We start from the raw sequence: 46762 nt of genomic DNA on the forward strand, positions 1-46762 counted from the left end.
GCCCATCTGTACGCGGCTCAAAGGCCTTTCCATGCCGAACCATGCGGTTCGGCATCCTATCCGGTATTAGCTCCGGTTTCCCGGAGTTATCCCGGTCGTACAGGCAGGTTGCCTACGTGTTACTCACCCGTCCGCCGCTAACCTCAGGAATGCAAGCACTCCATCGGTTCGCTCGACTTGCATGTATTAGGCACGCCGCCAGCGTTCGTCCTGAGCCAGGATCAAACTCTCCAAAAAAGTTGAAGATTGATACGCAAGCTCGTAAGCTAGCTCATAAAGAAAGAATGTTTTTCGGGCCCCATAAAAGTGCCTGAAATCAACTTTGAAGCTGACCTTCACTTTCACGGGATATTTACCTCGCACACAAACGAGTGTCACTGTTCAGTTTTCAAGGAACTTCTTTTATTTCGCCTCTTTTTAGCGGCGACTTTTTTATCTTATTATAACCTAAGATTTTTGTCAACAACTTTTTTTGCTGCTTTTATGTTGATTTCTTGTTGTGTTGTTATGAAAAGGTTCATTATAACAAAGCAAACTTTGAAAGCAAGTTTTTTGCCTCGTTACAGCGACAAGAAATAATCTATCACAGGGTCTTTCTGTATGTCAACACCTTTTATTATTTTTTACTTTTTTAAAAGAAAAAGGGCGGCTTACCACCCTTATTTCCCAACCTGATTAAACATGGATTTTGCAACCTCAATCATTTCTTCTTGCGGCATTTCTCCAGACAATGTATATTCTACTCCATCATGATCCCAGCGTAACGTTTTCTTAGCATCACCAGTCATTATCCCGATGGTGTAGCCCAGGTCTATAGGATCTCCTGTCACAAAGCTTGCAGTCGTTGCCTGAGATTTATTTTCCATAATATTGAAAGAATACGTTCCTTGATACCTTAAAACAATTTGGTAGCCATCTTCATCTTTTACTCTTGTTATTCCTTTTAACGATACGCCCTTAGGAAGATACATCGGCTCAATAAGCCCAAAGCTACTCTCATGCTTTCTGGCAGTAGCATCTGCTACAACCGGCACTGAATCCAAAATTGCCGCCTGCATGTTACGTTCTTTGTCAAAAGCATCTTTATCAAATTTCGGATTTAACTCAAAAGAACTATATTGTACTGTTATCATTGAGTTCATATTGCTGTCCATTACGTCAACGCGTACAGGCTCCAAAGATTTATTTAAAACAATTTTTTGGGTTGTAAGCGAACGATTTTGGTAATCGGCTTTTACTTCAAAAGTGTAGTTTTCTCCTTCACCTTGAAACTTTCTTGCTGTGTCATTTACAATGCTTTTCGCCAACGACTCATACAAATAAACCTGTCCATGCTTTTCAGGCCACTCGCTTTGAAAACGAAAACTTTTGTTCAAATGTGGAGTTAAAACAAAGACTCCTTCCTCATTCCGCAAAATAATCTGCGTAATGTTCCGCTGCTTCGACGTTAAAGCAATCCGATAAAAGTTTGGCTTTTTATACCATACTTCCACTTCATATTCCTGAGGAGTCTTGCCGGTTTGCAGTAAAAGAGATGCTCTAGATTTATACCCTGACATCTTTTCCACTTGTTTCGCTAAATCCCCTGCTACATCTTCGGATGACTTCGAACCGCAACCGACCAGAGCCAGACATAACAGCGATAATAAAACAAACAATGAAAAAACGCGTTTCAAGTTTTCAACTCCTTCGCCTTTTTTTCGACAAAGGAGGGATCCCATGTCAATTTCCTGGGAAATCTGTACGAAATGAGTCGCCTGCAAACGACAGTTTTTGAAGCGCCGGCCCGATCGCGTCGATAATATCGCCCGCCAATGTGGCGTACATCGACTTTGCACCACAAATTTCGCCAGCCAGTCCATGGATAAACACAGCCAACTGAATGCCCGATTCTATATCTTCGGTTTGTGCCAGCATTCCCGCCAGCATTCCTGTCAAAACATCTCCGCTACCGCCTTTGGCAAGTGCAGCGCTTCCCGTCGGGTTTACAAAAATCCTACCATCAGGAGTGGCGATTAAAGTGTATGTTCCTTTTAGTACCACGTAAACCTGGTACTTTTGGGCAAATTCACGCGCATAACCGACCCTGTCTTTTTCAACATCTGCCGTTTTGCATCCGCATAATCTGCCCATTTCTCCCGGATGAGGCGTCAAAATAACCGGACTTTTCTTAGCGCGAAGGATGGAAAGGTCTTCGGAAAGTAAATTCAAAGCGTCAGCATCCAAAATAAGCGGCACATCAACCATGCGAATAATTTCGCTAAGCCACTGATTCCCTCCTGTCCATTTACCTAGACCTGGACCGATAGCCACAACGTCAAATGAAGAAACACGCTGCTTTAAAAAAGCATAACTCCCGCACGCAAAGTGTCCTGATTCAGCCGGCCATTCCCAGAAGACAGGCTCGTTAATTTTACCGGCCACGATTGGCAACGCCGGTTCCGGGATCGCCAACGTTAATAAACCGCAGCCCGTCCTAAGCCCGGCAGCCGCAGAAAGTACAGGTGCTCCTGTCATCTCTTTTGAACCTGCAATTATCAACGCATGACCATACGTTCCTTTGTGTGAAAAGCGCGGACGCTGGGGCAATTTCTTCTGCATTCCTTCAGCCGTAAGCAGTTGATCTTTCAACACAAATTCACTCGTCGCCCGTGAAGGTATAGAGATATCAGCTACTACCAATTCACCAACATAAGCTGCGCCCGGATACAAAAAATGTCCCCACTTCGGAAAAGCGAATGTTACCGTGAGATCGGCTTGAACCGCATGTTGCAACGTTTTCCCTGTATCGCTGTCTACCCCTGTTGGAATATCAACCGCCACTACTTTACTCTCACATTGCTGAAGTTGTTCAATTACAAGAGGATAAGGAGGACGTAACTCTCCTCGTGTGCCTGTTCCTAACAAGGCATCAATAATGACGCGCGCTTCACGCATATCTGCCTTTAGTGCTTCATTTTGTCCTTCCCGCCATTCGCGTATGGTATAACCACAGTTCAGCAACATGTCCACTTGACGTCTGCAATCTTCGCTTCGCTTGTTCTCTTCTCCGAATAACCAAACCGAAACATCGCGCCCTCGGTTCATCAAATGACGTGCAACAACCAATCCATCCCCACCGTTATTTCCGGGCCCTGCAAGAATAACGATGTTGCCGTAAGGCCACCGTTTTTCCACTTCCCTGACGACTGCAACCCCTGCGTTTTCCATGAGAACGAGGCTTGGAATACCGATTTGCTCAATGGTGAACCGGTCAATCTCACGCATCTGCTGTGCGCTCACCACGTACATATCATTCCCTCCTAACCCGCGTTATATATGTATGTCCGGCCATCCGCCGATATGCAGACAAGTCTACCGCTTCTCTAAAATGCACTGGGCAACTGCGTATTGCTCACTATGCGAAATCGATAAATGGCAACAGCATTCGCTGTATCCAGTAATGTCATGAAGGAAACTACTTCTTATTACAACAATCGGTCTTCCCCCATTTTCGGGGATAATTTCTGCATCTCGAAACGAAAAACGTTTACCAATGCCCGTGCCCAGTGCTTTGGCAATCGCTTCTTTTGCCGCATAGCGCCCTGCCACAAATTCAGCTCTTCTTGCTTTCGCTTCCGGTATATACCCAATCTCCCGTTCCGTGAAAATCCGATTCAGAAAGCTTTTTTCTTGCCTTGCAAGAATTTTTCTAATGCGGTCAAGTTCTACAATATCAATGCCCATACCGATAATCATGCGTTCTTCCTTCCCCTCGTTTTTTATCATTATAAGTGATTGCCAGCAAGAACACATCATCTACGCCATGCTCATAACTGAAGCCACAACCACTGCTTCGCTTTTTTACGCTTCGGTGACGGGCAGAAAGGCAAAAGACGTAAAGGAAGCAAAGGCGTATTATTGATCATCAATATCTCTGTTTCTTGCACATTAAAAAAATTGCAGCCAGTCCTTCACTGGACTGGCTGCTTGTAAAAACTAATGTTGTTCTACATATTCGCGGAGAGCGGTGTACAATGCATCCGCCACGCGTTGTTGAAATTCGTCTTTTGCCATTTCCTTCGCTTCCGTCGGGTTGGTAATAAATCCGACTTCAACTAAAACAGCTGGCATTTTTGTATTTTTGATAACATAGAACTTTGCTGTTTTTACTTTTCGATCATAAAACCCGGTAGCTTCTACAAAGTACTTGTGTATTGTTTGGGCGTATTCTTTGCTCTTCTCGGTGTAATAATACGTTTCGGTTCCTTTGGCGCTCGCCGAAGTGGCCGAATTGATATGAACAGAAATGAACAGATCAGCATTTTCCTTGTTTGCCAATTCTACACGTTCTGCCAAGGTGGGATACGTATCTCCCTCGCGCGTCATAATAACCTGAAACTTGGAATCTGCCCGCAATTTGTTAGCCAAACGTTGCGCTATTCCTAGCGTCAAATCTTTCTCCTTTAGGCCGTTACCTCCCGCTCCCGAGTCGGTACCGCCATGGCCCGCATCAACAACAATCTTCACCTTTTCTTTAGAGGACAACCGAGCCACTGGTGGTACAGAAGTCGGTGTATTAACATTGTCTTCGGACGGACTTGTCACAGAACCTTCGCCACCATTAGATGGTTCAATAACAGCCGGAACATCCGGTGATTGCGTTGCTGGGGGGACAGGTACCGGAGGCTGCGGATACTGTACATCTTTCAACCTTACTTGAATGCCATCCTGATTCGAAACCAAGTCATACTTCGCCGAACCGACCAATTCCATCACTACGCGAACTGTATCTGGAGAAAACTGACTATACCGTACTTCTTTTATTGCGGAATTCGCCTCTCCGTTAAGCGGAAGCGGTGACGCAATCGCTAACTGCGCGTTCTGCACATCGATTACAATACGAAACGGTGCTTTCATGACTTGATCTTTTGCTCGGGGCTTTCCAATTGTTTTAATTTCTAATACATTTCCAGATTGGCTAATCCCCGTTACCTTTATTTTAGCTGGTGCTTCCGGCTTTGCTTCCGGCTTCTTGGGCTGCTCCTCCGATGCCGGGCGCTCCGCCTGAGACGTTAGAGTATAGATAGTCTTACTCGCGTTCCAGCTGCCCGTGCCATGAACAAGTTCTGCAAGAAAGGATAACGGCACTGTAATTTTGTTATCAATTTTTTTGTATAAACCCGCAGACACTGTTTTTGCTTCCCCGTCTTTTATAAACACAACCTTATCTTTTTGCGACTTTATAGTATATCCGGTAGATGCAGCAATTTTTTGCGCATCGACAAAATATGTACCGTTATGATTGTATATATCGGCAGCGACAGCTTGTCCATTTATGCGAAGCTGTACAGGATTGTTCAAAATAACGCTTTTCGTCTTTTCTTCCCAGCCGACTTCCATCCCCAACAATTCTCCTACAGCCCGGAAAGGAAGAAACGTCCGATTGCTAATAATAACCGGAGCTACATCAAGTTTTTTATTTGAACTATTCACACGTGCCGTTTTGGAATGAATCGTTAACTCCACTTTTTTGCTGCCATTTGATACGGTCACCCGGCGTGTTTTCGCGTCCCATTCAACTTTCATTCCCATGCCTTCCTGCACAATATAAATCGGTACAAGCATACGGCCGTTTATCAATTGGGGAGGAACATCCGGTTTTATCCGTTTGCCATTCATCCACAATTGAATCGAGGCATTAGAAGCAGCCTGAACGGTAGCAGACCATACGCCTAGCAAAAGAAAAAGAAATATCCCTATCCTCCGCCACGCTTTTTTCATCCATATCCTCTCTTTCTCCATAGTTTTACACTTCTACTCTCGTTTCGACAAATAAACATATTTATTGGAAGCATTTTCTCTCATTGTACTACTTCTTTCTCTAAGATTGAACAATTTTCCCATACAAAAAGGCCGCATGTTTCTAAGATAAAACTTACTTCAATTTCCTTTTTGGATGATTTCCATTAAAGAGAAAAAAGCGCATTAAAAAGTATAAGACTGGAATTAAAAGACAAAGACTTATGATGAACGCAACCACAAGCAAAAGTCCCAACTGTGAGCTGGTAACGCTGGCACGAATCATCAAATATGGGTACAGCAGATAAGGCATATGGGATACTCCATAACCAAAAAATGCGAATCCAAACTGCAACATAACCATAATAAACGCTGTCCCCAGCGCCTGACGCTGGGCGATAAAATAGACAGCAATTACAAAAAAAAGCAAAGAAGCAATAAACATCCAGCTGACGTCAATCATTTGACCAAAATGCCAAGCATTGTGAGCACGTAGTGTTATAAATACAATTACGCTTGCCAGAAGGGTCGGACCGCTCCAAAAGAGTGCGAAACGACGCAACAATTCCATTGCTTCAGTGTTCCCGACCTTATTAGCGTAATACGTAAGAAAACTAGTGCTAATAAACAACACACTAACAATTGCCAGAAGAACTACCGCCCATGAATAAGGACTGGTAAACAGCAAGCCCGGCGTAAATGCCATATATCCTTCTGGTTGCTCCGTAATGAATCCCCCTTCTGAAATCGTAAAAACGGTAGATAAAGATGCGGGAATTAACAGGCCTGTAATTCCGTAAATGAATAAATAACTTAGATTTTCCCGCGCACCAAAATGGGCAAGCGCATAGAAAAATCCGCGTACAACCAATAACATAAGCGCAACGCTCCCTGGTACCAAAAATACTGCGCCATAATAGGTTGCAGCATCTGGGAAGAAACCGATGAGTCCGGCAAAAAAGAAAACAAGAAAAACATTCGCTATCCCCCAGACAGGGGAAAGATAACGGGCAATAATACCATTTATAATATGATCTTTCTTTTTCCACTTTCCGTAAAAAAAGAAGAAGCCGGCACCAAAATCAATGGAGGCAACAATTAAATATCCGTATAAAAACGTCCACAGTACTGAAATCCCAATGGCTTCATACGACATACCGTTTCTCCCTCCCTATTCTAGTGCCTCGCTTTTTGAACTTTAGCCGTATCATACTTTTCTCGAGCAATGGAAAACCTTACCACCTTTTTTTATACCATCTATTCTCCAATCACAATTATAGCAGGAACATCACTTTAAGCGTGGTAAAAACGGCAGTTCTTGATATATTATGCCACCAAATGGCATCAGTCAGGGCAGAAAAAAAGCAGGCGTCCCAAGAAAACACCTGCTTTATGGCTTGCTTTGTGGTTTTTGCGCGTCCGCGGCCGCCGCTTTTGAACTTAAAATCATAATTTCCACTCGGCGGTTTTTAGCTCGGTTTTCCGGCGTATCATTCGGAGCTACCGGGTGATATTCACCGTAACCTGCGCCTGAAAGACGCTCTGGTTTAATCTTATATTCCTCCGCAAGATAACGAACTAGATTCATAGCGCGAGCGGCAGAAAGCTCCCAGTTAGAAGGATATCGTGCGTTATGAATCGGAACATTATCCGTATGCCCCTCAATCCGCAACGGATTGTCGATAGAATTAATAAAATTAAACATATCCTTAATAACCTTCTTCGCTTCCGGTTGCAGCGTAGCATCGCCAATCGCGAACAAAACGGTTCCAGTAATCGTTACGTTAATCCCGTTCTGGTCTATGTTAATTTTCACGTTTTTATCCAAGCCTTTGGCCTGCGTATATTGCTCCATTTTTTCTTTAATTTGTTCAAACCGTTCTTGTTCGGATGGAACTTCGTTCTTTTTCTTTTCCTTCCCTGTATTTATGTTTGCCGAAGAAAGCGCAGCTGAGCCGGGCGCCGGCATTACAAGTGAAGCACCCGATCCTGTTATCTGGCTAAATGATTCCCGCAAAGCCTGGAATTTCTTCGCGTCAACCGCGCTCATAGAAAAAAGAATAAGAAAAACAATAAACAATAAAGTGATAAAGTCAGCATAGGATATCAGCCAACGCTCTAAATTAACATGACTATCATGCTTCTGCCTCTTTCTGAACATGTGCTTCTTCACCGCCCGCCTTTGTATTCCGATGCGCTTCAGAAAGGAAGACAAGCAGCTTCTCACGTAACGCAACCGGGTTCATTCCTTGCTGCACACCAATGATACCTTCAAGGGCGATTGTCAAATAAAGCACTTCATCTTTTGACTTTGCCTTCAACTTCTCGGCAAAGGGAAAGAAGAATAAGTTTGCAAACGCCACCCCATAAAGCGTGGCAAGAAAAGCAGCGCTAATGGATGGCCCCAATGACTCTGGTTCATTCAAATGTGTCATAATCACTACCATATGCATAACGGTTCCCAAAATCCCGATGGTGGGGCAATAACCGCCCGCGTTCTCAAAAATTTTGGCGCCGTGCTGATGGCGAGTTTCCATAGCAGAAATATCATACTCCAGCATTTCTCCTATGATCGATTGATCGACCCCGTCAACCGCACTACGTAATCCTCTTACAATAAAAGGATTATCGATCTTTTCTATCTCCTGCTCAAGCGAAAGCAATCCTTCACGACGTGCCTTCCCTGCCAATTGCTCCATTTGGTTAATCAGGCCCATATAATCCAATTTCTGTTCAGTAAACAGTTTCTTAAAGAGCTTGGGCACTTTTTTCAATTCGCTCGTAGGCAGCGAAAGAATGACCGCTCCCATGGTTCCACCAAGAACCAGTACAAATGAAGACGCGCTCCAGAGGAGATTCAGATTTCCTCCATCATAGAAAAAACCGAACGCCGCAGCGGCTAAAGCTACAAGAATTCCGATAATTGAGGCTAAATCCATTTGACATCCCCTATTTCTCTCGATAGTTCTCTTTTCATTACAATGTTCTTATATATGTATCGGCACAAATGAGACAAAATCAAGACTATTTGAGCAAGATAGGACTAAAGTAAAAAAGAGATTTTTTACCTATCGATATCCGGGGTTTTGACAGCGATACTTCTACCATACGCGAGGATTCGCGAGATAAAAAAATTCCTGCATTTGTTCAGCTAAAATATTACGTCCAATACGCGCCATAGCAAAATTAGCAGCATGCGCCTGAATATCAGGATCGTCCGTATAGACTTCTTCCATGCCCGCTGACGCAAGCAAGCGTTTTAGCATTCTTTTATATTCATACACATCAACACCGCTATTTTTTAAATCCCAATGCCAATAATATTCAAGAGCAAGTACAATCTGATTTTCAATATCTCTGGCATCAGCAAATAAACGCTGTAAAATACGACGAGCAATTTTTTGACGGCGGTACGAGGGAGCCACCTCTAAAGCCCCCATCATTCTAATATAAGGGAGCGCTTTCCAGCGCTCCTCCGAATCAGGGGGCAAAAGTGTGGCATATCCAACAATCTGGTTATGATGGACAGCTGCGGAAATTTGCATAGCTGTCTCTTCCAGCACTCCCCGCAAATATGAACATTGCTCACCCGGCTCACGGAAACAAGCCAAACCTGAATGAAACGGATAAATCAGTTGCTGTGCTGAAAATACTGAAATAAATGTAATCCCCTCATAATCGTTACGCATACTTATTCCCAACTTTCATCTTTATAATTATCAATGGGATACAAGTAATACGGCGGCAAATCATCCACAAGATGATATTCACCGATTTGCTGATCCTCCCACAACACAATGAGAAAAAGTTCGTAAACCGCAAGCACCTGTCCTTGCATCCCGTCAAACCGTTCTACTCGCATTCCTTCACTAAATTGTAAATGCATAATCTTTCCCTCCCTGTCCCCTTTTCATCCTTAACATTTTCAATTTTCTGTTTACTAATGCCGCTCTATTATTTGGTCAAAATTGTTTGCAGAACAAGTTTTTCTGCGACTTGATAGGGAAAAGTCTAGGGTCAAGTACTTTCCGTGACACCAGACTTTCCCTTCCTAGCTAATCAAAGAAAAGCAAAGGAGCAATAAAACTTCAAAAATAAAGGAGATTGGTTCTAAAACTCAGGGATTTAACCATCTTTACAACTCATCAAAACCGTTCTCTTTCGTTACCTTGGCATAAGTGCGGGATTTTCCCTCGAAAAAATCCGTTTTTGTTTGGTTCAGGGCTTCATCTGAGAACGGCCGGATCCACGGCATGCAATTATCCACTCCCTCATACGCTTTCTCAAGCCCCATCATGGACAATCGCTTATTTACAATAAACCGGATATAACGGTCAAATTCTTCAAAATCAATACCTTCGACTCCTGTCAGAACATGACGAGCCCATTTCATTTCCAATTCAACCGCTTGGTGCATTTTGTGATACACAAAGGCGCGGTTTTTCTCTGTATTTAACTCAGGATAATCGTTCAATAGAAGCTGAAACACTTCTCCGAAAAAGAACGTATGCTGAGCCTCGTCCCGCTGAATGTAGCTAATCATCTGACTGGTTCCCAGCATCTTCTGGTGACGAGCCAGATTGTAGAAAAAAGCAAACCCGCTGTAGAAGAAAACTCCTTCCAGAATCATGTCAGCGACAAGCCCCTCGAAGAAAGTCTGAGGACTTTTTTGATCCCGAAAACGCTGGTACATGTCTGCAATGAAAAGATTTCGCTCCAGCAACACCTCGTCATGTTTCCAGTATTCAAATACGTCTTTTTGAGTCTGGTAATCAACCAGGCTGGAGAGCACATAAGAATACGATTGATTGTGAATCACTTCCTGCTGGTTAATAATAGCGGCAATTGCCACCAGAGAGGAATCTGTAAAGTATTGCCCAACATCGGTCACAAAATTGGTCTGCATGCTATCCAAAACAGCCAGAAGCCCGATAATTTTCTTAAAAGCGTCCTGCTCGATCGGTGTCAATTCCGAAAACTGCTGCTTGTCCTTGTTCATCGGAATCTCGGACGGAATCCAGTGGTTGGAAATTAACACCTTGTACAGCTTATACATGGCCGGGTGTCGGATATCATCCCAGTTTAATACCCCAGAACACTTGCCATTAATGATTTTGTTTGACTTGTTTGGAGCGTTTGTCTCAAAAACTTTCTGTTGCTGCAGCATTTCCGTTCCCCTTTCTGCTATTATGTGCAGGCTTCGCACTGATGAATCTCAATCGCACGGCTGCGGATGTAGTAGGTTGTCTTCAATCCCTGTTTCCAGGCCTCCATATGCAACCGTAGTAAATCCCTGGCATGGATGTCAGGACGGACATATAAATTGATACTTTGTCCCTGATCGAGATGACGCTGGCGGGCGGCAGCCTGTTTGATCGACCAGTGCTGATCCAGATGATACGCTCCCTTGTAGTACCACAGTGTGCGAGAAGACAAATCGGGAGCTGGATTGGCAATTTTGTATGTGGTCTTCTCTTCATAAGCGACCGGCTCGAACACTGGATCAACAGAAGCGGTGGAGCCAGCAATCAGCGACGTTGAGCCGGTTGGTGCAATGGCCATCAGATATCCGTTTCGAATGCCGCATACGGCTACTTCTTTCGCGAGTTCTTTCCACTCGGGAGAATCATAACGTCTGCGGACAAAATATTCTCCATTTTCCCACTCGCTGCCTGAAAAGAGCGGATAGGCTCCTTTTTCTTTCGCTAATTCCAGTGAAGCGCGAATGACTAAATAATTGATTCGTTCAAACAACCGATCGTTGAATCTAACCGCCTCTTCACTTTCCCATCTGATTTTATTGACGGCGAGCAGATGATGTAATCCAAAAGCTCCAAGCCCAATGCCTCGATACTTTTTGTTAGTATAGTGGGCCTGTAGAACATCAATCTGATTTACGTCAATCACGTTGTCCAGCATGCGCACCTGAATGGGAATTAATCGTTCCAATACGTTTGCGGGTACCGCACGCCCCAGATTAATGCTGGAAAGATTGCAGACAACAAAATCGCCCGGTATTTTCCGAATCACAATCTCTCCGTCCTGTAACACTTCTTCGCACACCGTTGTAGGAGACATGTTCTCTAGAATTTCCGTACACAAATTGCTGGAGTAAATCATTCCCGCATGTTTATTCGGGTTCGCGCGGTTAACAGTATCCCGGTAGAACATAAACGGAGTTCCCGTTTCCAACTGCGAGATCATGATCCGCTTCATGATTTCTATAGCCGGTACCGTCACACGGCTCAAGCTGGCATTACGGACGCACGCTTCGTAACGTTCGCGAAAGCTGCCTTGCCCCGGCTCCTCATCATAGAAATCCTCCAGAGAAAAGCCCATTACATTGCGAACTTCATGCGGATCAAATAAATAAAATTCCTCTCTGTTTTCTACCGCTTCCATGAAAAGATCAGGGATACACACACCCGTGAAGATGTCATGCGCCCGCAAGCGCTCATCACCGTTGTTCATTTTCAAATCTAAAAAAGCCAGAATATCTTTGTGCCATACATCGAGATAAACAGCAACGCTGCCGTTTCTTGTTCCAAGCTGGTCGACGCTTACCGCCGTGTTGTTCAGTTGGCGAATCCAAGGAATAACCCCGCTCGATTTGTTTTCATAGCCGCGAATGGAAGAGCCACGAGCCCGCACTTTTCCCATATATACGCCGATGCCGCCTCCCATTTTGGACAGCCGGGCAATATCGGTGTTGGAATCGTAGATGCCTTGCAACGAGTCATCAACCGTGTCCACAAAGCAGCTGGAAAGCTGGCCCCCCCTTGCTTTTCCCGCATTCGCCATAGTCGGCGTTGCCACCGTCATATACTGATGACTCAGTGCCCAGTAGGCTTCTTTCACCAGCGCCAATCTTTTTTCTCTGGGTTCTTGCATCATGAGGTGCATAGCAATGATCATAAATCGCTCCTGGGGCAGTTCAAACAGGTTGCCGGTGTAATCCCTGGCCAAATACCGCTCGGCAAGAGTAACAATCCCCAAATAAGTAAATAGCTTATCCTTTTCGGGATCGATCTCTTGTTCCAGTTCCATAATGTCTTCTAAGCGGTAGGCCGTTAGCATCTCCTTTTGATAAATGCCCTTTTCCACTAACTGCTCCAACAGGTCGAGAAAAGAACCATAGGGACGAGAAAGTCTGAATGGGTATGCACGGCTTCGGGCCACTTCGTGATACAGCGCAATGATATATGCTCTAGCTGCAACATAGGTCCATTCCGGCTCCTCTTTAGAGATCAGCTCCGCGGCTGACATGGAAACGATTTTCGCCAGTTCTTGTTCCGTTAGTTCTTTGTGTTTCCCTTTCGCGAACGTACCCCGAATAAGCGCATCCGCATCTAATTGGGGAAAATCACTCAAGATATCGCTGATGAGTGAAGGAACCTGTTTATCCATATCAAAAACAAATGTTTGCAATTCTTCCATCTCCTTTGCGGTAATAAAAAAAGCATCCTCTCCCGTTGGGTATAAGGATGCTTGTAATAGGCAATGAAAAAAGGCATACCTGTGCCTAAGCTTAACGCGCCTAAGAAAGGGCAAACGCCCTCATGACTGATTACACCTCCCCATCCTCGTGGTTCCAACGGTGCTTTCTTTATGGCAGGTCTCCTGGCTTACGGATCATCGCTTCTCTATACCTTCCCATTTCAGTCTTATGAAACAGTGGTGAATCCAAGAGTTGCTCCCCGTTCACAGTGGCGGGACCGCGCCGGACTTTCACCGGTCTTCCCTTTTAAGTGTTTACCTGATCTCTTAGTAAGATAAAAAATCATGCAAACACACCATAAAGCTTACCTATATTTAGTTTTATAAGGAGATTATAACATAATATATTGTGGTTAATAAAGGAACCTTTTGGGCATTTCAGAAGAAAGCAGAACATTCCTTAACTTAAAGCGGCTCCCGGCAAAAACCAGGAGCCTTCCTTCATACAAAACGACTTCGCTTTTTTCTTTTCCACAAGTAATAAATGACAAGCACCGCGCACGCGGCCAAAACAAACGCGTCCCCGTAATGTAAATACGTTTTAATCTCCGCCCAATTCTCACCTAGAATCCAGCCTACATAGGCAAGGGCCGTACACCACATCGTCGTGCCAAGAAAACTATAGACAATAAAACGCAAAAATGGCGCACGTGCCATTCCCATAGGCAAGGAGATAAACGTACGGATAGCCGGAAGCAAGCGAGTAAAGAACCCAACACTATCTCCATGCCGGGCCAACCAGCGCTGCGCACGTCGTACTTCATGCAGCGGGAAGATGAACCTAAGCGGCCCCTCCAACAAATGTCCATAACGATGCCCGATGATATATGCGACAACGCAACCGATCGTGCCTCCAAAGCTTCCCGCCGCAATCGCAAAAACCAGGTCCATCTTGCCTTGAGAAGCCAAAAAACCGGCGAACGGCATAATTAGCTCGCTCGGAATCGGAATACAGGCGCTTTCTAGAAGCATGCCGAGAAACACACCCATATACCCCAGATAGTCGATAATGGCGGTAATCCAGGATCCAATCGTTTCAAGCATTTTTCCCATAAGTCCGTCCCCCTTTATCAACTATCCTATACACAAAATCAGTTTATAGAACCCTTGACCTCTTTGTTTACCTCAGCTTGGCCATCCACCGGATTTTCCAGAAGTTCACGAATGTATTCTTTTGTCCGCTCTGCACGTGGATCGATTACCTGTGCCCCACCAATCGTTTTTTCCCGCAAAATCGTAGAAGGCGGAATTTGTTCCGTCTGTAGATTCTCCAGATCGATTTTATAGGCCAGGTTTGCCAGACGCAACATATCGGTGGAACCCATATTAGTCGTTACATAAGGAGAAATAGCCTCCAGCACACGCGGCACTTTCCAGATACTCGTTCCACTTTTCGCCTTTTCAGCCAAAGCTTTCAAGAATTTACGCTGCCGCTCTGTCCGGCTGAAGTCGCCCATTTTGTCGTGGCGGAAACGCACATATTGCAGCGCTTTACGACCATCCAGGTGCTGATAGCCTTTTTTCAGCAGAATATCATAGTACCCATTATTTTCATACAAATAGTATTCCATGTCTTTTTCAACATACAAATCAACGCCGCCAAGCGCATCCACTACTTTTTCAAACCCTTTAAAATCGGTCACTACATAATATTGAATCGGAAGCCCGGTTAAATTCTCCACCGTCTCAGCCATCAATTCCGGGCCGCCAAGTTCATATGCAGCATTAATCCGGTTTTTTCTATGACCCGGAATTTCTACCCATGAATCGCGCAAAATAGAAAATAGATGCGCTTTTTGAGTTACCGGGTCGATGCTTACTACCATAATTGAATCTGAACGCGTAGACTCCTCATAATCACGCTTGTCCACACCCAACAATAAAATATTGACACGTTCTTTTCCCGTCCATTCCGGAAGCGATGTCGCGGTGCCCGGTTTCTGAATTTTCGTCGTGAAAGAATAAAAAGAATAGGCGTAATACGCACCTAACCCGATTCCGAATAATAACAAAAAAACAAACGTCATTCTTAGAATGGTTTTTAACGTTCTCATGGAATTAACAAAACATCCTTTCTTTACAGTGAGCAAAACACTATTCTTTATTATAGCGCATCAGGATGTTTTATCACTATGTTTAATTTCATGCCATTACACCAGATAGTATTCGCTTATTCTTTTTATCATAACAACTACCATTTACGGAAATACTGCTTGCTTGTGAAATAGATGCCGAATCTTGTACCGTCCGGCCTTACCAGATGATAATCCCCGTTGCGCTTTTTCTGCGGCCGCAGCGGCACAACCGTCAAATCGGGCTCCAGCCCAAGAATCAGTCCCCGCTCCATATCTCGGCTTGCGATAATAATATCCTTCTTGACAGAAACCGGTGTAACTGACGGATAATAACGATTTTGACCAACCGCCCGCATAACTCCTGCCATTGCCCAATCACTGCTGGTCGCATTGCGCACATGGTTTAAAAATGAAACGCCTACTTGAACCATTTGCGGCTCAGCCCCAAACAAATAAACGGGATACTTTCCATTTATTTTATGTTCTTTCTTTCCCAGCGCGATAATTTGCTCCGCAATATAGCGATCCGCCTGACTTACATTTTTATAATCAACAATCTCCGCTACATTCACAACGGTGAAAATAAATGTCAGGCTGGCGATCAGCATACCGTATACAGCCCGTCCCACTCTCTTTCTAACTATCAGCAACAGCAAACCGTCCACAAGAAGCGCAAGCCCTATGAAAGACGGAAATACATTGCGCAACGCCAGTCCGCTTTTATCAAGAATAAAGAACGGGGAAAGCGGTACAACTGCTATGATAATTCCGAGCAGAATCTCCACGCCCGGTCGGCGCAACCTGCTTTCCTTGTCTGCCATCCGGAAGGCCAGCCAGCCGATAGTCAGCGCCACGATTGTAATCAAGAATAAGTAAAGATAGGAATGATTCTTCAACAAAAGAGACAGGCCACGTCCAAAACCGATACTGTAAAATTTAGTGTGCAACAATACGACAATATCATAAAATTCATGAAACACACCACCCGTATGAACAAGCAACCTTTCCCATGGAACAAGCTGTCCCCGTTCGGCGGTATTGCCCCCTTCTTTAAATACCACATAATAAATTCCAATAAATCCGACATTTAAAATAGGTAGCCAAAGCAAACGCCATCTTTGTTTCCAGAGCATAATCAGAAAAGAACAAGCCGCGCCAAGCGCAATAATTTGCTCATAAAAACCAAAAGACAAAAGCTGAACAATTACAAAACCTGCAACATATCCTATTTTTTTCTTCTGTTCAAAGCTCAGCACAAGCAAATAAAGCGAAAGAAGCATCAAGAAAAGCCCCACGACCAACCGTGATGAAGCGGACAGCCAGTATGTCGCTTCGCTGCCCAAAGGAAGAAGGCCGAAGATAATGGCTACCGCCGTTCCCAACGGCAAACCTAGCCTGTCGAAAATGCGATAAAGTAAGTAGCAACTGGCCGTATGTAAAGCCGTAATAATCACAAGCGCCCCGGCAAGATTCGGCCAGAACTTACCCCATACGAACAAATCAAACAATGAAGCGAGCGGTCGTGTATGATAGCTGTAATTTAGAAAAATTTGCCGAAACGGGTCGTCATAAAGCTGAAACGCCCCATATTGAATCCAGTCATCTAGCACGGGATAATAGCGAAACTTTTCATATCCGTATTTTAATGCCATAGCTGCACCAAACAAAAACCAAAACCATGGCAAAAGCTGTAGTTTTTTCTTCTCGCCCAATGATTTTACTCCTTCCTTCGTTAGTCCTGTTCCTATCTCGAAAAAAAGAAGACAGGTCTCCGCCTGTCTTCCTTTTCTCTATCGTTCTGATAGCCGGGCACGTTGCCGTTTTGCCACATTGCGGTAAATCTCCCTAACCGTAAACTCGCCCCGCATAAAGTAATAAATGCTAAGCGGGAGCAAAGCCGCATACTGAACCAAGTGAAGCAGCACGGACAAAATTGCCCTTTGAAACGCGTGCACATCAAACAAAGATAACGAATAGATGCAAGCATACTGAAATACCCCGATACCTCCCGGCGCGGACGGGATCAGCATAATCAAGTTCGTCAGCACAATGACGACCAGGCTCGCTACCCAGGCTTTGCTGCCGTAAATCCCAACCGCCATTAATCCGAATACGGTCGATAAGTATACGCATCCCCAAGAACAGACAAGATAACACAACGCACGCACAATCACAAGCGGTGATTTAAAAACCGCAAGGCTATCGAGAAAATGAAACAATCTGCGTGCTACCGCTGGCGTTTTTTCTGATGCCAGCACACGCGGACGCAAACGCAACGCAAGCAATAGCAGCAGCCCCCCTGCTACCATCGCTGCAAGCATCAGGTTGCGAATAAGCTGTAGTTTCGCTTCTACCACAGGCTCAAACGGGACAAAAAATGCGACGCTGACCGCAAGCACAATCAAAATAAATACGTCCAACAAACGTTCTAGCACAAGGTTTACGCCCACTGATGCGTAATCTCTTCTCATCTGTCCGATTGTCATAACGCGGATCGCTTCCCCCATCCGAAATGGGAGCAGCATGTTCGAACCGTTGCCCATGCATACTGACGCAAACATTTTCCTGACAGGGATGTCCGGCGCAAACCCTCTTGTCCAGGATAATGCGCGAAACCACTGGCTCGCTGCAAAAGCGAATACCGCAAGCAACACATAGAAATAATCAACCGGGTAACGCAGCAAGCGAGCAATATTTACATTTCCAAGATTGCGATAGGCTAAAAACAGAAACAGACACGTAATGGCAATACCAACAGCAAGCTGTATGTACTTACCCCTCATGTCGCACTTCCTTTAGCTTATTGTAAACGCCATTCCAATCATTTGTTCGCACCTGCAAGGCATCCCGAAACATCTTCCATGAATCTCTGATAATGTGTACTTTCGAATCAACGGAATGACGCAGATTTACAGGAATCCTCTCGATATGATACCCATACTTGCGAGCTAAAAATAACATCTCAAAATCAAAGCCGAAGCCCTGAATAGTCAACTGCGGAAAAATTACGCGTGTCGCCGCCTTGGTAAATCCTTTGAATCCGCACTGGGTATCCGGGATGTCCAAATGTAATACCGCGTTAATAAACCGTGAAAATACGGCGGAAGCAATTTTTCGCGACAACGGATATGGAACGTCTGACTGTTCCTGGTACAAGTCACGTCCACCGATAACAAGATCCGCTTTTTTAGCATAAAATACATGAAGCGCTTTTGTAATGCTTTCCAACGGATACGGCAAGTCAGCGTCCATAAAGAATATATACTTCCCCTTTGCAAGCAGCATACCGTGCTTCAAAGCCATTCCCTTGCCCATATTTTTCTTCAGCGATACAACCTGAAGACAAGGGTGACCCAATGCTTCTACAACGGCTACTGTTCCGTCAGTGCTGCCGTCGTCTACAACAAGCACCTCATAGCTTGCAAAGTGATTGTCCATAAAAGGCATGACCGCCTCAAGCGTATGTTTGATTCTTTTTTCTTCATTGTATGCCGGAATGACAAGCGATAGTTCCATTTCCGAACACGTCCTTTTTCTTGGCAATCCAGGAGATTTCGCCTCTCCCACATAGATTATAATTATACCCAAAAACATAAAACCTGTATATGGTGTCGATGAAATTTTCCTGCAATTGGACAAAAACCTTTCAATATTCAGCACCACCTTCTATTCCAGCAAGCAATAAAATGCCCATAAAATAATGCCTTGTCCGTTCCAAGCCGGAGAAGGCAACATATAAAAAAAAGAAGGTATTTCAACTTTCTCTTTCAACCTTCTCTTACATATTATACCTTTTGTTTTTTTATTACGGGAGTATATTATATTCCCGGAAATATAAGAAACGAGGACAGCCACGCGCTTAAACGCTGCATCTGCCCAGTATAGATAAGTACGCCCATAGCAATGAGCGCCCAACCGCTCACGTTCTTAATCACCGGCATCCATCGATTAAGCCGACGAATCGCTCTAACAGAGTACAACATAATAAAAGAAATAATAAAGAATGGAATGGCAAGTCCCAAGGAGTAGATGCTAAGCAAAAAAATGCCTGTGTTTACAGTTTCCGTATTGCTAGCCAGAAGCAAAATTGAAGAAAGCGCCAGACCAACACACGGTGTCCAGCCAGCAGCAAACGCCATGCCGAGAAGCAGGGAAGAAAACCATTTGCCAGCCTGAATGCGCAACATATCAAATCGCTTTTCACGCGCCAAAAACCGTAATTTCAACCATCCGATCGTCTGAAACCCAAAAATAACAATCAAAATGCCACTCAACTGCTCAAGCAATTCACGATTTGAACGAAGAAACTGACCGAGGTAGCTGGCTGTTGCCCCAAATAAAACAAAAATGATCGAAAATCCGATAACAAATGCAAAAGAGCGAATAAACAATGTACTGCGCCGAATCACCAACCGATCGTCCTGCACCATCCCTCCGGTCAAGTGTGTCACATAAGCCGGAATCAATGGAAATACGCATGGCGAAAAAAATGAAATCAAGCCCGCAAACCACGCAAATGATACCGATATGGATTGCTCCATACGATCACCTCACTAAGCATTGTCGCACACTCGTCATCGCAAAGGCAACTCGTCCCTATGTAGGCAAAATATCAAGCCTTCGCAAAAGTTTCCTAATAAGCCCCGAGCGCTCCTCCGCCACCAACGCTTTTCTTTCTTTTTCTCCTTTAAAAAAGATCCCTTCGTCATTCACCGCCGCAATTTTATTGGTGTTTACCAAAAAGGCGCGGTGACTAAAAACAAAACCGTGATTGCGCAAATATTCTTCATACACCTTCAAAGGAATATATTTTGCTTCAATCGTATCATGGACAATATGAACCTTGACACCTCTGGAACAAGACTCGAAAAACAAAATGTCATCCGGAACAACCTGGATAATCTTATCATTGATAATCGGCACATACATGCCCCCCACTCTGATGAAGCGTTGATACTCGATATGCAATCGGATTTTGCGCAACGCTTCCTCAACACGCGGCGGCAAATATGGTTTCTCGATTACGTCGATAATATCCAAATGATATGTATCGCTGGCCAGCGGTTTCATGCCTGTGATCAACACGGCGGGAATGTGTTTGCCACGCATTTTCAAAATCCCATATGCTTCCAGTCCGTTCATATCCGGTAAGTCAATATCAAGAAAAATGGCGGTGATATCATTTTTTTCCAGCACAGCAGAAATCATCGCTTCCCCTGTGTTTACTACGTCCACGTGGTCAATATATTCCAGTGTTTTTAAATGATCGACAAGCGTTTGCGCCTGAAATTTGTTGTCTTCACATACTAAAATATTCATGATATCACCACCTTATCCTTGTATGAGTCCATTCCTTTAGCGCAGTTCCTCCGGTGCTTCCGGAACATAAACCGCTAACATACACATCGAGGTTACCATTAAGGTTGCAAGTCCCGTAAAAAAGGCAGCTACCGAATACAGAGCTTTTCGCATCATCGCGACTCACCCCCTTTCCCAAACAACCGATTCAAACTATGCACCAAACGCACACCGTACGGAGTTACGGATAATGCTTGTAACATTAAACCGATGGCGAACGGACGGCTGCTTTCAAAAAAGGAAAAAATGAACCCAAGTCCAAGCCAGATTCTGGCCAGCACCTTAAATTTGTCTTTATGCTTCAGGGGACGGGTCGACTGGTATGGCTCAAGGTAATAAGAATACACTTCAATGAGCCATAAAGACAGCACACAAAGCAGCAAGCCTGTCCATAATGACACCGGAATATAGCTGCTGCCAACTAAAATCGTAACCGAGACAAGCGTACAACCGAGGCCGCTTTCTACATGCGCACCTCCGGTCAAAAGTCTAAGACCGCTAAACCCCAAAACGAGAAACAAAACGTCTCTGCTTTGTCCTGTCACTATCGCGACGCCAGCCAGCACCAGCATAGTCACCAATGTATGGAGGAACCCTTCGATGCCAAATTGCAGCACAGCCACAGAAGCCGGATGGCCGCTCTTGTCTTTAAGATATACAGCGAGTCTATGGGCAAGTTTTCTCATAATGCATCCCCCTGAAACGTAACGATGATGGTAGACTTGGAGGTATCCGGATCATACTGAAGCGCCAATGTACCCGCATTCATCTTCAATTGTTTGACGATGGCGACTGGCATCGCCTGTACATGCTTCGTTTTCAACGTAAATGTTGTCGTTCCACCGATGACGCTATGTATTTGAAAGTGAATGAATTTATCAGCGCTGGGCTTGTCTTTCAGCACAGCAATGATCTCATCGAAAATCATGTTCAAAATCCGGTTCAACTGATAGCCAGAAATCGATTCAGGAGTGAAATAATGGCCGATGCACTCTACTGTTAAACTTACGCCATACGATTGACAAACGTGCCGCTCCTTCCCTAAAAAAGCGGCCAGCATCGGTTCATGAATCTCGATCGATGCCTGCATGAAATTTCGTTCTTGCAGCAGGTGATCGAGATACTGGACCAGCATGTGAACATTCTGACAGCTAGCCATATGGCGTAACGTTTGAGTTTGTGAATAGAAGTCACGGTTGATTTGTTTGATTTCCTCTGTATAACTATGTAAATTTTCTAAATATAACCTTTCTTCTTCCATTTTCATCTGTTTTTGCATGACTTGAATGTTGCGCACCAGCAAAAACATCAATAAAAATAAACTAAACGTACCAAGCACAATCCAAATATTATAGTGAAAATTGTAATCAGATACCGTGATTGTCGTAATCGTCTGTACGACAATAATCATACCAACTAACGAATAGCAGGCAATTAATATGTTAATCTGGCGGCCAACTTTAGAAAAACTATCCTGAACCAGGCTAACTCCCCACTGTTTTTTATAAACGAGCCAAGCCGCCCCAAGCATCAATAATGCATTGGCCAATATAATGGGAATCTGATAAATAATTGAATTTATAGCTTTACTAAATAAAAGATTTGTCAGCAAAGATATGACAAAAAAAGCAGCAGTCGTCATCAACATGTTCGTGATATACATCATAGAGATAATAATGATCCCGTTTAATAACCGGAAACGAAAAATTAAAATAAAAAGAGCATAAAAAACTACCATAGTGAGCAGAACAGCATACGAAATGTCAAGATACATTCGAATGATGCGCGAAAAAATCGCTACCAATACACTGACCAATATAACTTCTTTTATTTTTTCTTTAACCTCATAACGAAAAAGGCACAAAAAGAAAATAAGAGTTGTAGCTTCTTCAATGATAGAAAAAAGGATACCTATAACTAATTGCACGATCATACGCTGTCATGAAGTTAGGTGCAGTAACTCCGGCTCCCTCCTTTCTATACTAGTATAGCAAACGTATGAAATAAATAGAAAGTGACAATTTGCAAACGCTTTATTCCTTTTCCCATTCTCTTTCTACCATCCACAGTCGAAACCTCAAAGACAATTAATATAACAAAACAGAAGAATAAGACTAATGTCTCTATCTTTTCATTATGAATAGGAATTCACACATTATGAATACGTATTTATAATTCAAAAGCGATAATATAAACATATTTTCCAAAAAATATCAATAGTAATTCATTCATAATGAACCATTGTTCACGATATTTTGCGTAGACCAGAAGGGGATAGACAAGTAGGAAAGTAGTAGCTTACACTGTAGAGAGACGAAAAATTTCCAATTGAGTAGTTATCTGGATATAATTGATACATCTCTTTGGCGGCAAAAACGAAAGCGTACTGGACGATGGCGTCGGACTTTCAACATCCAAAGTCTAAAACAGCCCCAAAATAGAATGAAGTTGTCCAGAAAGGAACTTTAATCATGGGTACCAACGACAAGAAACAAGCAGAGATTTCTCATAAAATAGAGATAAAAAGGAATAAGATGATTTCGGTAGCAGCTTATAACAACTTAAATTTATTGCATCCAGATGTTCTAAAAATAAGCCAGGAGCTAGATGTCTTATTAGTGACCTTATTGAAAAAACAAATCGGAAAACAACATAAGCGAAATTCATTCTAATACAGCACCTGTATACTTGCTTCATTGATTTAGGAACTCTCTCCACTAAAGCGGAGAGAGCATTGCATTTTTTACCAAATAAAAATCTCCCTCCACTTGTAGAAGGGAGGGGTAAAGGGTTTGTTTTTTCACGTGCTCGCTACCCCGCACCAGTGCATAATAGTATGCGCCATAATTTCCGCACATTCGATAACCCGATCCAATTCGATGTACTCATTTGGGTAGTGGGCCATGCTGGTTACTCCAGGCCCGAAGACGATAGCCGGCGTCTCGCCTACTTTCGTCAGCAACCCGCCGTCCGTTCCCCACGGGGATGCTTCAATAATCGGTTCTTCTCCTAGCACAGTACGGTACGAATGGATTAAGTGATTCATCAGTTCATGGTCTATGTCAATCTTGCCCGGTACCCACTGTGCGCCAAACCATTCCAGCTGTGGCGGATGCTGCTTAAGCCACTCGTCGTCAATCGCCGCCAACGCTTCTACCATTGCACGCTTCGCATCTTCCATTTCCTCATCCGGGGCAACACCCATACGCCCTTGTAACTCCACCAGATCAGGAACGGAGGAAGGCCACTCGCCACCTTGGATCGTTCCGATATTAATTGGAATCGGAATGGGAATGTTTTTATACAACGGGTCAGTAATTTTTTCGTTGCGTTCTTTCTCTAGCTTGCGGACGGCATCTACGACAATCATCGCTTTTTCGATTGCACTTACTCCTTCGTAACGTGTACCGCCATGTGCAGAACGGCCTTTCACTTTAATTTTGAACCACATGGAGCCTTGCTGTTTCGGGAAAATCTTCATTTGGGTCGGCTCTGGAATGAGCGCGGCGTCTGCCGTATAGCCACGCAATACGGTAGATAGTGTGCCGGAGCCCCCGCTTTCTTCTTCAATCACACTTTGGAAAATAATATCGCCTTTTAGTTTAATACCTAGCTCTTTTAAACATTCAATGGCAAACAGCATGGCAATATTGCCACCTTTCATATCCGTAACGCCGCGCCCGTACATTTTACCATCTTTAACTTTACCGCTGAAGGGATCATCCTCCCACTGATCCAAGTCACCGGCCGGCACAACATCAATATGGCCGTTCAGAATAAGGGATTTGCCACCGCCTTCGCCCCGCCAGATCCCCACTACATTCGGGCTTCCTTCAAATGAAGTCCGCGGCGAACAAAAATATGGATGCTTCACCAATTCCTCGCCGGCCGGTTCCCAGACGTCCACTTCAAGTCCTAACGATGCCAGCTTATCGGCGATAAGCTTCTGCGCCTCGGCTTCTCTGCCCTGTACACTCGGTGCCTGCACAACCTGCGCCAAAAAATCAATCGCTTCCTGCCGGTGTTCCTGCATCCAACGCTTAATTTTCTCCTGAATCATGACTTGGCCCCCTCCCATATTATTTAAAGACTGGAATCTGGCTGCTTTCCTTGAAGTGAAGCGGCGCGCCTGTACTTTCGATTACTTGCTCCACCGTGTACGGATACAGCACTTCCTTCAAATGCAGTTCCCCATTTACCACTTCAATTACCGCGCGCTCCGTAATGATCATATCCACGCATTCCGGAGCGGTCAAAGGCAACGTACACTGCCGGAGAATTTTCGGTTCACCCGCTTTGTTAGTGTGATTCATCAGCACAATCACTTTTTTCGATTTTTGTGCCAATTCAATGGCACCACCCATGCCGGGTACCCGCTTACCAGGAACAATCCAGTTGGCCAAATCGCCTTTTTCGCTTACTTCAAGTGCGCCGAGAATTGTAATATCCAGATAGCCGCGACGAATCATGCCAAAGGCGACCGTACTGTCAAAATATGAAGCGCCTGGCACGATTGTAATCGGAAATCCACCGGCATTGCACAAATTTTCATCTTCTTCTCCTCTGGCTGGCGAAGGGCCCGTACCCAGAATCCCGTTTTCCGCGTGAAACATGACTTGCCACTCCGGTGGGATATAGTCCGCAACCAGCGTTGGAATGCCTATGCCCAAATTCACCAGCATCCCCGGTCGGATTTCCTTCGCCGCGCGGCGCGCGATAAGATGTCGCTGTTCTACTCCCACGCCCATTTCCAGTTCACCCCTTCGCTTTTTACAATGTAGTCAACATACACCCCAGGCGTAACAATGCATTCTGGGTCAAGCTCGCCGAGCGGCACAATTTCTTCAACCTCTGCGATAGTAATGTCTGCCGCCATTGCCACCAGCGGGTTAAAGTTGCGTGCGCTCTTGTCGTATACAAGATTGCCGTACTCGTCGGCTTTCAGCGCATATACGATTCCCACCTTTGCCGTAAGCGCCGGCTCGACCATATACGTTTTGCCTTCCACTTTAATTTTTTGTTTGCCGTCTTCTACGATCGTACCAAGACCGACATCAACCAGAATACCGCCGAGCCCCATGCCGCCTGCACGAATTTTTTCCGCCAGCGTCCCCTGCGGATAGAAAGTCACTTTCATCTTTCCTTCTGTCATCAGGCGCCCGGCGTTCGGGTTGGAACCGATATGCGAAGTAATCAAGCTGCGGACGCGACCAGCCGTAACCAGACGGCCGATCCCGACATCAGGAAATCCCGTATCATTGCCGATCAAATCTAGGTTGCTCACACCTTTTTTTAAGATGCCATCAATGAGGGTTGGCGGACTGCCTATACCACCAAATCCCCCATACATAAGCGTAATGCCATCTGTTATATGTGTCAGCGCTTCTTCTAGGGAAACAACTTTCGATAATGTCTGCTGCACTTCCCCTCTCCCCTTTCTATACGCTTTCTTTGGAAGCGAGCTGCCCTTCTTGTTCAAGCTCCAGCGCAAGCTCACCAAGCGACCGATCAAGAATAAAAAGCAACTCATTGATCTCTTCTTCCGTGATAACGAATGGTGGCGCAACCAGAATTGCATCTCCCGCTTGCCCGTCAATGCCGCCGGACGCGCTGTATATGAGCAAACCGTTATTCATCGCTTTTTCAATTAACCGCTCTGTCACGCGAAGATGGAACGGGAACGGCTCTTTCGTCGTGCGATCTTTTACAAACTCCATACCGCAAAGCAATCCCTTGCCGCGGACATCGCCGATAATCTCGTATTTTTGCATAAGCGCTTGCAAGCCTGCGATTAATTGCTGACCGCGCTCTTCTACTTTTCCAATTAACCGATGATCTTCAATGTATTTCATGACCGCAAGCGAAACAGCGGCCGATTGTGGATTGGCACTAAACGTATGACCGGACATAATCGATTTTGAACCAGCGGCGATAACATCAATAATCCGCTTGCTCGCGATGGTGGCTGCCATCGGTGTATAGCCCGCGCTCATTCCTTTTCCAAGCGCCATCAAATCGGGAACCACTCCCCAATGGTCAATGCCGAACGGTTTACCGGTTCTACCATTTCCGGTCATCACTTCATCAGCAATAAATAAAATCTCGTAGCGCTCACAAATTTCTTTAATTCGTTGATAATAGTATGGCGGCGGAGTCACTGCACCAGCAGAGGCACCGATGATCGGCTCTGCGATAAATGCCGCAATATTGTCCGCCCCAATGCGATGAATGGCCTGCTCCAACTGATTTGCGCAAAGCAAATCGCAGCTCGGATACGTGCTGCCAAACGGACAACGATAGCAATAAGGCGGCTCTACTGATGGAAACTCCTCCAGCAAAGGAATAAAGCGCTTTCTTCTCAGGATATGCCCGGACATAGATAAAGCACCAAGCGTAATACCGTGATAGCTCATCCAGCGGGACAAAATTTTATTTTTCCCCGTACGGCCCTGTTCCTGCCAATATTGAATAGCGATTTTCATCGCTGTCTCCGTCGCCTCTGATCCGCTATTAACAAAAAACACATAATCTAAATCACCCGGTGCCCAACTGGCAAGCTTGGTTGCAAGTTCTTCCGCCGCGTCGCTTGTAAACTGTGAGCGATACGTGAATGACACTTTTTGGGCCTGCTCTTTCATTGCATCAATGACCGATTGTACACCGTGTCCAATGTTAGCGGTAATCGCGCCTGAACATCCATCAATGTATGCTTTCCCTTCGGTATCATATAAATAAACTCCGCGTCCATGGGAAACAGTGGGATATTCTTTGTCTAGCAACGGCTTAATGACATGACTTTTTATTTTCACGCGCATCTCCCTCTTTTCATTGCTTCGCTGCCTTTATCATATCAAGCTAGTTGGAAAAAAAATATTCTCACTATTACATAAATTTGTAGTATATTTTTTATACACCATGTATAAAGAGAGGAACGAAGTATGTCCATTACACTAAAAGAAGCGTTACAATTACCTGATATCCAACAAATCAAGCTCGTAGGAGGGCACGGCGGCCTGCACAGAATTATCAAATGGGTAACAATTGTGGAAATCATTGAGGATGTGACACGACTGCAGGAAGGGGAATTTCTGATTACGACCGGATATGGTCTGGACACAGAGGCGAACCGAAAAGACTTTATCGCTCGGCTCGCGCGGCAAAACTTATCAGCAGTCGCTATTCATACCGGGTTCTATATGAAACAGATTCCGCCTGAGTTTATTGCTGCAGCGAACGCGTATGATTTACCGTTGTTCGAGATTCCACGCCATATGAACTTTTCCGAAGTAACCAAGGCACTGCTCGGCCATATTGTAAACCGTCAGCTTCAGCTCATGCAGGATACACAGCAAATCCATCGGGAACTAACACTGCTCGCGCTCAATAATAAAGGCCTGGCGCCCCTTGCCCATACGCTTGCCGCTCATCTGCAAGCCGATGTAGAAGTATACGATGCGAATGGCAAGTGGCTGGAAGGAAGCGGGCAAACGACAGAAGCAATCTCTCCCGCTGAGCTTGTCGAAGCTCTCGGACCCAAAAAAACAAGCAGCTCCATTCTGCTTGCAGAAAATGAATGGCTTCATCCGATTGCTACCGATCGTGAGCATTACGGATTTCTCTATATAAAAAAACGAGCTCCGCTTACGGAAATGGACCGTCTCATCGTGGAACAAGCCTCCATGGTATGCGCCATTGAATTTTTAAAACAAAAAGCGGTCGACGAAGCTCTGCTCCGCCTGCAAGAAAACGTGTTGGACGAACTGCTGGAAAGCAGGGAGCAGGATGAAACGAAACTGCAAAAACTGGCCCAGCGCCTCGGTTACAGGCTGGAAGGAACAATGGCGGTTATGCAGCTTGCCTCCCCGTCTACCGAGAGTATACGGCCTTTCATTCAGCGATGGGTACAAAAGCAAAACAAACCCGTATTGATGAGAGAAAAGCAGAAGACCATTACCCTGCTTATGACCATTCAACAAGAAAAAGAAATAATAAGGGCCGCGCAATCCCTACAGCAGGAAGCGCTATCGTTTCTCCCGCCCGGCGCTCTCTATATCGGCCTAAGCGAACCGTTCCATGGTTTAAGCCAAATCGCAGACCAAGCGCGCTTAGCGCGCTTAGCGTTGCAGGTCGCTATCGCTGCCGGCGAACCGCTGCTTTCCTACGACAAAATCGGGGCCTATGCCCCGCTTCTGCAAATGCAGGAAGCGGGAATTTCGCTGGAACAATTATATCGACCGCTGCTTGATCCGCTGATTGAATACGATCAAAAACATGGTTCAAGTCTAATCGATACGCTTGAATGTTATCTGCAAAACAATTCGAATATCAAAAACACAGCGGCGGCATTGTTCATCCATCGCCACACGCTGAAATACCGTCTAGAGCAAATCGCAGAAAAAACGGGCAAGGAGCTGCAAAACGCGCACGTTCTCACCCAGCTGCATCTTGCGCTCATGGCCTACCGTCTTGACCATGCGGCGCTTTCCGTACTGTAAATGCACTATTTTGCTGAAAGATTTTTTACCCAAAGATTCATATCTTCAAATTTATCGAAGATGTTGCAATTTTTGGTCATGCGGCCCGTATACTCATAACCAAGCTGATGAAATACAGCGTTCATGCCAAAGGACAGCGAGCGAGCCAGCGAATATGCGCAGTACATGTGACGGCGGCGCAGTTCCTTCTCAAGCGCGGAAATCAAATGACGCATCAATCCGTGTTTACGGTGTTCGGGATAAGTAGCGCAGTCTGTCATTTCCGCGTTATTGTAAGTTGCGTTGATTTCGGCGGAAGCGGCACTAACAATTTTACCTTCTTTTTCTACTATATAGAAAATAGTGCCTTCTAGCATGACTTTTTTGATATAGGAAACGTCATTCATTGGGGTCGGGTATGTCTGGAACACCGCACCGTACAAATTAGCTAATTGTTCCGCGTCTTCCGTCACCGCAAGGCGCAGCGAATATCCTAAAGCCAACGATTCATCGGATAGTTTACGTGGAAGCGCGAGCACCTGTCGAAGGATTGTATCCTCTTCCATCCAGTAATCGCTCGTGCGACGTTCATCCGTAAAATACATGGCCATGCTGTACGCGTCATTGCCATTGAAATACTTTTTATACACACCTTCAAGCATATAGCCAAGACTTAAAAACGTCTGCCAGTCTTCTTGACGGGATTTGATGAATACTTTTGTGAATGAATGTTGCTCTACCAATTCAAGAATCCGCGAATGCATGGCGCGAACGTCACCACGATAATCGTCAACACGCAAGCGGGCATTAAACGGATCAAGGCAAACATCCATAATGAAGCGCTCATCTTTTTCCGTGCATGCATGATAATAAATATCGTTTTTTGTCGTCATAAATAAATCCTCCGTTCTCTTGGTATTTTTATAGTTTTAATATTGCAAATAATATTGCAAAAAATATGCCATAAGAACAGGAAAAACTTGCGGATTTTTCAAACGATACCTTTTGTTAAAAAGTATATACCGCCAACACGTTTCCCTAAATTTTTCAAGAAAAGGGTGATCTATGTGTCTGAACTTGCAGCAATCTGGTCAAATGAATTCGAATGGCTCCTTAGCATTATCAATGTAGGCGTCCATATGGTTGATAAAAAAGGAACAACTGTATTTTTCAATGAAACAATGGCGGAAATTGACGGTCTGGATCGGGAGGATGTTATCGGAAAGAGCGTGTTCGATCTTTTCCCGTCCCTTACGAACGAAAGCAGCACCCTTATCCGTGCCCTGCGTACCGGAAAAGAAACGGTCGATAAAGTACAAACCTATATGAACATGAAGGGCAAACAAATCACTTCGATTAACAGTACGTATCCATTGTTTAGAGACGGAGAAATCATCGGTGCCGTCGAACTCGCGGAAGATATTACACGCATCGTTCAACTCAACGATCAAGTGCTCGATTTGCGCCAGCAACTATATAAGAAAACAACACATAAAAAAAATTCGCGGAACGATACGCAATATCATTTCAGCGATCTTATTGGCCAAAGCCCTCTTTTCCAGCAAGCGCTTACGCGCGCCAAGCGGGCGGCCAGAACCCAATCCCCTGTGCTTATCTGTGGCCCGACGGGGACGGGAAAAGAGCTGATTGCCCAGAGTATCCATAACGCCAGCATCCGACGCGACAAACCGTTCATCGCACAGAACTGTGCTGCGGTACCGCGTGAACTGATGGAAGGACTGCTGTTCGGCACGACCAAAGGCGCCTTTACTGGAGCTATCGACCGGCCCGGAATTTTTGAACAGGCGGACGGTGGCACGCTCTTTCTTGATGAAATCAACAGCTTGGATATTATGCTACAGGCCAAATTACTGCGCGTACTTCAGGACGGACGTGTCCGGCGAGTCGGAGGCTCTACCGAGCAGGAGGTAAACGTACGCATTGTCGCGGCTATGAACATCGGGCCACAGGAAGCGCTGGCAAATAACATTCTTCGCTCAGATTTGTTCTTCCGACTCAATGTTGTCAACATTGAACTGCCGCCGCTGACCAAGCGTAAAGAAGATATCGAGTTGCTTATCCATCATTTTATAGAAAAATTTAATCAAACGTTTGCCATGAAAGTTACAGGCGTAAGCAACGAAGTAATGGAAACGTTCCTGCACTACTCCTGGCCGGGTAATATTCGTGAACTGCGTCACGCTATTGAATCGGCATTTAATATGCTAGAGGAAAACGAAGAAACAATCAGGCTGCATCATCTTCCGCCACAATTTACGGAGAAACCGCTTGACCTTGAGCCGGCTGCAACCATCGAACGAGCGGACGCTTTCCTGCCTTCCCACCCGATGCATTTGCCTAGCTATATGGAAACGATCGAACGCAATATCATCGATGATGCACTGCGCCGCTATAAAGGTAACGTAAGCAAAACAGCCGAAGCGCTCGGTATTAAACGCCAAGCATTGCAATACAAACTTAAAAAATTCAATTTATAGACAAAATTTTTGCAGCAAAAAATTCTGGAAGTGCCAGTTTTTTGGCACTCCATTTAAAAATTCCGGAGGGAGCATATCCCTCCTTTTTTCACGTAAACACCGCCAAATCAATATTTTTAGAAAATTTATTACTTTTGGCACACATCTTGCTGTATTTAAATAGCGACTAGAAAATTTCTGAGGAGGGTACAGCAGATGAGCTTGCTTGAAAAAGATTTAAATAAAGGACAACAACACACTCCGGCACCAGGCGAAGGGTGGCACCCGACTCCCGCTAAATGTCGCGATTACCGCGAAATCGAGCTTTGGAAAGATGTAACAGAAGAACAGTGGAATGATTGGCTCTGGCAGCTTACTCATACAATCAAAACGGTCGATGACTTGAAAAAAGTAATCAATCTAACACCGGAAGAAGAAGAAGGTGTACGCATTTCTACGCAAACCATTCCGTTAAACATCACGCCGTATTATGCATCGTTAATGAATCCGGATGATCCGCGGTGTCCGGTGCGCATGCAATCGGTTCCTATTTCGGCTGAAATCATGAAAACGAAATACGACCTGGAAGACCCGCTGCATGAAGACGAGGACTCTCCGGTTCCTGGTCTGACACACCGTTATCCTGACCGCGTACTGTTTCTCGTAACTAATCAGTGCTCCATGTACTGTCGCTACTGTACGCGGCGCCGTTTCTCCGGTCAAATCGGCATGGGAGTACCGAAAAAGCAATTGGATGCAGCTATTGAATATATCCGGAATACACCGGAAGTACGAGATGTTCTGATTTCCGGCGGCGACGGCTTATTGATTAACGATACGGTGCTCGAATACATTCTCAAAAATCTGCGCGCGATCCCGCATGTGGAGATTATTCGTATCGGTACCCGCGCCCCGGTCGTATTCCCGCAGCGGATTACAGAAAACTTGTGCAATATTCTGAAAAAATACCATCCGGTTTGGCTCAACACGCACTTTAACACGCCGCTGGAAATTACTCCAGAATCCAAGCGTGCGTGCGAAATGCTAGCCAACGCGGGTGTTCCGGTCGGCAACCAGGCCGTTATCCTTGCTGGTATTAACGATAGCGTACCGATCATGAAGAAACTTATGCACGAACTCGTAAAAATCCGCGTTCGTCCGTACTATATCTATCAATGTGACCTGTCCGAAGGTATCGGCCATTTCCGCACCCCGGTATCCAAAGGATTGGAAATTATCGAAGGCCTACGCGGCCATACGTCCGGTTACGCGGTTCCGACATTCGTAGTAGATGCACCGGGTGGCGGCGGAAAGATTGCGCTACAACCGAACTATCTCATTTCACAAAGCCCGGACAAAGTTGTACTCCGCAACTTCGAAGGTGTTATCACTTCCTATCCAGAGCCGAAGAACTACGTACCGGGACGTGCAGACGCATACTTCAACGAGTACTATGGCATTACGGAAGAAAAACAATCGGTAGGCATCACCGCCATCATGCGTGATGAAAAGTTCAACCTCGTTCCAGAAGGTCTGCAACGCATGGAAAAACGTGAGCAATACGAGCAGTCCGAAGACCATGCTTCCCTAAAAGACCGCCGGGCAAAACGCGACGAAATGAAGGCAAAAATGGCAAAAGCAAAAGAAAACAAATAAACAACGTGGGGGAACATCAATGAATTGTATATGGTGTGGAACCGAAGAAGCAAAAGAAGGCGTACAGGATTGTTACTGGGTAACACCTGATGGTAAAAAAACGGTGCAAATCCTGAACATTCCTTCCGTCGATTGCCCAAATTGCTACGACAAGTTCGTACCGGAAGACATCTCGCAAAAAATTGAAGACGCACTTTATCTAAACGACATTTCCCTTTTGGGAACGAAGTTTACGTATGAACAGTTGCTTGCAGCCCCGCGCATCAATCTGTTCAAAGCGAAATCGTAATCAATATTAACAAGAAAAATCGAGCACTCCAAACAAGCATCATAAGCCGCAAGCGTTCATACGCTCGACAAAAATGTAAATAAATCGCTGTTCCAAAGCACGAGGAAGCATTTGTCTCCTCGTGCTTTTATTTTTCATTTCACCTTTCTCTCCCTTTCACAGTGAATGAAAACTTCTTTTTTCTCCAAAATAATACATAGTCACTTTATTATGTGAGGAGAATGCATATGGGAAACAAAGCAAAAAACAAAAAATTAACCCCGACCCAAATCGAATACCAAACTTTTGCTAAGGCGCACGAACCCCCCCGTTCCGTCATCAAAAACTGCCTACGTGCTTTTTTTGTTGGAGGAGCTATTTGCCTGCTTGGTCAATTCATTCAAAAATTTTTTATAACCTATTTTAACTTCACAGAAAAAACTGCGGGAAATCCAACGGTAGCTGTACTTATCTTCATTTCTGCTTTACTTACCGGATTGGGCGTGTACGACAAATTTTCCCAGTACGCTGGAGCAGGAACAGCTGTTCCTGTAACAGGATTTGCCAATTCTATCGCTTCTGCTGCACTTGAACACAAAAGTGAAGGATTCGTGCTCGGAGTAGGCGGAAATATGTTTAAAATGGCAGGCTGTGTCATTGTTTTCGGAGTTTTTGCCGCTTTTGTCATCGGGTTGCTGAAATGGGCGTGGACGGCGTTGGGAGGGATGTCGTAATGCTACAAGGACATCAATCCTGGGTGTTCACGAATCGTCCGGTCATCCTTGCTTCGGCGACAGTCGGTGGGCCGTTCGAAGCACAGGGAAAAATCGCTGAAGATTTCGATCTTTTGTATGGGGACATCTGGCTACAACAAGATAGCTTCGAAAAAGCGGAGAAAAAAATGATGGAAGATGCCTGCGATACCGCTATTAAAAAAGCCGGAATCCAAAAGGGAGACATTAACTTTTTTATCGCGGGCGATTTGATGAATCAAATTATTTCCAGCAGCTTTTCGGCCCGTACTGTTGGCGTCCCTTACCTCGGAATTTTCGGCGCCTGCTCTACATCGATGGAAGGTCTGGCTCTTGCCGCTCAGCTTGTCGACAGCGGTGCCGCCAAGTACGCTATGGCCGGAACTTGCAGCCATAACGCGACAGCGGAAAAACAATTTCGTTATCCTACGGAATACGGTTCACAAAAACCGCCAACGGCCCAGTGGACAGTAACCGGAGCTGGCGTCGCCATCGTCGCCGCGTCCGGAGCCGGGCCACGAGTCACCGCCGCCACCGTTGGACGGGTAGTAGACATGGGGATCACAGACCCTTTTAATATGGGAGCCGCCATGGCTCCGGCGGCCGTTGATACGATCACAGCCCATTTCCGGGATTTGCAACTCCCGTTCGATCACTATGATCTAATTGCTACGGGTGACCTTGGCCAAATTGGTCATTCGATCGCCAAGGATTTATTTGCCAAACATGAAATTCCGATCTCGGATGAACGTCTAACCGATTGCGGCTTGCTTATTTACAACGAAGATCAACAAGTAATCGCCGGGGGAAGCGGCTGCGCCTGCTGCGCCACCGTGACATACGGACACTTGCTCAGACGGCTGCGTCAGGGCGAATGGAAACGCATTTTGGTCGTAGCGACCGGTGCTCTGCTTTCTCCGCTCAGCTTTCAGCAAAACGAAACGATTCCGTGTATCGCGCATGCCGTAGCTATCGAACAATAAACAGCAAGGAGGCACACAATGCATGATTTTTTTCTGGGCTTTTATCGTAGGTGGAATCATTTGCGTAATCGGTCAATTGCTAATGGATGTGGCAAAATTGACACCCGCACACACGATGTCCACACTTGTCGTGGCCGGCGCCATTCTGGATGGGCTCGGCCTGTATGAGCCGCTGATCAAATTTGCCGGAGCAGGAGCAACTGTTCCGATTACAAGCTTTGGAAATGCGCTTGTTCATGGAGCGATACAGGAAATGCAAACAGATGGTGTCATCGGCATTATTACGGGAATTTTTGAAGTAACGAGCGCCGGTATTTCTGCGGCTATTATTTTCGGTTTTTTGTGCGCACTTGTGTTTAATCCAAAAGGATAAGCACATACTATCTGCTGTGGAGGTGAAATTCATGACAGTATCTGCACAAGTAAAACAAGCGCTTGCAAGCCTGAAGAGTGCTCAGGCAAGTCTGGAAACATTTGCACTGAATACACAAAACCAACAGGCTAAGCAACTGTTCACGCAAAACGCGCAGCAAGCCCAAGCGATTATCAATTCATTAGAAACGCGCGTAAAACAACTAGAACAAGAAGAACCACAGTACAAAGGGTTCTAAACCCGGGAAAAAACATAGGAAGACGGGTCACCGACTCCGTCTTCCCTGCCATTATGAGGTGAATGGCATGAATGACGTTATCCACATTGCACTGCGTGCCTTTTTTGCTCTTATTACTTTATTTATTGTTACGCGTTTAAATGGAAAAAAACAGTTAGCCCAACTAACATTTTTCGAGTATGTGTTAGGCATTAGCATCGGGGACATGGCCGCCTACGTCGCCACGGATCTTGAAAACAATCTCGTTCATGGCTATACCAGTTTGCTGGTTTTTGCCCTGATTCCTTTCCTGGTGGATTATCTTTCACTGAAGAGCAAGTTCGTGCGCGACTTATTCGAGGGAAAAGGCACTGTTCTCATCAAAAACGGAAAAGTGCTGGAAGAAAACATGAAAAAAGAACGCATCAGCACAGATGAATTGCTTGAACAATTGCGCCTGAAAGGTAATTTTAAAATTGCCGATGTGGAATTCGCCATGCTAGAAACAAGCGGAGAATTGAGCGTCATGCCAAAGAAAGAAGCGCAATCCGTAACCCTTAAAGATTTAAACTCTGTTGTTGATGCAGAACACGAACCTGAAACTGTCATTATGGACGGAAATATTATACTGGACGCGCTAAAAGCAAGCGGCCACAACATACAATGGCTGAATACGGAATTAGAAAAAGCAGGTGTTACACTTGATAATGTATTCATCGGACAGGTTGATGCTCAGGGACAATTGTACCTAGACTTGTATAATGACCAGCTTCAAATACCGGAGCCGTCTGAAAATCAATTACTATTAGCCACATTAAAAAAATGCCAGGCTGAATTTGAATTGTTCGCACTTGAGACAAAGTCAAGCGAATCAAAGAAACTGTACAACAAAGCGGCCGCAAAATTGCAAAACGCAGTTGAACAATTAACCCCTTATCTCAAATAACAACATCCCACCCTCCATTTGGAAAGCGGGATGTCTTTTTCTCTATTATCTCTATTAGTCTTCAGGGCGATTTTTCCAATTAAGCGTAAGCTTTTCATTTTCATAATCCACTGTCAGCAATGCGCCTTCCATAATTTTTCCGCCAATAAGCGCGCGGGCGATCAACGTTTCAAGGTGACGCTGTAAGAACCGGCGCAACGGACGCGCCCCATATACCGGATCATAACCTTCTTTGGCAATATAAGCTTTGGCCGTTTCCGCCAATTTCAGCTCGATTCCACGCTCTGCGAGCCGTTTTCTTAAATCATCTACAAGCAAATCAACAATCCGGTTGATTTCTTCTGTAGTCAACGGCTTAAACAACACAATTTCATCGACCCGGTTCAAAAATTCAGGTCTAAAATGCATCCGCAACTCTGCCATTACTTGTTCGCGCGCTTCATCCTTAATATCTCCGTCTTCCGTAATTCCCTCCAGCAAATAAGCGGAGCCAATGTTAGATGTCATGATAATGACGGTATTTTTAAAATCGACCGTACGTCCCTGCGAATCAGTAATTCTTCCATCATCCAGCACTTGCAACAATACATTAAATACATCATGGTGCGCTTTTTCGATTTCATCAAACAAAACAACGGAATACGGTTTGCGGCGCACCGCCTCCGTCAGCTGTCCGCCCTCTTCAAATCCGACATAGCCGGGCGGTGCGCCAATCAGGCGGGATACGCTATGCTTCTCCATATATTCGCTCATATCAATGCGCACTATATTGTCTTCCGTATCGAACAGCGTCTCAGCGAGCGTTTTGGCTAACTCTGTTTTCCCGACGCCGGTCGGTCCAAGGAAGATAAAGGAGCCAATCGGACGGCGCGGATCTTTAATGCCTGCTCGGGCACGAATAATGGCATCCGCTACGCGATCTACCGCTTCATCCTGACCGATAACACGCCGGTGCAAAATTTTATCAAGCTTAAGCAGCTTCTCCCGCTCGCCTTCCACCAGCTTGGAAAGTGGAATGCCTGTCCAGCGAGAAATAATGCGGGTGATCTCGTCTTCCGTCACCTCTTCCCGCAGCAAAGAGCCTTCCATCTTGCGGGACGCCTGCTTTTCTTCTTCCACTTTCAACCTCTTTTCTGCTTCCGGAAGCTTGCCGTACTTAAGTTCAGCGGCTTTATTCAAATCGTATTCACGTTCCGCCCGCGCGATCGCCTGATGAATTTGTTCGATTTCTTCACGCAGCTTCCGAATGTTCCCCAGCGCCTGCTTTTCGCTTTCCCACTGTGCTTTCATCGCCGCCAGCCGTTCACGGCGCTCGGTCAGTTCTTTCCGCAATTGTTCCAGCCGCTCCTGACTCGCCGGATCTGTTTCTTTTTTCAACGCAGCTTCTTCAATTTCCAACTGCATCACGCGTCGCGCCACTTCATCAAGCTCGGCCGGCATGGAATCAATTTCGGTGCGAATCATGGCGCACGCTTCGTCCACAAGATCGATCGCTTTATCCGGCAAGAACCGATCCATAATATAGCGATGCGATAACACGGCCGCCGTAACCAACGCATTGTCGTGAATTTTGACACCATGAAACACTTCAAATCGCTCTTTAAGACCGCGCAAAATCGAAATCGTATCCTCTACCGTCGGTTCATCCGCTATCACTGTCTGAAAACGACGTTCGAGCGCCGCATCTTTCTCAATATATTTACGGTATTCATCAAGCGTTGTGGCACCAATACAGTGCAGTTCGCCGCGGGCTAGCATCGGCTTCAGCAGATTGCCCGCATCCATCGCACCTTCCGTCCGACCCGCACCAACAATCGTATGAATCTCGTCGATGAAGAGCAGGATTTTGCCTTCGCTCCGCTTAATTTCTTGCAACACGGCTTTCAGCCGTTCTTCAAATTCACCCCTGTATTTGGCACCGGCGATGAGCGCGCCCATATCAAGCGCAAAAATTCGTTTATCGCGCAATCCTTCCGGCACGTCCCCGCGCACAATTCTGTGGGCCAGCCCCTCAACGATAGCCGTTTTCCCTACTCCCGGCTCCCCGATAAGAACGGGATTGTTTTTCGTCTTACGGGACAGTATCCGGATAACATGACGAATTTCCGCATCGCGGCCAATGACCGGATCCAACTTATTGCGGCGGGCCGCTTCTACCAAATCATATCCATACTTCTCAAGCGCTTCATATGTGGTTTCCGGTGTCGCACTTGTGACGCGCTGTCCCCCTCTTACTTCATGCAAAACGGCAAGAAATGCTTCACGAGTAACAGCATGAGCAGCAAAAATATTGTGCAACGTTGTTTTCTTCGCTTCCTCCAAAATGCCAAGAAACAAATGCTCAACCGACACATATTCATCATGCATCGCTTTCGCTTCATCTTCCGCTTTCAATAAAATACTGTTGACCGCAGGACTTATATAAATTTTGCCCGCTTCTCGCCCTGGACCAGATACGCGAGGCTTTTGTGAGATTCTTTTTTCCACTTCTCGCGTTATCGTTTCGCAAGGGATATTCATTCTGTTCAGCAAGCGCGGCAACAGTCCTTCATGCTGCGTCAACAAAGCAAGCAGCAAGTGTTCCGTTTCCACTTCAGGATTCCCGTACCGAAGCGCCTTCGTTTCCGCCTGTTGAATCGCTTCCAGCGATTTCTGGGTGAAACGGTTCATATCCATAGATGTGTGCGCCTCCTTCTTCCTTTCATTTTTTCTGATTGACATAATAAAATCATAACACTTCTATTATAGCCTGTTTTTCGTTCCGGCTTAATCAAGCCAAAATATAAAAACCTAATTTTGAAAGCCAGCAGTGCGACGGAGTAAAACAGAATTTCTTCTCACATACTATTTCTATAGGTGCAAGAATTACAGGAGGAGATTAGTATGGATCAGGAAAAGATAGGAACTCCGACAACGCTCAGAGAGCTGGAGGAAAAGCACAAAAAGCAGAAGCAGGCACCCAGTACACCAGAACGCAATCAAAAGTTGGAAGATATAGGAAAGAGAAAGGAGGAACATGTGCAAGATGAACCTTGATCCCGATACATATAGACGTATATTGTCGCTAAATCGGAGCTTAGGACAAAAAAATCCCTGCTAACAAGCGGGGATTCATTATTATCTGTATGAGAAGCATTGCGTCTGCATATGAAACGCTTAGAGCGCTTTCGTGTTTCGCTTATCTTTAATGGAATTCTACGTCAATTCTCTTGTTATTGTGCTGCTTTACTTTCGGCATCCGTATCTCAAGCACCCCGTTTCTGTACGTCGCTTTTACCCCTTCAGCCGAAACACGAGCAGGCAACGTCACCAAACGATGAAAACGTCCAATAAACCGTTCTTGCCTGTGCATTTGCTCTTCTTTCGTTTCATGAACTCTGTTAACACTTCCGCTGATCGAAAGTACATTATTTTCGACATCAATATTAATGTCTTCTTTTCTCTCTAATCCGGGAATATCACAAGATGCTACAATTTCGTTCTCAGTCTCATGTATGTCGATCCGAGGGACGCCAAAATCCTTATCAGCCGGAAAACCGGTTGCAAAGAACTGATCGAGCTCTCTTCTTAAATTTTCAAGGTGACGAAATGGCTCGTAAGGAATTAGGGCCATGCTCGTTGCCTCCTATCGCTTATTTTTATACAAAAATATATTTTCCCCCTCCATTATTTTTTATGCATTTGATGATTCATTGGCTCCACATTAAAACATATTTGTATTTATTTGGAGCAGGAAACTTTATCGATCAAAAATCTGCATACATCATTTCCTGCGAGTCCAGCATAATTTTAATAAGGTGAAGCAGCACCTGGCTGCTGTTTACATTTTCTTGAGAATAGTGTTATACTTTCAAACGTATTTTCCTGCATCAATAGGGGTTAGGAGCGTGGAAACAACCATGGCTACAACACTCTATCGTAGAATCATGTCCTTGAATCCTAAAGTAATTTTGGGATTGGAATACGTAGAAATACTCATTGGTTCAACGATTGTTGCTTTAGCTTTTACTCTGTTTTTATTGCCAAATGAAATTGCCGCCGGCGGAATTAGCGGCCTTAGCACCATTTTTTACGGATTATTTGGCTGGAAGCCATCTTATGTTCAATGGGCATTCAATCTTCCCTTATTCTTCTTAGGAACCCTTTTGCTCGGAAAAGAATTCAGTTTAAAAACCCTTGTGGGAACAACGTTTTTACCTTTTGTCGTTTATTTGACGGAAGGAATAAAACCAGCGACCACCGATCCGCTTTTAGGAGCGCTGTTTGGCGGATTGGGTGTGGGCTTAGGGCTTGGCATCGTATTCCGCGGAAAAGGCTCCACTGGCGGAACGGCGCTTGTCGGCCATATTATTCACAAATTCACCAATCTATCACTGGGAATTTGCATGGTGATTATTGATGGTCTGATTGTTGTTACATCTGCTTTCGTGTTTAGCTTTGAGCAGGCGCTTTACGCTTTAATCAGCATCTATTTAACCGGAAAGATCATTGATATTGTACAATTAGGCTTAAGCTATACAAAAATGGCCATCATTATCTCGGATAAAGATGAAGAAATTCGTCACGTAATTTTAAATGAAATCGATAGAGGGGTTACGAAAATAACCGGCATAGGCGGCTACACGAATGAAAAACGTCCGGTTTTACTATGCGTACTTGAACAAAGCGAACTGTCAAAATTAAAGCAGCTAGTTAAAAACGCCGATCCTTCTGCGTTCGTTATTATATCCAATTCTATAGAAGTATTGGGCGAAGGATTCAAGCGCTAATCCACTCCTCTTATCATTTCTAATTTTGTTATTCGAAGGTTGAAAAGTTACTAACCATTAAAAAAGGGGCTGTCCTAAAAATAATGGGCCAACCCCTTTCATATTTACGAATTCATGTGACTAAACGCCCCTTCATTCATTGAGGGGATAAAAATCGCTTGGCTCAAAATCCCGGTATAGGATGGTAAGAAGAAACATAATATCATTTATCTATCCTCTCACCATAAAATCGACATCGAAATATCAACTACAGCCAAAAAAAAAAAGAGTATGCTCCATTTCTACTCTTTACTTTTTATCATTTTATATCCTAACCATGTTATAACAAATGTAGCCACCATCAAAACAGTAAAAACTATCAAGAATATGCCATCGAAAGTTTCCGTATTCATGGATCGTTCCTCCTTAATCAAATCAATCTCCTATTTATTTTAATTCAAAATTTCGATATCTTTATGAGACTTTTATGAATAATTATTGAAATATGTTGAGGTTCACGGTTAGTGATAGCAAACAAAAAGTCCGAGCACGCCGGGTTTCATGGTTTGTGTTTGCTATTCATTTTTTAGTGACTTAGACGCTCCAAATAAAACCGCCACTCCAGAAACAAGACAAACAGCAAGTAAAACTATATATCCCATGTTCACATTCTCCTTATACTAGATAATCATTTTCATATTAACATAGTATTAATAATGCTTTTGTGAATAATTATTGAACGATCCAAAAATCCCCGCCAAACATTTAATAATTTGGCGGGGATGCTGGTATGGGATCATCTGAGCCATTTACTTACCTGTTTTCTCTTCATTCTGACATTTCGTTTGGCAGCTTGCTTGAATTCTAAAAGAAACTGTAAAATTCAATTATAATTTGAATTTATCTACAGACAATTGCAATTCCTGCGCAAGATTTCTAAGAGTAATAGTGAAACTTGACAATTCATCTATTAGAGAGGATTGTTTTTCAATAGCTGATGCGATATTTTCTGAACCAACGGCTACTTCTTTGGCTACCCCAGCCATTTCCTGTATAGAAGCCGTTACCTGTTCTGCTCCTGCAGATAATTGCTGGGAAGCTGCTGACACTTCCTGGATTTGATTGTTCACATGTTGGAAGGCTATTCTAATACTCTCTAAAGATTTGCCCGCCTCATTGATAACCGCCATTCCAGACTCAACTTCCTCCGCTTCTTTCTGCATACCAGATATAACTTTACGAGTATGCTCCTGCATTTGCTTAATAAACCCAGTAATCCCCTCTGCCGATTTTTTCGATTGTTCAGCAAGTTTCCTTACTTCATCTGCTACAACCGCAAAACCTTTTCCATGTTCTCCAGCACGCGCTGCCTCAATAGCCGCATTTAAGGATAATAAATTTGTTTGTTCTGTAATCTCCGTAATTACATCTGTAATTCTCTCAATTTCCTTAGAATGGTCCTCTAGTTTTTTAACCAACGAAGTCGTATCATCAACTGATTTGCTAATAGATTGCATCTGTTGAATTGCCTTGGATAGCGCTTCATTTCCATTTTCCACTTCTTTCACCGAGCTTTCAGATGTTTCCGCCACTCTAGAGGATGAATCAGCAATACGTTCAATTCCTATGGCTGTTTCCTCCATCGTACTTGCCACCTCTTCCGCTGTTTGAGAAGAGGCTTCTGCTCCTTGGTTCAGCCCCTCAACAGTGATAGCAATTTGCTTGCTGGCTTCATCTGTTTGTTCCATATTTTTTATTAGTTGTTCCGATAAAGCAATAACATGCATACTGGCGTCATTTACTTTTTTGATAATGCCTTTTAGGCCTGTTACCATTTCATTAATCGCATTAGCAAGTTCTCCTATCTCGTCTTGAGACTTTGTATCAATCGTCTTTACCGTTAAGTCTCCTTCACTTATCTTTTTCGCTATACTACTAACATACAAAATAAGTTTGATTTTTTTATTAAATAACCATATAAATACACCCATACAAATTAGTGAAAATAAAGCAATACCTCCGGCTATAACCCCTTTTATAAGAGGAAGAGAGCCATAAAATTCTTCTGGATATACAGCAATACCAAGTGTCCATCCCCAAGGTTTGTAATACTCTACATAACTCATTTGTGGTCGTTCTTTAGCCTCGTCTTGATTTTTCCACGTATAGGTTAATAACCGTTCGTTAGGATCGCTATTTTTACCAGCTTTCACAAGATCTTGTATCAAATAAGAACCATCTTCAAGCTTGAAATCCTTTTGATTTTGTCCTTCATATCCTAGCGGGTGCATAACTGCAATGTAATTGTCATCATAAGCCCACATATAGCCTTCTTTTTTATAGATAAAATGCGATTTACTTAAATCCCGCTTTTTCTTATCTTCTAACAACGGACCGTTGATATAATCCTTTGCTCTGTTTTGGGCTTCTTCCAATGTAAGATGGCCATTTTTAACTTCTTCATCCATTACCTGAATTATCGTGATTGCACCATCAACAATTTGATGTAAATGCTCAATACCTGCTTTCTCAAGTTCGCTTTTTGCAGAGTAATAAGTAACAACACCTACCAGAGAGCTTGAAATCATGATTGAAATGGTTACTGCTATTATTAATTTCCATCTTATACTAAAAATAATTTTCCTTTTTATCATAGTAATATCCTCCTTTTATAAAGACTGTTTTACCTTCCTTATATTTGCGTATCGAGCGATATATTGTCTTACTATTTAATTGATGTTTCCTAGCTACCAAACTGAACGTATATCTGTCTATTCCTTCACTAATTACTATGTACTGAATGCTAAATCTCACTCCCTTTCATTATGACTCTATATTGATAAACAAACTACATAAATACGATACGAAGGCTAGGCTTATCGCTACTTATGTAAAAAACAGAAAAGGCCATACCGCTCCCTAAGATTACCGAATGCGGAATAGCCTTTTTTTAAATTCATCAAACTTTTTAAAAAGATTTCGGTAACCCGGCTGTCATCATTCACATTGAACCTTAGACCCGTGGCTTTGCGTCCTTATCTTTCGATAAGTTTGCCTTTATCGTTAAATTAAGTTTTGCAGTTAATTAGCACTTATATCTCTTACATTATAGTCATAAAGTTCCATTACTTCAATACTGTAATAACATAAATTATATCTAATTATTCATATTGTTTTATTAATAAAATAAAATTTTAAAAAAAGGGGGGGCAAAACACTATTTTCTAAACGTTTGGTCAACTATAAAAAAAAGAAAGCCCTTGAAAAATCAAGGAGTTTGACGTTTGCTACTATCTGCATTCCAAGCAATACCCGTAAATTTCAAATTTAGAGAACAGATGAAATGCGGGTGAAACGTAGTTTATGAGCCTGCGAAAATCCTTGATTTTAAAGCTATTTAACATAACACGCAAGAAGTCCCCTTCCTTCACGCCTCCGGCGTAGGTGGGGGATGAATCGCGTGTTATGTTAAAAGTAAAAATGAAACAAATTTATTTTTAAAAATAAAAAGCAGTAGGCTGATCAGCTTACTGCTATAGTAACATGTAAAGGGGAATTCTAATTGTTCCTTCTTCTTTTAGAAACGTATCAGATGGAACCAAAAGTGTAAAATTATTCTCCAATAAAAAACCGATGATTCCTTAATGTAGGAAAAATCAATTTTTTAATTCCACAAATTGCATTGTCATATATTTCCTGTATTTTTCTGCCGGGACCCCTATTTACAAGGATACATATCTACAAAATTCAAATAATTTGGTTTTTTAACAGCCACTCTTTTAATTTTATACTCCCCTCTTCGTAGCTTATATCCTTTTGAATGATAGAAAAAGCATAGTAACCAAAAGGATCAATTTTAGGAGAATTAGTTAAACTTTTATTCACCAATATACTATTTTCTTCAAAATTTATATAAACATCCCAAATATCTGCATCTTTCTTTTTAAAAGCTATAACTTCTATGTCATAATTTTCATCTTGATATCCAATATGTAAATGGATATTATGGTCATATTGATCAGACAATATTACCACTCGCCTCTCCTAAAATATCACATGATGTTCCTTCATATCTGGTGCTACATGATAATGTAAAACATAAGGTCCCCCGGCCTTTATTGGATAATAATCTAGTCTAAATATTGGTTGACCGGTTTTTTTAACTCTTACCTGTATAATCCTCCCACCACCTCCTGGACCATCTATAGTATATTCATTAGCAGCATCTAAAGCTTTTTGAACATAGGGCTTAGCAACGTTCTATGCTTGTTCAGCCGCTTATTTACCTACTTTTTCTAATAATATAAAGCGTTTGCTACTACTGGAGCAACTGCGGCTCGAACCTCATTGTTATCTTTTTGTTTATCTTCTAATTCTCTCTCTAATTGCTGAAAAACTGGGTCCTCAACCAGAAATGTAAATTCTTCTTCAAATGACTTAATCTCCTTGTTAGTAACAGTTATAGACTCATCCTGATTTCATAGCCATAGCAGGCGAAACTGTTCCTAACAATAAACTAAAACATAAAACAAAACTCAATACTTTTGATGCTATTTTAAATCCCATACTTATACCACTTTCCATGGTTATATAGACTCTTAACTCGTCCCTAAAAATTCATTCTTTAAAAACTTAGATGGTGTTGCAAAACTTATAATCGTTGAATGGTAAAGGGTAAATATAATCAATTATGCATAATCCTATAATTTGTAAAAATAGGTCTATGAATTAGGTGGAAAACATTTTAAACTGTTAATATATGTATATATTGGGCGATGCATGCATTATATGTAACTCATTTCCTTTACGTCCGACTCAAAAAAAGAAAGAGTGAAGACGAAGTGTTTGGATCGTTAAAAAATATATATGATATGTATAGGCTCGGAAAAAGTGTTGTGAACTCAAAAAGTTTTCAAAAATCACTCAACAGAGCGGAAAAAGAATATCAAAAGAGAAGGAAAAAGCAGGAGGAAAAATTAAAAAGAACAAAGGCTGGAAGAAGGCAATTAAAAGAAATAAAAGCTTATGAAAAAGCTACAAAACAATTGTGGAAAGGGTTCACTCAGTCCTTTCAGACCTTAGGTAAGGTATGCACTTCCGCTAGAAAACTCGCAACCAACCTATTGCCCATTGAACAGATTTACAAATTAAAGAAGA

The 46762-nt window shown here is 43.9% G+C and carries 43 protein-coding genes, 1 rRNA gene and 2 riboswitches; of the genes, 13 read left to right on the top strand and 31 right to left on the bottom strand.

The window, feature by feature from the left end; translation table 11 throughout:
- The 22 genes from BLR88_RS13620 to BLR88_RS13720 form a co-directional block, all read right to left on the bottom strand.
- Positions 1-237: ribosomal RNA gene (locus tag BLR88_RS13620) — 16S ribosomal RNA — on the bottom strand; the annotation flags it as partial.
- Positions 238-659: 422 nt separating this feature from the next.
- On the bottom strand, positions 660-1676 hold the full coding sequence (locus BLR88_RS13625; RefSeq protein WP_057900439.1) for a DUF4367 domain-containing protein: 1017 nt from the start codon (positions 1674-1676) through the stop codon (positions 660-662).
- A 46-nt stretch (positions 1677-1722) separates the two neighbouring features.
- Positions 1723-3291 (bottom strand): NAD(P)H-hydrate dehydratase, encoded by a 1569-nt coding sequence (locus BLR88_RS13630; protein WP_091260911.1) that lies wholly within the window; start codon positions 3289-3291, stop codon positions 1723-1725.
- A gap of 63 nt (positions 3292-3354) precedes the next feature.
- The gene (gene acpS / locus BLR88_RS13635) at positions 3355-3738 is read right to left on the bottom strand and encodes a holo-ACP synthase (RefSeq protein ID WP_057899981.1); all 384 of its coding nucleotides are present in this window, start codon (positions 3736-3738) and stop codon (positions 3355-3357) included.
- Between the two features lie 240 nt (positions 3739-3978).
- A complete protein-coding gene (locus BLR88_RS13640) occupies positions 3979-5763 on the bottom strand; it encodes an N-acetylmuramoyl-L-alanine amidase family protein (RefSeq protein WP_175493631.1) in 1785 nt (594 codons plus the stop codon).
- Positions 5764-5917: 154 nt separating this feature from the next.
- Entirely contained in the window at positions 5918-6937 is a 1020-nt protein-coding gene (locus BLR88_RS13645; protein ID WP_057899983.1) for a cytochrome d ubiquinol oxidase subunit II, read from the bottom strand.
- A 234-nt stretch (positions 6938-7171) separates the two neighbouring features.
- Entirely contained in the window at positions 7172-7942 is a 771-nt protein-coding gene (locus BLR88_RS13650) for an OmpA family protein (RefSeq protein WP_057899984.1), read from the bottom strand.
- Positions 7917-8720 (bottom strand): flagellar motor protein, encoded by an 804-nt coding sequence (locus tag BLR88_RS13655; protein WP_057899985.1) that lies wholly within the window; start codon positions 8718-8720, stop codon positions 7917-7919. Before BLR88_RS13655 ends, BLR88_RS13650 begins: the two co-directional genes overlap by 26 nt.
- Positions 8721-8882: 162 nt before the next feature.
- Entirely contained in the window at positions 8883-9470 is a 588-nt protein-coding gene (locus tag BLR88_RS13660) for a GNAT family N-acetyltransferase (RefSeq protein ID WP_057899986.1), read from the bottom strand.
- A 2-nt stretch (positions 9471-9472) separates the two neighbouring features.
- Positions 9473-9667, bottom strand: a complete 195-nt coding sequence (locus BLR88_RS13665; protein WP_057899987.1) for a hypothetical protein — start codon at positions 9665-9667, stop codon at positions 9473-9475.
- Positions 9668-9916: 249 nt separating this feature from the next.
- Complete coding sequence (locus tag BLR88_RS13670) at positions 9917-10945, bottom strand: ribonucleotide-diphosphate reductase subunit beta (protein WP_091260924.1); 1029 nt, start codon at positions 10943-10945, stop codon at positions 9917-9919.
- A gap of 23 nt (positions 10946-10968) precedes the next feature.
- The gene (locus tag BLR88_RS13675; protein ID WP_254778322.1) at positions 10969-13188 is read right to left on the bottom strand and encodes a ribonucleoside-diphosphate reductase subunit alpha; all 2220 of its coding nucleotides are present in this window, start codon (positions 13186-13188) and stop codon (positions 10969-10971) included.
- Positions 13189-13374: 186 nt separating this feature from the next.
- Positions 13375-13594, bottom strand: a riboswitch (cobalamin riboswitch).
- 125 nt (positions 13595-13719) lie between these two features.
- Complete coding sequence (locus BLR88_RS13680; protein WP_057899989.1) at positions 13720-14331, bottom strand: DedA family protein; 612 nt, start codon at positions 14329-14331, stop codon at positions 13720-13722.
- Between the two features lie 38 nt (positions 14332-14369).
- Positions 14370-15332, bottom strand: coding sequence for an LCP family protein (locus BLR88_RS13685; RefSeq protein ID WP_057899990.1), 963 nt, complete (start codon positions 15330-15332; stop codon positions 14370-14372).
- A 137-nt stretch (positions 15333-15469) separates the two neighbouring features.
- The gene (locus BLR88_RS13690; RefSeq protein WP_057899991.1) at positions 15470-17065 is read right to left on the bottom strand and encodes a hypothetical protein; all 1596 of its coding nucleotides are present in this window, start codon (positions 17063-17065) and stop codon (positions 15470-15472) included.
- A gap of 78 nt (positions 17066-17143) precedes the next feature.
- Positions 17144-18136 carry a lysylphosphatidylglycerol synthase transmembrane domain-containing protein gene (locus tag BLR88_RS13695; RefSeq protein WP_057899992.1) on the bottom strand — a complete coding sequence of 331 codons (993 nt, stop codon included), beginning with the start codon at positions 18134-18136 and terminating at the stop codon, positions 17144-17146.
- Positions 18126-18869 (bottom strand): dolichyl-phosphate beta-glucosyltransferase, encoded by a 744-nt coding sequence (locus BLR88_RS13700; RefSeq protein ID WP_162265055.1) that lies wholly within the window; start codon positions 18867-18869, stop codon positions 18126-18128. Before BLR88_RS13700 ends, BLR88_RS13695 begins: the two co-directional genes overlap by 11 nt.
- 302 nt (positions 18870-19171) lie before the next feature.
- Positions 19172-19894 carry a cytochrome c biogenesis CcdA family protein gene (locus tag BLR88_RS13705; protein ID WP_175493632.1) on the bottom strand — a complete coding sequence of 241 codons (723 nt, stop codon included), beginning with the start codon at positions 19892-19894 and terminating at the stop codon, positions 19172-19174.
- A 55-nt stretch (positions 19895-19949) separates the two neighbouring features.
- The gene (locus BLR88_RS13710) at positions 19950-20672 is read right to left on the bottom strand and encodes a LytR/AlgR family response regulator transcription factor (protein WP_057899994.1); all 723 of its coding nucleotides are present in this window, start codon (positions 20670-20672) and stop codon (positions 19950-19952) included.
- A 36-nt stretch (positions 20673-20708) separates the two neighbouring features.
- Positions 20709-20828, bottom strand: coding sequence for a cyclic lactone autoinducer peptide (locus BLR88_RS19105; RefSeq protein WP_139184980.1), 120 nt, complete (start codon positions 20826-20828; stop codon positions 20709-20711).
- Positions 20825-21397, bottom strand: a complete 573-nt coding sequence (locus tag BLR88_RS13715) for an accessory gene regulator ArgB-like protein (protein WP_091260916.1) — start codon at positions 21395-21397, stop codon at positions 20825-20827. Before BLR88_RS13715 ends, BLR88_RS19105 begins: the two co-directional genes overlap by 4 nt.
- Entirely contained in the window at positions 21394-22644 is a 1251-nt protein-coding gene (locus BLR88_RS13720; RefSeq protein ID WP_091260918.1) for a hypothetical protein, read from the bottom strand. The genes BLR88_RS13715 and BLR88_RS13720 overlap by 4 nt, the downstream gene beginning before the upstream one ends.
- Before the next feature lie 538 nt (positions 22645-23182).
- Between BLR88_RS13720 and BLR88_RS13725 the strand changes: the two genes are divergently transcribed.
- A complete protein-coding gene (locus BLR88_RS13725) occupies positions 23183-23383 on the top strand; it encodes an aspartyl-phosphate phosphatase Spo0E family protein (protein ID WP_057899997.1) in 201 nt (66 codons plus the stop codon).
- Between the two features lie 128 nt (positions 23384-23511).
- Here BLR88_RS13725 and BLR88_RS13730 read toward each other — a convergent pair whose 3' ends face one another.
- The 4 genes from BLR88_RS13730 to BLR88_RS13745 are packed head-to-tail and all read right to left on the bottom strand — an operon-like array spanning position 23512 to position 27520.
- A complete protein-coding gene (locus tag BLR88_RS13730) occupies positions 23512-24789 on the bottom strand; it encodes a peptidase (protein ID WP_057899998.1) in 1278 nt (425 codons plus the stop codon).
- A 1-nt stretch (position 24790) separates the two neighbouring features.
- On the bottom strand, positions 24791-25459 hold the full coding sequence (locus BLR88_RS13735) for a 3-oxoacid CoA-transferase subunit B (protein ID WP_091260919.1): 669 nt from the start codon (positions 25457-25459) through the stop codon (positions 24791-24793).
- Complete coding sequence (locus tag BLR88_RS13740; protein ID WP_057900000.1) at positions 25444-26133, bottom strand: CoA transferase subunit A; 690 nt, start codon at positions 26131-26133, stop codon at positions 25444-25446. The genes BLR88_RS13735 and BLR88_RS13740 overlap by 16 nt, the downstream gene beginning before the upstream one ends.
- 16 nt (positions 26134-26149) lie before the next feature.
- A complete protein-coding gene (locus BLR88_RS13745) occupies positions 26150-27520 on the bottom strand; it encodes an aspartate aminotransferase family protein (protein ID WP_236781916.1) in 1371 nt (456 codons plus the stop codon).
- 129 nt (positions 27521-27649) lie between these two features.
- Here BLR88_RS13745 and BLR88_RS13750 point away from each other — a divergent pair, with 129 nt between their 5' ends.
- Complete coding sequence (locus tag BLR88_RS13750; RefSeq protein ID WP_057900002.1) at positions 27650-29206, top strand: PucR family transcriptional regulator; 1557 nt, start codon at positions 27650-27652, stop codon at positions 29204-29206.
- 5 nt (positions 29207-29211) lie between these two features.
- On the opposite strand, the gene ablB is transcribed toward BLR88_RS13750, so the two are convergent.
- The gene (ablB, locus tag BLR88_RS13755) at positions 29212-30078 is read right to left on the bottom strand and encodes a putative beta-lysine N-acetyltransferase (RefSeq protein ID WP_057900003.1); all 867 of its coding nucleotides are present in this window, start codon (positions 30076-30078) and stop codon (positions 29212-29214) included.
- A gap of 174 nt (positions 30079-30252) precedes the next feature.
- Here ablB and BLR88_RS13760 point away from each other — a divergent pair, with 174 nt between their 5' ends.
- From BLR88_RS13760 to BLR88_RS13795, 8 genes are all read left to right on the top strand, one after another.
- Positions 30253-31683, top strand: a complete 1431-nt coding sequence (locus tag BLR88_RS13760; protein WP_057900004.1) for a sigma-54 interaction domain-containing protein — start codon at positions 30253-30255, stop codon at positions 31681-31683.
- Positions 31684-31878: 195 nt separating this feature from the next.
- Complete coding sequence (kamA, locus tag BLR88_RS13765) at positions 31879-33318, top strand: lysine 2,3-aminomutase (RefSeq protein WP_082706118.1); 1440 nt, start codon at positions 31879-31881, stop codon at positions 33316-33318.
- Positions 33319-33337: 19 nt separating this feature from the next.
- Positions 33338-33607 carry a YokU family protein gene (locus tag BLR88_RS13770; protein ID WP_057900005.1) on the top strand — a complete coding sequence of 90 codons (270 nt, stop codon included), beginning with the start codon at positions 33338-33340 and terminating at the stop codon, positions 33605-33607.
- Between the two features lie 221 nt (positions 33608-33828).
- The gene (spoVAC, locus tag BLR88_RS13775) at positions 33829-34320 is read left to right on the top strand and encodes a stage V sporulation protein AC (RefSeq protein WP_408863276.1); all 492 of its coding nucleotides are present in this window, start codon (positions 33829-33831) and stop codon (positions 34318-34320) included.
- Positions 34320-35321 carry a stage V sporulation protein AD gene (gene spoVAD, locus BLR88_RS13780; protein ID WP_057900007.1) on the top strand — a complete coding sequence of 334 codons (1002 nt, stop codon included), beginning with the start codon at positions 34320-34322 and terminating at the stop codon, positions 35319-35321. The genes spoVAC and spoVAD overlap by 1 nt, the downstream gene beginning before the upstream one ends.
- 22 nt (positions 35322-35343) lie before the next feature.
- Positions 35344-35694, top strand: a complete 351-nt coding sequence (spoVAE, locus tag BLR88_RS13785) for a stage V sporulation protein AE (RefSeq protein ID WP_057900008.1) — start codon at positions 35344-35346, stop codon at positions 35692-35694.
- Between the two features lie 31 nt (positions 35695-35725).
- Positions 35726-35932: a DUF1657 domain-containing protein gene (locus tag BLR88_RS13790; RefSeq protein WP_057900009.1), complete on the top strand. Its 207-nt coding sequence runs from the start codon at positions 35726-35728 to the stop codon at positions 35930-35932.
- Between the two features lie 67 nt (positions 35933-35999).
- Positions 36000-36857 (top strand): DUF421 domain-containing protein, encoded by an 858-nt coding sequence (locus tag BLR88_RS13795; RefSeq protein ID WP_091260921.1) that lies wholly within the window; start codon positions 36000-36002, stop codon positions 36855-36857.
- 54 nt (positions 36858-36911) lie between these two features.
- Here BLR88_RS13795 and clpB read toward each other — a convergent pair whose 3' ends face one another.
- Positions 36912-39533 carry an ATP-dependent chaperone ClpB gene (gene clpB / locus BLR88_RS13800; RefSeq protein ID WP_091260923.1) on the bottom strand — a complete coding sequence of 874 codons (2622 nt, stop codon included), beginning with the start codon at positions 39531-39533 and terminating at the stop codon, positions 36912-36914.
- A gap of 207 nt (positions 39534-39740) precedes the next feature.
- Between clpB and BLR88_RS19625 the strand changes: the two genes are divergently transcribed.
- On the top strand, positions 39741-39893 hold the full coding sequence (locus BLR88_RS19625) for a hypothetical protein (RefSeq protein WP_156424107.1): 153 nt from the start codon (positions 39741-39743) through the stop codon (positions 39891-39893).
- Positions 39894-40041: 148 nt separating this feature from the next.
- Here BLR88_RS19625 and BLR88_RS13805 read toward each other — a convergent pair whose 3' ends face one another.
- Positions 40042-40470 (bottom strand): Hsp20/alpha crystallin family protein, encoded by a 429-nt coding sequence (locus BLR88_RS13805; RefSeq protein WP_057900012.1) that lies wholly within the window; start codon positions 40468-40470, stop codon positions 40042-40044.
- 313 nt (positions 40471-40783) lie between these two features.
- Here BLR88_RS13805 and BLR88_RS13810 point away from each other — a divergent pair, with 313 nt between their 5' ends.
- Positions 40784-41626, top strand: coding sequence for a YitT family protein (locus BLR88_RS13810; RefSeq protein ID WP_091260927.1), 843 nt, complete (start codon positions 40784-40786; stop codon positions 41624-41626).
- 866 nt (positions 41627-42492) lie between these two features.
- Here the strand turns inward: BLR88_RS13810 and BLR88_RS13815 are convergent.
- Together BLR88_RS13815 and BLR88_RS13820 are read right to left on the bottom strand one after the other, a co-directional pair.
- Positions 42493-44259 (bottom strand): methyl-accepting chemotaxis protein, encoded by a 1767-nt coding sequence (locus BLR88_RS13815; protein ID WP_057900013.1) that lies wholly within the window; start codon positions 44257-44259, stop codon positions 42493-42495.
- A gap of 324 nt (positions 44260-44583) precedes the next feature.
- A riboswitch (cyclic di-GMP riboswitch) is annotated at positions 44584-44671 on the bottom strand.
- Positions 44672-45352: 681 nt separating this feature from the next.
- A complete protein-coding gene (locus BLR88_RS13820) occupies positions 45353-45631 on the bottom strand; it encodes a DUF3986 family protein (protein ID WP_162265056.1) in 279 nt (92 codons plus the stop codon).
- An 845-nt stretch (positions 45632-46476) separates the two neighbouring features.
- Between BLR88_RS13820 and BLR88_RS13825 the strand changes: the two genes are divergently transcribed.
- The coding region (locus BLR88_RS13825; protein WP_217639394.1) for a hypothetical protein at positions 46477-46762 on the top strand (286 nt) is incomplete at its 3' end.

This window comes from Aneurinibacillus thermoaerophilus, from assembly GCF_900099925.1.
Lineage (GTDB): Bacteria > Bacillota > Bacilli > Aneurinibacillales > Aneurinibacillaceae > Aneurinibacillus > Aneurinibacillus thermoaerophilus.

Coding starts and splice junctions, on each gene's coding strand:
- BLR88_RS13630 (WP_091260911.1), bottom strand. CDS start 3,291: ATGTACGTGGTGAGCGCACAGCAGATGCGTGAGATTGACCGGTTCACC.
- acpS (WP_057899981.1), bottom strand. CDS start 3,738: ATGATTATCGGTATGGGCATTGATATTGTAGAACTTGACCGCATTAGA.
- BLR88_RS13640 (WP_175493631.1), bottom strand. CDS start 5,763: ATGAAAAAAGCGTGGCGGAGGATAGGGATATTTCTTTTTCTTTTGCTA.
- BLR88_RS13645 (WP_057899983.1), bottom strand. CDS start 6,937: ATGTCGTATGAAGCCATTGGGATTTCAGTACTGTGGACGTTTTTATAC.
- BLR88_RS13650 (WP_057899984.1), bottom strand. CDS start 7,942: ATGTTCAGAAAGAGGCAGAAGCATGATAGTCATGTTAATTTAGAGCGT.
- BLR88_RS13655 (WP_057899985.1), bottom strand. CDS start 8,720: ATGGATTTAGCCTCAATTATCGGAATTCTTGTAGCTTTAGCCGCTGCG.
- BLR88_RS13660 (WP_057899986.1), bottom strand. CDS start 9,470: ATGCGTAACGATTATGAGGGGATTACATTTATTTCAGTATTTTCAGCA.
- BLR88_RS13665 (WP_057899987.1), bottom strand. CDS start 9,667: ATGCATTTACAATTTAGTGAAGGAATGCGAGTAGAACGGTTTGACGGG.
- BLR88_RS13675 (WP_254778322.1), bottom strand. CDS start 13,188: ATGGATAAACAGGTTCCTTCACTCATCAGCGATATCTTGAGTGATTTT.
- BLR88_RS13680 (WP_057899989.1), bottom strand. CDS start 14,331: ATGGGAAAAATGCTTGAAACGATTGGATCCTGGATTACCGCCATTATC.
- BLR88_RS13685 (WP_057899990.1), bottom strand. CDS start 15,332: ATGAGAACGTTAAAAACCATTCTAAGAATGACGTTTGTTTTTTTGTTA.
- BLR88_RS13695 (WP_057899992.1), bottom strand. CDS start 18,136: ATGAGGGGTAAGTACATACAGCTTGCTGTTGGTATTGCCATTACGTGT.
- BLR88_RS13700 (WP_162265055.1), bottom strand. CDS start 18,869: ATGGAACTATCGCTTGTCATTCCGGCATACAATGAAGAAAAAAGAATC.
- BLR88_RS13705 (WP_175493632.1), bottom strand. CDS start 19,894: ATGGAGCAATCCATATCGGTATCATTTGCGTGGTTTGCGGGCTTGATT.
- BLR88_RS13710 (WP_057899994.1), bottom strand. CDS start 20,672: ATGAATATTTTAGTATGTGAAGACAACAAATTTCAGGCGCAAACGCTT.
- BLR88_RS19105 (WP_139184980.1), bottom strand. CDS start 20,828: ATGATGCGAAAAGCTCTGTATTCGGTAGCTGCCTTTTTTACGGGACTT.
- BLR88_RS13715 (WP_091260916.1), bottom strand. CDS start 21,397: ATGAGAAAACTTGCCCATAGACTCGCTGTATATCTTAAAGACAAGAGC.
- BLR88_RS13720 (WP_091260918.1), bottom strand. CDS start 22,644: ATGATCGTGCAATTAGTTATAGGTATCCTTTTTTCTATCATTGAAGAA.
- BLR88_RS13725 (WP_057899997.1), top strand. CDS start 23,183: ATGGGTACCAACGACAAGAAACAAGCAGAGATTTCTCATAAAATAGAG.
- BLR88_RS13730 (WP_057899998.1), bottom strand. CDS start 24,789: ATGGGAGGGGGCCAAGTCATGATTCAGGAGAAAATTAAGCGTTGGATG.
- BLR88_RS13735 (WP_091260919.1), bottom strand. CDS start 25,459: ATGGGCGTGGGAGTAGAACAGCGACATCTTATCGCGCGCCGCGCGGCG.
- BLR88_RS13750 (WP_057900002.1), top strand. CDS start 27,650: ATGTCCATTACACTAAAAGAAGCGTTACAATTACCTGATATCCAACAA.
- ablB (WP_057900003.1), bottom strand. CDS start 30,078: ATGACGACAAAAAACGATATTTATTATCATGCATGCACGGAAAAAGAT.
- kamA (WP_082706118.1), top strand. CDS start 31,879: ATGAGCTTGCTTGAAAAAGATTTAAATAAAGGACAACAACACACTCCG.
- BLR88_RS13770 (WP_057900005.1), top strand. CDS start 33,338: ATGAATTGTATATGGTGTGGAACCGAAGAAGCAAAAGAAGGCGTACAG.
- spoVAC (WP_408863276.1), top strand. CDS start 33,829: ATGCATATGGGAAACAAAGCAAAAAACAAAAAATTAACCCCGACCCAA.
- spoVAD (WP_057900007.1), top strand. CDS start 34,320: ATGCTACAAGGACATCAATCCTGGGTGTTCACGAATCGTCCGGTCATC.
- spoVAE (WP_057900008.1), top strand. CDS start 35,344: ATGATTTTTTTCTGGGCTTTTATCGTAGGTGGAATCATTTGCGTAATC.
- BLR88_RS13790 (WP_057900009.1), top strand. CDS start 35,726: ATGACAGTATCTGCACAAGTAAAACAAGCGCTTGCAAGCCTGAAGAGT.
- BLR88_RS13795 (WP_091260921.1), top strand. CDS start 36,000: ATGAATGACGTTATCCACATTGCACTGCGTGCCTTTTTTGCTCTTATT.
- clpB (WP_091260923.1), bottom strand. CDS start 39,533: ATGGATATGAACCGTTTCACCCAGAAATCGCTGGAAGCGATTCAACAG.
- BLR88_RS19625 (WP_156424107.1), top strand. CDS start 39,741: ATGGATCAGGAAAAGATAGGAACTCCGACAACGCTCAGAGAGCTGGAG.
- BLR88_RS13805 (WP_057900012.1), bottom strand. CDS start 40,470: ATGGCCCTAATTCCTTACGAGCCATTTCGTCACCTTGAAAATTTAAGA.
- BLR88_RS13810 (WP_091260927.1), top strand. CDS start 40,784: ATGTCCTTGAATCCTAAAGTAATTTTGGGATTGGAATACGTAGAAATA.
- BLR88_RS13815 (WP_057900013.1), bottom strand. CDS start 44,259: ATGATAAAAAGGAAAATTATTTTTAGTATAAGATGGAAATTAATAATA.